The organism is Nostoc sp. EspVER01, assembly GCF_034530635.1.
Classification (GTDB): domain Bacteria; phylum Cyanobacteriota; class Cyanobacteriia; order Cyanobacteriales; family Nostocaceae; genus Nostoc.
Window position 1 is genome coordinate 1 of sequence record NZ_JAVRCS010000038.1, and the last position, 56,228, is coordinate 56,228.

46 protein-coding genes are annotated in these 56,228 nt (G+C 42.1%); 29 read left to right on the forward strand and 17 right to left on the reverse strand.

What is annotated here, in order from left to right:
• Positions 1–973 precede the first annotated feature (973 nt).
• The 4 genes from RMX69_RS24170 (at position 974) to RMX69_RS24185 (ending at position 5,242) form a co-directional block, all read left to right on the forward strand.
• Entirely contained in the window at positions 974–1,543 is a 570-nt protein-coding gene (locus RMX69_RS24170; RefSeq protein ID WP_289797952.1) for a photosystem I assembly protein Ycf4, read from the forward strand.
• Between the two features lie 128 nt (positions 1,544–1,671).
• Positions 1,672–2,472, forward strand: a complete 801-nt coding sequence (locus RMX69_RS24175; RefSeq protein WP_289797951.1) for a peptidylprolyl isomerase — start codon at positions 1,672–1,674, stop codon at positions 2,470–2,472.
• Positions 2,473–2,577: 105 nt separating this feature from the next.
• Positions 2,578–3,723: a beta-ketoacyl-ACP synthase gene (locus RMX69_RS24180; RefSeq protein WP_322638948.1), complete on the forward strand. Its 1,146-nt coding sequence runs from the start codon at positions 2,578–2,580 to the stop codon at positions 3,721–3,723.
• Positions 3,724–3,952: 229 nt separating this feature from the next.
• Positions 3,953–5,242, forward strand: a complete 1,290-nt coding sequence (locus RMX69_RS24185) for a Glu/Leu/Phe/Val dehydrogenase (protein WP_322638949.1) — start codon at positions 3,953–3,955, stop codon at positions 5,240–5,242.
• Positions 5,243–5,315: 73 nt separating this feature from the next.
• Here RMX69_RS24185 and RMX69_RS24190 read toward each other — a convergent pair whose 3' ends face one another.
• Positions 5,316–6,215, reverse strand: coding sequence for a hypothetical protein (locus tag RMX69_RS24190; RefSeq protein ID WP_322638950.1), 900 nt, complete (start codon positions 6,213–6,215; stop codon positions 5,316–5,318).
• Positions 6,216–6,571: 356 nt separating this feature from the next.
• Between RMX69_RS24190 and RMX69_RS24195 the strand changes: the two genes are divergently transcribed.
• From RMX69_RS24195 to minE, 7 genes are all read left to right on the forward strand, one after another.
• Positions 6,572–6,784: a hypothetical protein gene (locus RMX69_RS24195; RefSeq protein WP_322638951.1), complete on the forward strand. Its 213-nt coding sequence runs from the start codon at positions 6,572–6,574 to the stop codon at positions 6,782–6,784.
• A gap of 45 nt (positions 6,785–6,829) precedes the next feature.
• On the forward strand, positions 6,830–7,327 hold the full coding sequence (locus tag RMX69_RS24200) for a DUF29 domain-containing protein (protein WP_322638952.1): 498 nt from the start codon (positions 6,830–6,832) through the stop codon (positions 7,325–7,327).
• 40 nt (positions 7,328–7,367) lie between these two features.
• Positions 7,368–8,030 (forward strand): hypothetical protein, encoded by a 663-nt coding sequence (locus RMX69_RS24205; protein ID WP_289797945.1) that lies wholly within the window; start codon positions 7,368–7,370, stop codon positions 8,028–8,030.
• A gap of 158 nt (positions 8,031–8,188) precedes the next feature.
• Positions 8,189–9,511 (forward strand): four-carbon acid sugar kinase family protein, encoded by a 1,323-nt coding sequence (locus RMX69_RS24210; protein WP_322638953.1) that lies wholly within the window; start codon positions 8,189–8,191, stop codon positions 9,509–9,511.
• 212 nt (positions 9,512–9,723) lie between these two features.
• Positions 9,724–10,764 (forward strand): septum site-determining protein MinC, encoded by a 1,041-nt coding sequence (gene minC / locus RMX69_RS24215; protein WP_322638954.1) that lies wholly within the window; start codon positions 9,724–9,726, stop codon positions 10,762–10,764.
• A 172-nt stretch (positions 10,765–10,936) separates the two neighbouring features.
• Positions 10,937–11,743 (forward strand): septum site-determining protein MinD, encoded by an 807-nt coding sequence (gene minD, locus RMX69_RS24220; protein ID WP_292737509.1) that lies wholly within the window; start codon positions 10,937–10,939, stop codon positions 11,741–11,743.
• A 36-nt stretch (positions 11,744–11,779) separates the two neighbouring features.
• Entirely contained in the window at positions 11,780–12,076 is a 297-nt protein-coding gene (gene minE / locus RMX69_RS24225) for a cell division topological specificity factor MinE (RefSeq protein ID WP_094350996.1), read from the forward strand.
• A 271-nt stretch (positions 12,077–12,347) separates the two neighbouring features.
• On the opposite strand, the gene RMX69_RS24230 is transcribed toward minE, so the two are convergent.
• Positions 12,348–13,682, reverse strand: a complete 1,335-nt coding sequence (locus tag RMX69_RS24230) for a hypothetical protein (RefSeq protein ID WP_322638955.1) — start codon at positions 13,680–13,682, stop codon at positions 12,348–12,350.
• A 1,125-nt stretch (positions 13,683–14,807) separates the two neighbouring features.
• On the opposite strand from RMX69_RS24230, the gene fmt reads away from it, so the two are divergent.
• On the forward strand, positions 14,808–15,839 hold the full coding sequence (gene fmt / locus RMX69_RS24235) for a methionyl-tRNA formyltransferase (RefSeq protein WP_289797940.1): 1,032 nt from the start codon (positions 14,808–14,810) through the stop codon (positions 15,837–15,839).
• 52 nt (positions 15,840–15,891) lie between these two features.
• On the opposite strand, the gene RMX69_RS24240 is transcribed toward fmt, so the two are convergent.
• Together RMX69_RS24240 and RMX69_RS24245 are read right to left on the reverse strand one after the other, a co-directional pair.
• Positions 15,892–16,245: a DUF6464 family protein gene (locus tag RMX69_RS24240; protein WP_289797939.1), complete on the reverse strand. Its 354-nt coding sequence runs from the start codon at positions 16,243–16,245 to the stop codon at positions 15,892–15,894.
• A 107-nt stretch (positions 16,246–16,352) separates the two neighbouring features.
• Positions 16,353–17,861 carry a hydroxysqualene dehydroxylase gene (locus tag RMX69_RS24245; protein ID WP_322638974.1) on the reverse strand — a complete coding sequence of 503 codons (1,509 nt, stop codon included), beginning with the start codon at positions 17,859–17,861 and terminating at the stop codon, positions 16,353–16,355.
• Positions 17,862–18,112: 251 nt separating this feature from the next.
• On the opposite strand from RMX69_RS24245, the gene RMX69_RS24250 reads away from it, so the two are divergent.
• Positions 18,113–19,015: a class I SAM-dependent methyltransferase gene (locus RMX69_RS24250; RefSeq protein WP_322638956.1), complete on the forward strand. Its 903-nt coding sequence runs from the start codon at positions 18,113–18,115 to the stop codon at positions 19,013–19,015.
• A 588-nt stretch (positions 19,016–19,603) separates the two neighbouring features.
• On the opposite strand, the gene RMX69_RS24255 is transcribed toward RMX69_RS24250, so the two are convergent.
• The gene (locus RMX69_RS24255; RefSeq protein ID WP_322638957.1) at positions 19,604–21,652 is read right to left on the reverse strand and encodes a potassium channel family protein; all 2,049 of its coding nucleotides are present in this window, start codon (positions 21,650–21,652) and stop codon (positions 19,604–19,606) included.
• 419 nt (positions 21,653–22,071) lie between these two features.
• Between RMX69_RS24255 and modB the strand changes: the two genes are divergently transcribed.
• Positions 22,072–23,898 carry a molybdate ABC transporter permease subunit gene (gene modB, locus RMX69_RS24260; protein ID WP_322638958.1) on the forward strand — a complete coding sequence of 609 codons (1,827 nt, stop codon included), beginning with the start codon at positions 22,072–22,074 and terminating at the stop codon, positions 23,896–23,898.
• Positions 23,899–24,183: 285 nt separating this feature from the next.
• Here modB and RMX69_RS24265 read toward each other — a convergent pair whose 3' ends face one another.
• From RMX69_RS24265 to RMX69_RS24275, 3 genes are all read right to left on the reverse strand, one after another.
• Positions 24,184–25,329 (reverse strand): patatin-like phospholipase family protein, encoded by a 1,146-nt coding sequence (locus RMX69_RS24265; protein ID WP_322638959.1) that lies wholly within the window; start codon positions 25,327–25,329, stop codon positions 24,184–24,186.
• A 743-nt stretch (positions 25,330–26,072) separates the two neighbouring features.
• Positions 26,073–26,444: a four-helix bundle copper-binding protein gene (locus RMX69_RS24270; RefSeq protein ID WP_322638975.1), complete on the reverse strand. Its 372-nt coding sequence runs from the start codon at positions 26,442–26,444 to the stop codon at positions 26,073–26,075.
• 492 nt (positions 26,445–26,936) lie between these two features.
• Positions 26,937–28,121, reverse strand: coding sequence for a pyridoxal phosphate-dependent aminotransferase (locus RMX69_RS24275; protein ID WP_322638960.1), 1,185 nt, complete (start codon positions 28,119–28,121; stop codon positions 26,937–26,939).
• Positions 28,122–28,295: 174 nt separating this feature from the next.
• Between RMX69_RS24275 and RMX69_RS24280 the strand changes: the two genes are divergently transcribed.
• Positions 28,296–28,895, forward strand: coding sequence for an MBL fold metallo-hydrolase (locus RMX69_RS24280; protein WP_289797933.1), 600 nt, complete (start codon positions 28,296–28,298; stop codon positions 28,893–28,895).
• A gap of 505 nt (positions 28,896–29,400) precedes the next feature.
• Here the strand turns inward: RMX69_RS24280 and msrB are convergent.
• Positions 29,401–29,895, reverse strand: a complete 495-nt coding sequence (msrB, locus tag RMX69_RS24285) for a peptide-methionine (R)-S-oxide reductase MsrB (protein ID WP_322638961.1) — start codon at positions 29,893–29,895, stop codon at positions 29,401–29,403.
• Between the two features lie 232 nt (positions 29,896–30,127).
• The gene (locus RMX69_RS24290) at positions 30,128–30,658 is read right to left on the reverse strand and encodes an MgtC/SapB family protein (protein ID WP_289797931.1); all 531 of its coding nucleotides are present in this window, start codon (positions 30,656–30,658) and stop codon (positions 30,128–30,130) included.
• A gap of 447 nt (positions 30,659–31,105) precedes the next feature.
• On the opposite strand from RMX69_RS24290, the gene ssuD reads away from it, so the two are divergent.
• The 7 genes from ssuD (at position 31,106) to RMX69_RS24325 (ending at position 41,482) form a co-directional block, all read left to right on the forward strand.
• Positions 31,106–32,266: an FMNH2-dependent alkanesulfonate monooxygenase gene (ssuD, locus tag RMX69_RS24295; RefSeq protein WP_289797930.1), complete on the forward strand. Its 1,161-nt coding sequence runs from the start codon at positions 31,106–31,108 to the stop codon at positions 32,264–32,266.
• 27 nt (positions 32,267–32,293) lie between these two features.
• Positions 32,294–32,650, forward strand: a complete 357-nt coding sequence (locus tag RMX69_RS24300) for a beta-class carbonic anhydrase (RefSeq protein ID WP_289797929.1) — start codon at positions 32,294–32,296, stop codon at positions 32,648–32,650.
• Positions 32,647–33,213 carry an NADPH-dependent FMN reductase gene (ssuE, locus tag RMX69_RS24305; protein WP_289797928.1) on the forward strand — a complete coding sequence of 189 codons (567 nt, stop codon included), beginning with the start codon at positions 32,647–32,649 and terminating at the stop codon, positions 33,211–33,213. Before RMX69_RS24300 ends, ssuE begins: the two co-directional genes overlap by 4 nt.
• A gap of 663 nt (positions 33,214–33,876) precedes the next feature.
• Positions 33,877–35,190 (forward strand): FAD-binding oxidoreductase, encoded by a 1,314-nt coding sequence (locus RMX69_RS24310; RefSeq protein ID WP_322638962.1) that lies wholly within the window; start codon positions 33,877–33,879, stop codon positions 35,188–35,190.
• 63 nt (positions 35,191–35,253) lie between these two features.
• The gene (locus RMX69_RS24315) at positions 35,254–36,609 is read left to right on the forward strand and encodes a (Fe-S)-binding protein (RefSeq protein ID WP_322638963.1); all 1,356 of its coding nucleotides are present in this window, start codon (positions 35,254–35,256) and stop codon (positions 36,607–36,609) included.
• Positions 36,610–37,216: 607 nt separating this feature from the next.
• A complete protein-coding gene (locus tag RMX69_RS24320) occupies positions 37,217–38,551 on the forward strand; it encodes a calcium-binding protein (RefSeq protein ID WP_322638964.1) in 1,335 nt (444 codons plus the stop codon).
• 297 nt (positions 38,552–38,848) lie between these two features.
• Positions 38,849–41,482 carry an S-layer family protein gene (locus RMX69_RS24325; protein ID WP_322638965.1) on the forward strand — a complete coding sequence of 878 codons (2,634 nt, stop codon included), beginning with the start codon at positions 38,849–38,851 and terminating at the stop codon, positions 41,480–41,482.
• A gap of 200 nt (positions 41,483–41,682) precedes the next feature.
• Here the strand turns inward: RMX69_RS24325 and RMX69_RS24330 are convergent, their stop codons facing one another.
• Positions 41,683–43,800, reverse strand: a complete 2,118-nt coding sequence (locus tag RMX69_RS24330; protein WP_322638966.1) for a hypothetical protein — start codon at positions 43,798–43,800, stop codon at positions 41,683–41,685.
• 291 nt (positions 43,801–44,091) lie between these two features.
• Here RMX69_RS24330 and RMX69_RS24335 point away from each other — a divergent pair, with 291 nt between their 5' ends.
• The gene (locus tag RMX69_RS24335) at positions 44,092–44,697 is read left to right on the forward strand and encodes a YdcF family protein (protein ID WP_322638967.1); all 606 of its coding nucleotides are present in this window, start codon (positions 44,092–44,094) and stop codon (positions 44,695–44,697) included.
• Positions 44,698–44,791: 94 nt separating this feature from the next.
• Here the strand turns inward: RMX69_RS24335 and RMX69_RS24340 are convergent, their stop codons facing one another.
• Both RMX69_RS24340 and bchM read right to left on the reverse strand, forming a co-directional pair.
• Complete coding sequence (locus tag RMX69_RS24340) at positions 44,792–45,172, reverse strand: hypothetical protein (protein ID WP_322638968.1); 381 nt, start codon at positions 45,170–45,172, stop codon at positions 44,792–44,794.
• Between the two features lie 114 nt (positions 45,173–45,286).
• Positions 45,287–45,973 (reverse strand): magnesium protoporphyrin IX methyltransferase, encoded by a 687-nt coding sequence (bchM, locus tag RMX69_RS24345; RefSeq protein ID WP_289797917.1) that lies wholly within the window; start codon positions 45,971–45,973, stop codon positions 45,287–45,289.
• A 672-nt stretch (positions 45,974–46,645) separates the two neighbouring features.
• Between bchM and RMX69_RS24350 the strand changes: the two genes are divergently transcribed.
• Complete coding sequence (locus tag RMX69_RS24350; protein WP_322638969.1) at positions 46,646–48,727, forward strand: cation:proton antiporter; 2,082 nt, start codon at positions 46,646–46,648, stop codon at positions 48,725–48,727.
• Between the two features lie 8 nt (positions 48,728–48,735).
• Here RMX69_RS24350 and RMX69_RS24355 read toward each other — a convergent pair whose 3' ends face one another.
• From RMX69_RS24355 to nfi, 4 genes are all read right to left on the reverse strand, one after another.
• On the reverse strand, positions 48,736–48,864 hold the full coding sequence (locus RMX69_RS24355; RefSeq protein WP_289797915.1) for a hypothetical protein: 129 nt from the start codon (positions 48,862–48,864) through the stop codon (positions 48,736–48,738).
• An 84-nt stretch (positions 48,865–48,948) separates the two neighbouring features.
• Entirely contained in the window at positions 48,949–50,907 is a 1,959-nt protein-coding gene (locus tag RMX69_RS24360; protein ID WP_289797914.1) for an FHA domain-containing protein, read from the reverse strand.
• An 80-nt stretch (positions 50,908–50,987) separates the two neighbouring features.
• Positions 50,988–51,536 (reverse strand): FHA domain-containing protein, encoded by a 549-nt coding sequence (locus RMX69_RS24365; protein ID WP_322638970.1) that lies wholly within the window; start codon positions 51,534–51,536, stop codon positions 50,988–50,990.
• A 107-nt stretch (positions 51,537–51,643) separates the two neighbouring features.
• The gene (gene nfi / locus RMX69_RS24370; RefSeq protein WP_322638971.1) at positions 51,644–52,309 is read right to left on the reverse strand and encodes a deoxyribonuclease V; all 666 of its coding nucleotides are present in this window, start codon (positions 52,307–52,309) and stop codon (positions 51,644–51,646) included.
• 241 nt (positions 52,310–52,550) lie between these two features.
• Here nfi and RMX69_RS24375 point away from each other — a divergent pair, with 241 nt between their 5' ends.
• From RMX69_RS24375 to RMX69_RS29505, 5 genes are all read left to right on the forward strand, one after another.
• Positions 52,551–53,072 carry a hypothetical protein gene (locus RMX69_RS24375; RefSeq protein WP_289797911.1) on the forward strand — a complete coding sequence of 174 codons (522 nt, stop codon included), beginning with the start codon at positions 52,551–52,553 and terminating at the stop codon, positions 53,070–53,072.
• Positions 53,073–53,256: 184 nt separating this feature from the next.
• Positions 53,257–54,420 (forward strand): hypothetical protein, encoded by a 1,164-nt coding sequence (locus RMX69_RS24380; RefSeq protein ID WP_322638972.1) that lies wholly within the window; start codon positions 53,257–53,259, stop codon positions 54,418–54,420.
• Positions 54,421–54,592: 172 nt separating this feature from the next.
• On the forward strand, positions 54,593–55,558 hold the full coding sequence (locus RMX69_RS24385) for an aldo/keto reductase (protein ID WP_289797909.1): 966 nt from the start codon (positions 54,593–54,595) through the stop codon (positions 55,556–55,558).
• Positions 55,559–55,664: 106 nt separating this feature from the next.
• Positions 55,665–55,814: a DUF6887 family protein gene (locus RMX69_RS24390; protein ID WP_322638973.1), complete on the forward strand. Its 150-nt coding sequence runs from the start codon at positions 55,665–55,667 to the stop codon at positions 55,812–55,814.
• Between the two features lie 122 nt (positions 55,815–55,936).
• Positions 55,937–56,194 carry a transposase family protein gene (locus RMX69_RS29505; RefSeq protein WP_416211626.1) on the forward strand — a complete coding sequence of 86 codons (258 nt, stop codon included), beginning with the start codon at positions 55,937–55,939 and terminating at the stop codon, positions 56,192–56,194.
• Positions 56,195–56,228 lie beyond the last annotated feature (34 nt).

A 56,228-nucleotide genomic window follows, 5' to 3' on the forward strand; every position in this document is an offset into this window, starting at 1 on the left:
CGTCGAGAACGTCAAACCACCCTCTACTAGGGGCGCGTCCAACTGCGATGGTCATCGGACTAAAATCCTCTGTTTTTACTAAAATTGCAACGTTTCGAGGGCATTACGGAAAGCCAATGTAACCGACTGCCATGAGGAATTAACGTTTTTTTTGACAATCTCAACTGCTTTTAAGTAACTGAGATTCTGAGAGCTTACTGACTAGTTAAGTCATTATTTCTCAGGGTTATGACATTACACGTACCATCGGCTAGTAATCTAGCTTGTGGTAACTTAATGATTCTTAACTTATCACACTACTCAGGGTTTTTGCCTGATACACAGAAGCAAATTAGGCATGAAACACGAACCTTATAAATAATATGAATATCAGAAATTTTACAATTTGACACAACTTTTCTCAGAAATCTGAAAAAATTTAATGTAGATAGACGTAGGTAGGTAACTCATTTCAAGAGGTCAAAAAGAGGCAGAGAGAGGGTAGCAGGGAATAAGGGGGGCAGAATGGCAGGGAGAAAGAATTTTTATCAGCCATTGAGTAAAAAAATAGTACAACATTCCCTAAAAAATTATATCGGTAGCAGGAACATGGAAGGGCGCAGTTGAGTTTTTGTCAACGATGTTTGGTAAAATGCGGATAGTCACTTCGCCGCCACGGTCGTTGATACACCTCTGGAAAACCTATGTGAAACGTTAGACAAGGAGAAAGGAAGTTGGCATATCTTGACTAATACAAATAGCCTCAGTGGTTTGTCCCGTAGTACAAGTAAGCCAGCATTATCCGGGACAGTAAAATTTGTAAGGTACAAAGTGAAAAATTTATAGTCTGCGGCAGGGTTCCCGTGGACTTCAAACATAGCTCTGGGTGCCTCCTAAGCAATAGCCGGATTGGCACAGGAACCCACCACTCTATGCAAAAGCATTCAGTGTGCGAGTATATGACAGCGAGTATCTCACGGGCAATGGTAGTTCAATGACGACATCAACAACGATTAACAAAGGCGATCGCCTCCTGCACCAAAATGTTCTCGGTTCTCGTCGGTTCAGTAACTACTGGTGGGCAACTATCGTTACCTTGGGAGCAAGCGGCTTTTTATTGTCTGGAATATCCAGTTATTTAAAAGTTAATTTACTCATAGTTTCCGATCCCACTCAACTGGTATTCGTCCCCCAAGGATTAGTGATGGGGTTATATGGTGCTGCTGGCTTGCTATTAGCCACATACCTGTGGCTAGTGATTTTATTGGATGTTGGAGGCGGTTACAACGAATTTAATCAGGAAACTGGCGCAATCAAAATCTTCCGCTGGGGGTTTCCTGGTAAAAACCGCCGAATTCAGATTGATAGCCGCATAGAAGATGTCCAATCTGTACTAATAGACGTAAAAGAAGGTCTTAACCCCCGTCGCGCCCTCTATCTACGCATTAAGGGACGGCGAGATATACCCTTAACACGGGTTGGACAACCCTTATCTTTAACAGAGTTGGAAACAGAAGGCGCAAAGTTAGCCCGCTTTTTGGGAGTGTCGTTAGAAGGACTTTAAGAAATTAGGGTATAGGGTAGAGGTTACAGGGTACAGATTATTCCCTATCACCTGTTAGCTGTCACCTCTCCCCTAATCCCAATGCCCCTGAAAACGATAAGATACTCTGGTTAAATCGGTAACAGGCAATGCGGTTAAAAATTTCACAATTTTTGCTTTCTCTTGTGGTTATTAGTGCCTTGATGTTGGGAGGATGTTCAACACAGCAAGTCGCTTCTAATAGCTCTTCTCCAAACTCGACTGCTACCTCGGCAACAAGCGAGGCAAGCACCAAGGCAACTACTGAAGCAACTTCTGTATCTCAAACTATTAGTGAGAGTATTCCTGGAATAACAGATTTACCAAGACTAGAAGGCAAGGCTACTGTGGTAATTACGGTTAAAGGTTCGCCGATTACTATCGAAGTAGACGGCACTAATGCCCCAATCACAGCTGGCAACTTCGTAGATTTAGTGCAAAAGGGTGTGTACGATGGTTTAGCTTTCCATCGAGTTGTGCGCGAACCCCAACCGTTTGTAGTTCAAGGGGGTGATCCGCAAAGCAAAGACCCAAAAGTTCCAGCAGATAGACTGGGAACAGGTAGCTATATTGACCCAAAAACGGGAAATGCTCGTTATATACCTTTAGAAGTTAAGCCCAAAGGTTCAGATACTCCGATTTACAATAAACCATTTGATGCTACTGCTCAAGCTGTCGTATTGCCCCATAAACAGGGTGCAGTAGCGATGGCGCGATCGCAATCACCAGATTCCGCTTCTGCCCAGTTTTACTTTACTTTAGCGGATCTAGCATTTTTGGATGGTAACTACGCCGTATTTGGCAATGTCACTCAAGGCTTCGATGTAGTAAACAAAATTCAGCAAGGCGATCGCATTGACTCCGCTAAAGTTACTCAAGGTGCTGAAAATCTGAAAACACCAGGACAGTAGGAGGAAGAGGCAGAGGAGCAGGGGAGCAGGGGAGCAGGGGGGCGAGGAAGGTAGTAAAAAAACTCTTAACTCTTAACTCCTCACTTTTAACTCCTAACTCATAAATTGGTCAAAATTGTTGTTACTGGTATTGGTCTAGTTTCTGCCTTGGGTGGAAGCTTAGAGGATAGCTGGCAAAATTTAATCGCAGGTAAATCTGGAATTCGGTTACATCAACCATTTCCAGCATTTACACCATTTCCTCTAGGTTTGATTGCTCAACAACCATCTGAGTTGACAATGTTAACTCGGATGGTTGTTGCTTCTGCTTTACAAGATTCTGGGTTAGTTGCACCTTTAGCTGATTGTGCTGTAGTTATTGGATCGAGTCGCTCTTATCAAGCGTCTTGGGAAATGCTAGCGCGGCAAATGTATAGTGACGCGAAAAATTTTCCTGTATCCTCTTTGGGAAATTGGCTAAATACATTACCTCATATCAATGCGATCGCAGCTGCAAGACAAATCGGTGCATCAGGTATAGTTTTAGCACCGATGGCAGCTTGTGCGACTGGAATTTGGTCTATTGCCCAAGCTGCTATGCTTATCCAAACTGGGCAATGTCAACAAGCGATCGCAGGTGCAGTGGAAGCACCAATTACACCCTTAACTTTAGCTGGGTTTCAGCAGATGGGTGCTTTGGCGAAAACTGGGGCTTATCCCTTTGATTTTCATCGGGAAGGCTTAGTGTTGGGTGAAGGCGCAGCTGTGTTTGTCTTAGAATCAGCAGAGTTTGCAAAGCAGCGTCAAGCAAAAGTGTATGGTGAAATTCTCGGTTTTGGCTTAACTAACGATGCATATCATAGTAATTCACCAGAACCAGAAGGGAAAAGTGCGATCGCTGCCATCAAACAATGTCTAGAACGTAGTTGTCTATTACCAGGCGATATCGATTACATTCATGCTCATGGCACAGCTACCCAGTTAAATGACCAAATGGAGAGTATCGTAATCCAGCGTATGTTTTCCCAAGGTGTGGCAGTTAGTTCCACCAAGGGAAGCACAGGTCATGCACTAGGGGCATCTGGAGCAATAGGAGTAGCTTTTTCTCTCATGGCATTAAGGCATCAAATATTACCGCCTTGTGTGGGATTGCGGCAGCCAGGGTTTAATTTGGATTTAGTTACAGCAGCACGTCTCAGTAGAATTCGTCAGGTATTATGTTTGAGTTTTGGCTTTGGGGGACAGAATGCCGCGATCGCCTTAGCAAGGTAAAAACTTGTGGGTTTAACTATCTGACCAACATAATATATTAATTTTTATTAAGGTACACACAGCTGCGCGTCTTTAGGAAAGGTGATTTTTGAAGAATTTTTACATATCAGAATATAAAATATAAAACTGTAACAAAAACTACAGAAAACTTGTTTTTCCAAAAAAAAAGGATAAGCTTAGGTACAGATGATATCCGGTTCGCAAAGATACCGTGATTAGGAGAAAATTTATGATTTCAAAATCCTCGTTGCTGTCAGAACCTGCTTCTCCAGCACATATATGCCCCTTTGACCAAGCCTGTAGTTACTTAGAAGCGGCAGCTAAAGAATTAAATTTAAATCAGGGTTTGGTGGAAATTCTCAGCCACCCGCGTAAGGTTGTCACGGTTTCCATTCCCGTGAAACTAGATGATGGGGAAATACAAGTTCTCGCTGGACATCGGGTACAGCACTGTGATGTCTTAGGCCCATACAAGGGGGGAATCCGTTACCATCCGGCTGTGACATTGCGGGAAGTATCCGCTCTAGCAATGCTGATGACCTGGAAATGTGCCTTGTTAGGTATTCCTTACGGTGGTGGGAAGGGTGGCATTGCTATAGATCCCAAACGCTATAGTGTTGGCGAATTAGAGCGAATCAGTCGCCGTTATATCAGCGAGTTGATTAAAGATATTGGGCCTTCCGTAGATATTCCTGCGCCAGATATGGGTACTTCTGCCCGTGAAATGGCTTGGATGATGGACACTTACTCTGTGAATGTCGGCAATGCTGTACCAGGAGTTGTAACTGGGAAACCCCTTTCGATTGGTGGTTCTCTGGGACGGGAAATGGCAACCGGACGTGGCACGATGATTATTGTCCGTGAGGCGCTAGCAGATAAAGGTAAATCCTTAGCAGGAGTGCGAGTAGCTATTCAAGGTTTCGGTAACGTCGGCTGTGCCGCAGCAGAATTACTATATGAAGCAGGTGCGAAAATCATCGCTGTTTCAACTGGTGCTGGGGGCATATTCTCTGAAGTTGGTCTTGATATTCCCAAGTTAAAGGTCTACGCGGCTGAAAATCGTAAGAGTATTGTGGGTTTCCCGCAATCTGTACCAATTAGCAATGCAGATTTATTAACTTTACCCTGCGATGTCTTAATACCAGCGGCTTTGGAGAACCAAATCACTGAAGAAAATGTGAACCAAGTGCAGGCGCAGATTGTGGCAGAAGCGGCTAACGGCCCGGTTACTCTTGAGGCTAATTTGGCGTTAGAGGCACGGGGTGTGACAGTGCTACCGGACATCTTGGCGAATGCTGGCGGTGTAGTAGTCAGTTATTTAGAGTGGGTGCAGGGTCTTTCTTACGTATTTTGGGATGAAGAGCGCGTCAACCGCGAAATGGAACATTTGATGGTGCAAGCATACCGTAAGGTAATTCATCAGTCGGAGGTGCGCCAAATTTCTTTAAGGTTAGCGGCTTATACACTGGGGGTAGGTAGAGTGGCTCAGGCACTGACTGACAGAGGTCTTTACCCTTAAGATTGACGAAAGTTTTTGATTGAAGAATAATGCAGAATTCAGAATTGAATTCTAAATTCTGAATTCTGTTTTGTTAAATCCCAGCCTCAGTCAATGCCCGACTCAACGTATCAACCAAATTTAAACTTTCCGCCCACTCTATAAGGTAGGTATAGTCTAAACTTTGTGCTTGCAATTTGAGTATCCCCAATACATCACGCCACTGTTTTTCAGATTGACTACTTTGCCTCCACCATAACTTCTGTAAAATCGTATCCTCTGGCGAAGCCAACCAAAATTGAGGTATCCCATCTAAATCGGGTAATATCCGACGTGCCATCTGCGATAGTGCAAATGGTGAACTATCAGTAATGTAAAGGTCAGCGTTAGCTATGGTTTCGGTATGTGTGATGTTAAGCATTCGCTCGTATCCTCGCTTCAAATCTTCAACCGCTCCTGCTGGACAATAGTATCCAGCTGTTTCAAGTGTCGTTACCAACAAATCGATTTGGTCAGGTTGAACTGAAATCACTAAATCTAAATCGCGAGTCGAGCGAGGTTCCCCGTGAATTGAACTAGCAACACCTCCACTAACGTAATAAGGTATATTTATTGACTCAAAAATTCGGTGTAGTTCACCTGCTAGTGAGATGGAATCTTGAATCCACATACTTTCATCAATACCAATTGATTGGAAGTTTGGAGAAAATTTTTCTGCCAACACAGCACGGGCAAATATACAACGAATTTCTTCCTGAGAAACACCGCGATGTCGTGATTTAATCCCTGCAAGACAAAGTTTTTTTATCCCACGTTCATGAGCCGCGAACATTTTTATCCGTTGTGCAAGTGAGAGTTTTTGCAACTGGATAAACAGATAAGTATCGGCTTCGATGCTGGTATCGGCGGCTTGCGGTCGATAATTCAGTTTTGTACTTATCTGTGAGGATGCAGTTGCAGTATCAAAAATTATTAATCCTTGTTCTGCGGTCATACTACGCTGTCATACATAAGGCGATGCGGGAATTGATATCTTTTTGCTCAACTTCATCGATACCTAATTTTACTTTGAGGTGTTGGATATGATTTTGAACAGCCCTGAGCGATATGTGAAGACGATGAGCGATCGCTTGATCTGTTAAGGATTCTTAACATAAGAGTTTGAGAATTTCCAACTCTTTCTTGTTCAAATTTAATTCTTGACGTAACTCTCTAGGCAGTTTCAATTCTCCATTCAGCGCACTTTCAACCCCCTCTAAAAAAGCTTTGCGCCGTTCCACCCCAAGATCCCCGACTTCTTAGAGAAGTCGGGGATCTGAATATACTAGGAAGTGCGATCGCTCTTAGTTTTTGGTTCATTCAAAAAGAGCGATCGCCAACAATGCCTCAACCCTCAACCATACCGCTTGTGAACGTCCCAAAGGTGGCTATGGCAGTAAGATGATGAATGCGATGCCTGCGGCGGGCTACGCCTACGCTTCTGAACTTCCAGATGGTGCATGGGAAATGTCAACTGTGCCTGATGGACAAGTGCAAGTGACACTGAGTTGGCGTTTACCCTAAGTCGATCTGGCTAAATTAAAAAAATACTACGAATGCGGCTAGTGTATGGTTAAACCAATAATCCAACCAGTAACTCAAACCTTATACGACGAAGATTATTACCTGTGGCTGAGGACAACCATAAACCAACTTCGCACTGGACAGTTTTCTGCTGTTGATTTGGAGAATTTGTTAGAAGAGTTAGAAACTATGGGTAGAAGGGAGAAGCGAACAATTGAAAGTTTATTAATTAAGCTTCTTCAACATCTACTAAAACTCAAGTGTTGGGATGAAGAACGAGAACGTAATCAAGGACATTGGAAAGGGGAAATTAGGACTTTTCGTAGAGAGATTAAAAAATCTCTTAAAGATAGTCCTAGCTTAAAACCTTACATTTTAGAAATATTTGATGAATGTTATCAAGATGCAAGGACAGAAGCAAGCGATCGCTCTCAACTTGCCATTGACATATTCCCCTCTATACCAATTGGCTCTTTAGAACAAATCTTAGATGAAAATTGGTTTCCTGAATATAACCACAATCATCACGGTAAACCCGATTAAAATGAATACGCAACTTGGGTTTCCATAGGAGTATGCAGACGTGCAGCCGGACTTAATAGGCTTGGAAATTAGTAAGGGTGAACTAAGACGTTTGACTGGGTTCGATCCAGAAGACGTTTTTCGACCCTCGGTTTTGCGAGATGGCAAAAAGCGATTAGGGTTTTTTATCAGTGAAATGCTGGTGACGCTGGCACTAACGCCAATCATTGTGGGCTTTGTTTACGCGTTTATTATTCTGCCAACTATTGGTTCTTCAATTCGACTAGGAATTCTTTTACTAATTTTAGTGCCAATGCCGATATTAGTGGGGCGATGGCTATGGCGACAATTAACCTGTCCTGAAGGACTGACAATACTTTTAGACGAAGTTGATAAATATCATGACCTGGTTGCTGCCATCGATATCAATGACCAATTGGCAGCATCAGGAAACATAGAAAGCAGTATCCACGATCGAGATAAAGTAACCTCCGCCCTACAACTAATTAGAGAAGATTTAGTCCGCGCTCTGAAAACGGAACGAATTTTGCGGGATAATAAAAAATTGCTTGCTAATAACCAAGAGTTATTTGTGAATAATTTAGCCAGTCTGCGAGCTTTAGAAGTTAGTAGTCAAGCAGGCGAATATGCTCAACTGCTAAATCAATCATTGCAAATTGCGATCGATGTGCAAGCAGAAATCAGAAAATTGCAGAAAGGCTAAGAGAATGTTTGTAAAAGTGGCTACACGAGACTTTACCTGCCTCCACAGGTTAGAAAACCCTTGATTTTGATAGTCCACCTCCGTGAATTAAGCTTTGTGTAATAGTGATTTCTACTCGCCCAACACTTTCCCAGAAAACAATCGCCCCGTTGACTTAAATGAGCAACAAACCCAAAATAATTGTCCTGGATGATGACCCTACAGGTTCTCAAACAGTCCACAGCTGCTTGCTGCTAATGCACTGGGATGTGGAGACTTTACGCCGTGGGTTGCAGGATGATTCGCCGATTTTCTTTGTGTTGACTAATACTAGAGCGCTAACGCCAGAGTCAGCGGCATCTGTCATCAAAGAAGTTTGCCAGAACCTGAAAATCGCTTTGAAGGCTGAAGAAATTGACGATTTTCTAATTGTCAGCCGTTCTGATTCTACTTTGCGGGGACATTATCCGATTGAAACAGATGCGATCGCCCAAGAACTTGGCCCCTTTGATGCTCATTTTCTCGTACCAGCATTTTTTGAGGGGGGACGCATCACCCGCGATAGCGTGCATTACTTGATTATTGGCGGTGTACCCACCCCAGTCCATGAAACTGAATTTGCCCGTGATTCAGTCTTCAGCTACCATCACAGTTACTTACCCAAGTATGTTGAAGAAAAGACTCAAGGACGAATTAGTGCCGAAGTTGTAGAAAGGTTTCTCCTGGCCGATATTCGCGCTGGTAGTTTGGAACGATTGTTACAATTTAAAGGTAATCAGTGCGCTGTTGTAGATGGTGAAACTCAAGCCGATCTCAACCGCTTTGCAGTCGATATATTAGCAGCTGCAAGTCAAGGCAAACGCTTTCTATTTCGCAGTGCAGCAAGCATTTTAACGGCTTTAGCTGCTTTACCACCCCAACCCATTGCCGCCGAAAACATGGCGCAGTATGTGCGCCAAGGCAAACCAGGTGCGGTGATTGTTGGTTCCCATGTGAAAAAGACTACCCAGCAATTAGAGGCGCTGTTGCAAGTAGAAGGAACTGTAGGAATCGAAGTGAATGTGGCGCGATTACTTGATGAGACAAATCAATCTGCGGCATTATTAAGTGAAATCCAAGAAAGCACACGGGCGGCACACGAAGCTGGCAAAACACCAGTGGTTTATACTAGCCGTCAGGAACTAAATTTTAAAGATGTCAAGACACGATTGGAGTTTGGGGAAAAAGTTTCAAGTTTATTAATGGATATTGTGCGCGGTTTACCATCTGATATAGGATTCTTAATCAGCAAGGGTGGCATTACCTCAAACGATGTCTTGAGTACTGGACTAGCTTTAACTTCAGCCCGTTTACTCGGTCAAATTTTAGCTGGTTGTTCAATGGTGTTAACGTCATCCGATCATCCCCAGTTTCCTGATTTGCCTGTGGTGCTGTTTCCAGGTAATGTCGGCGATGCTGATGCCTTGGGGACAGTTTATCAGAGGTTGACGATGCCAATTTGAGATTTTAGACTTCGGCTACGCTCAGTCGAACGATTTTAGATTAAAGAGTTTTTTGGTTAATGTCGGACTAATATTCCGCTACGCCAACACCCCTTGTGGTCACTGAGTCGGTCGTTGTGTGAGTGACACAAATCCAAAATCCCAGTTGCGCTGTCAGCGCACCAAAGGTGCGACCCAAAATTGAAAATCTGTTGTCTTTTGGCTAGTACTGCATGACTTCTGATTCTGCGATTCCCAATCTAAAGTCAAATTCTGCACTTCCTAATGCAGAATCAAACTCTATCCTTTCAGAGGTAGAGGTAAATCCTACTATTTCTGATGTAGAGTCAGATTCTATCCTCCCGGATGCGGAGTTAAAATCTGTCCTTCTTTATTTAAAATCAAATACTGTTCTTGGAAATGTAGAGTCAAATCCTGCTAACCCAGATGTAGAGTCAAGTCCTGATGCCGGATCGGATTTTATCCTGACTGACTTAAATCCTGATGAGTTAGCATTACCAGGGCATCGTGTAAATGACAATAGTCAAGTCCAGTTAAAAAGTAAGGAGGGACGACTTTTATTAATTTTGCCTTCAGAATCTCAAGTATCTGCCTCAGAACTTACTTGGTCTGATATTTGGCAGCAAATCAGGCAACGTCTGAGTGCAGGCGATCGCTTCCGGGTATCTAATACACCTGTGCATTTAATGGCACAAGACCGTTTGGTAGATACCAGACAACTCCAAGAACTCGCCGAAGCTTTGAGTGAAGTCCAACTCCGACTGATATCTGTCTCGACGAGTCGGCGGCAAACTGCGATCGCTGCTGTCACATCTGGGTATTCAGTAGAACAATTACAGCCCGTAACTTCCCTGAGTACAGAGCCAACAGCTACAGCGATCCCCCAAGAAGATGCCCTGTATTTAGAAATGACAGTCCGCTCTGGAGTAGAAATTCGTCATCCTGGGACAGTAATTCTCTTGGGAGATTTAAACCCAGGTGGTATTGTAATTGCAGATGGAGATATTATTATCTGGGGTCGTCTGCGTGGAATCGCTCATGCTGGGGCTGGAGGCAATAGTGAGTGTCTGATTATGGCCTTGCAAATGGAACCAACCCAACTGCGGATTGCAGATGCTGTCGCTAGAGCACCAGAAAAACCGCCAATGCAGTTTTCTCCAGAGGTGGCACATATTACGCCCCAAGGAATTCGGATCGCTAGGGCAACTGATTTTTCTAGAAACCAATTTACCAAAAGCAATCAAGAGCCATAAATATTTACTTAAAGAATGAAGTATATAGGTAAGGATGAAATAAGACAAATATTCATGCCTCGCCCTCATCAGGGAGAACAGATATTTCTTCATACTTGATACGATACTTCATACTTTATACTGCAATTTACTGTTTTATATTTCCTGAACCCTCATTGACCGCATTTCTATCATGACTCGCATTATTGTGATTACCTCCGGTAAAGGAGGAGTGGGTAAAACCACAGTTTCAGCAAATTTGGGTATGGCTTTAGCCAAAATGGGGCGTCAAGTTGCTTTGGTTGATGCGGATTTTGGTCTGAGAAATTTGGATTTGCTCTTAGGGCTGGAAAACCGCATCGTTTATACTGCGGTAGAAGTTTTAGCCAGAGAGTGTCGATTAGAACAAGCCTTGGTGAAAGATAAACGCCAACCCAATCTCGTACTCCTGCCGGCAGCCCAAAATCGCTCTAAAGATGCAGTCACACCCGAACAGATGAAGTTATTGGTGAATGCACTAGCACAAAAATATCAGTATGTGATTATTGATAGCCCTGCCGGGATTGAAAATGGGTTTAAAAATGCGATCGGCCCGGCCAAAGAAGCGCTAGTTGTCAGCACACCCGAAATTTCCTCAGTTCGTGACGCTGACCGAGTAGTGGGGTTACTAGAAGCACAAGGTATCAAGCGTGTTCATTTAATAATTAACCGCATCAGACCCTCAATGGTGCAAGCAAATGATATGATGTCAGTGCAAGATGTTCAAGAACTTCTCGCCATTCCCTTGATCGGGGTAATCCCTGACGACGAGCGTGTTATTGTATCTACCAATCGCGGCGAACCCTTAGTGTTAGCGGAAAATCCATCTTTAGCTGCCACAGCCTTTGAGAACATTGCTCGTAGATTAGAAGGGGAAAGTGTCGAATTTCTGGAGATCGACTCGTCCCAAGACAGCATCTTCGCCCGCCTACGAAGGTTGTTCAGGACAAAGATTGTCTAACTTACTTTTCCAGTCTCCGCGCCAGACCTATTCGTAATGATTGAACTTCTAGAAAAACTTTTTTTTCGCGGCCCTGATAGCAGTCGAACTCAAGTTAAACGTCGCCTGCAATTGGTGATTGCTCACGATCGCGCTGACTTAGATCCTCAAACGTTGGAAAAAATGCGGAAGGAAATCCTAGATGTAGTCTGTCGCTATGTAGAAATTGAGACAGAGGGCTTGGAGTTCTCCTTAGAAAGCAACCAACGAACCACAGCTTTAATCGCCAACTTGCCCATCCGCCGGGTGAAGGGTGCTATACCTGAATGGGAAAGAGGTGATAAGCCTCTCTAGCTTTAATTTTAAGTATTTCTATTTATGATGTAGTCAAATTATTCGTTCGTAGTCAGGACTAAAGTCCTGGCTTGAGGACTTTAGTCCCCACTACAAACTACTTTTTATAGACGGTTTGGCAAATATTATATTGCAGATTGAAAATATGAATTTGTCTCACCAAAACAGTAAAAATTGAAGATATCCAATCTCTGTCACTCTCCGAAAACACAGATAAAAAATCCCGTTGTCAGCAGTGACGACAACGGGAGTATGTAGGGTTTTTTATAATCTATCGGTAGGCAACTTGTGGCCCTGCCCAAATTTCTGTGACCTTTTTACCAAAAGTAATCGGGCGGTCGTTGTCTGTTGTAGTGATAGTCTTACCATCATTAGCAACTTGCATTAATGGCCAGTTTTCCTCGCCCAATTCCCCCGCACGGAATAACACACGATCTGGTTGGCTTTTACTCCAGCCTAACAATACGGCAATTTTTTCATGTTCTTCCTCACTAACAGGAGCGACTGTGTTAGCGTGATTTTTTTGCCGATCCCAAATCACTGCACTATCTGTAGAATCACCTGTGTTAAATATACCATCAAACTTGCGTGCTAAGAAGCGATCGCCTTTTTCTGACCAGCTAACTGGAACTAATACCCCAATTTTACCGCTCGGATCATTTTCTTCTGACGATTCCCCCTTTACAGCCTTTACCTTTAATAAAGGATCACTAACTGGAGTCGTTGAAGCCATCACCCACAATTTCTTAGTGTGCATATCTTGGACAAACATCATGCTGGTGACACGGCTGTTGTACATTTGGGGTTTTACTTCCAGTTGCACTCGACTATAAACAGCATATTTACCATCTGGAGAAATCACGGGTACGCTGCGATAGTGACGTACTCCAGAACCACCATTAGAAGCAATAGCTTCTTGAGTTGCTGTAATCCATTTCCAAGGAATCGGATGAGGACTGTTGATGGGATCTATTTGTTCTGCTTGGGACTCATTAGCTGTTTCCACAACAGGTATTTCCATCGTTGTGGTTGATTGAGATTCTCTAATAGCTGGTGCTACTTGAGTTGCTGTCAATGATTCTGTAAAAGACTTTTCTCTAGAGAGATAATTTTCTTGTCCCCTCAAAGACTTGACATTAGCAGCTTTAAGTTTGCGTACTAAATTAAGTTGACTAACAGGAACATCTGTTGATGGTGCGAGTTCAACTGCTGCCAAAGAATCGGGAACAGTTACATCACTTAAATCTAAATCGCTGCTTGAGAGATAATTATCTACTTCAGTTGAAGACTCAATTTTATTTTCTGGTAATACTTGCGGTTCCTGAACAGCAGTACTTTGTGTTGGCACAGAGTCAAATTCTTCTGTTATCGATTTGATTTGATCTGTTTTTAATGTTTCAGCTATCTCAGGTTCCCCAACTAAAGCTATTTCCTTTGATACAGAGTCAGATTCTCCAGGCATCGAAGTTAGTTTATGTACTTCGGATCTTACTGGGATCGAGTGAGCCGATGCTCCTAATAAAGGTGCAATTAGGATCGCAACGACAACATAATTGAGAAATGGTTGGGTGCGGAACCATCCTGACAGCAAAAGGGGTTTAAGCATTTGTAGACTCTCTAGAGGGGGCAATTGCTATGTAAGAAGCAATACATCAACAGCAATGGGGCAGGTGGTAGTTATATGTATAACAAGAAACTAAAACTAATGACGAAATAATATCTTCAAAGTTTGCAGAGGTTTACAAAAATTAAGTATCATTGTCTACACCTTTTCTTAATTAGGTACGGAATATTTTTTTGCAAAAATATGCGAGTATAGTAAATATGCTGAGAACTCAGTAATTACTACACGATATATAATGTTCCTATACCCAAACACACCAAAAATAAGTCTTGGTTAAGGAATATTTAGGATATAGTTTGGGGAATGACGCTGGCGAACAAGAGTTAGATAACTCAGCTATCGGGGAGCGTACTAACGATCGCTAGTACACAGCAAATAAGCTACGTTACACACTAAATATAACAGCGCAAACCCTCATGATGGTAAACGTGAGGCGTTAATTAAAAACCTGGGAAAGCAGACGCATAATACATCATACTCAGAAGATATTGCTATCAGCAACCCAAAGTTATAAATTGCTATCTAAACTACAGAAGTAGTTAGAAGACTCAATAGTTTTTCGGAAATTCAACTACATTTAAAGTTAATTTCGGGAAGACGATTGGGAACACAACAAAATTCACTCGGTAGATGCTCTAGCGACTCGCAAAGAAAAACCACTAAGTGATTAGTTTCACTAGAGGCAAATGCGGCTAATACTAGCTTTTACCCTTGTCAACTTAACTATTAAGTTAATCAAGCAGCCTTTGGTTTCATGAATACGAAAATATTGTACCACCAAACAGCCAATATTATTTACAGCTAACAACTGTATTTTGCAACTGCGTCCTGAATACAGAAACCTGCTAGATGCTGGCTTAATGAATTCTGTTTCAACATGCAACTTAAATGTTGTCAGTTATGAGGGGCGCACTTACGATTAACTAATAGACCTCTTGCACAAATGCAAAATTCGCCCTCATCCCCCAACCCCTTCTCCCAATTTTGGGAGAAGGGGAGCCAAATTCAAAGTCCCTCTCCCAAGCTTGGGAGAGGGATTTAGGGTGAAAGCTCATTGATTGATGCAAGAAGTCTAATGACTAACGACTAACAACTACTAAATTATTAATGAAAATTGTATTTTTTGGTACACCTCAATTTGCTGTACCCACCTTGGAAAAATTATTGAATCATTCAGAATTTGAGGTGCTAGCGGTTGTCACCCAACCAGATAAACGCCGGGAACGCGGAAATAAACTTACGCCAACACCAGTAAAAGCGATCGCAACTGCTCACAACTTACCAGTATGGCAACCCGAACGGGTGAAAAAAGACACTGAAACTTTAACCAAACTTAAACAATTAGATGCAGATGTGTTTGTTGTTGTCGCTTATGGACAGATTTTATCGGCAAAAATCTTGAAGATGCCAAAATTAGCTTGCATTAATGTGCATGGCTCGATTTTACCCAAATATCGCGGTGCAGCCCCGATTCAGTGGTGTTTGTATAACGGTGAAAAGGAAACGGGGATCACCACCATGTTGATGGATGTGGGGATGGATACCGGCGCAATGCTCCAAATAGCCACTACACCGATTGGATTACTGGATAATGCCCAAGATTTAGCCGACAAACTAGCAGAAATCGGTGGGGATTTGTTGGTGGAAACTCTGTTGAAGTTAGAACGTAAAGAAATTCAACCAATTCCCCAAGATAATTTAGCAGCTACTTACGCCTCTCTGATTCAAAAACAAGATTATGCTTTGGATTGGTCGAAAAGCGCGCTCCAATTACACAATCAAATCAGAGGCTTTTACCCTAACTGCACGGCTACCTTTCGTAACAACCTGTTGAAAATCACCGCTTCGGTTCCTCTTGGTTCTGTAAGCGATGTCTGGCGACAAGCCGCTCCGCGTCTACGCGATCTCCCACCAGAATTGCAAGAATTGGTTAATAGATTGCCTGATTTGTCAAACGTATCAGATAAACCGGGAGTTGTAGTGAGCATTGTCAAAGGAATTGGTGCGATCGTCCAGACTGGGGAAGGTTTATTGCTGTTGCGAGAAGTTCAGCTAGCCGGTAAACGTCCCCAGTCGGGATGGGATTTTGTTAATGGTACCCGCTTAACTGTAGGAGAAGTTTTTGGTGCCGGAAGCTGATGGGGATGGAGGAAATGAGGGAGAATAACTTTTAACTCCTCACTCCTAACTCCTAAGACTTTTCATAAAAACGGCAAGATTCGCAAGGGCCATCTGGGTTGACTGCACAGCGAATGAGTTCTGAATGAGCATTGTAGCAGCAGGTGGCATCACCGATTACCCAACGTCCCGCTACCAAACTTTTCTCAGATGGTCGTTTAGCAGACTGTACATAAATGACAATATTATGCAAACGGTAGCGCCCAGCTTGAAGTTTATATCTATGACGGCGCTCTAAAACCGCGTAGGTTTTACCTTCAAAATCGAGATAGTTTCCGGGTTGGGGTGTCCAATCAAGTTGCACCCTACCGAGGGACTCACGTGGGTGAGTCAGAATCACCTCGGTTGGTAAAGAGTCTGGCTCCATAAGCTGATGTTATTTGATTTACATTATAAGGATAGTATCGCGATCGCTTTCTTTAGCTTACCGAATTTAAATTACAATTATTGATTCACTCTTCGCGTCCCTAAAGATTATGGCAACCAAAAGTTAGGTAGGATAGATTTGCCCAAGTCACGCAAAGTTTGATTGAGCGATCGCGCCACTTGGATATGCGCTTCATCCTCTTCTACAGCTAAAATCTCAGATGGCTGACCTTCTCCCAAATAAGACACTACCAAATTCGCTGCCTCCAAACCAGTAACATAAGCTTTTTCCTGCGACCAGGAACCATGACGGTTCACAATCCAATCCCCACTCATAAATACATTCTCAAAGCTTGTCTTCGCGGGCAACATATAACGATAGCTGCCAGGTGCAAAGTGAGTCACCGCTTGAGGTAGCCGAATTACACTACTATCAATAATCTTTGCTTCCCGAAAGGCTGGTACACAAGTTGCTAAATAACCCTGAACGATTGCTAAAATCTCCTCATCACTCAAATTGAGGAACTGATTCGCATGATAAAAATCAGCTTCAATCACTGTTCCCAGCTCATCCCGATATTCATCATGTAGAGCATTCAAATCAAAAAACGTCCAACCTATACTTGCGTCGAATCCAAAACAAGCATTAGAAGGACGAGGAATATCAATTTTACGGTCAAACCATATTCGCGTGGCTAAAACATCAATTGCTCCTAAATTGCTCAAATTACGGAATTCTTCACGACTTTGTAAGCTAGGGCTAGTTGAGACAATTTTCTTCATCCCGGTGATTCCAACGGCAAAAATTACGGCATCTGCTTCAATTACTTCATCACCACAAACCACACCCTTGACTTGATTACTATCAACAATTAAGTCTGTAACCCGACGCTTCGGCAACACTCGCGCCCCAGCTTTTTCAATACGTTCCACCCAAGGACGAAATATCTTTTCTCCCACAGTTCCCCGACACCAAACCACATCAAAATCGGGTTGATGAGCAAGAATAAAAAAGTAAAGCATCCCTAAAGTTGCGGCGGCTGAACACTGTTCGCCAGGGGCAAATAAGCCCACTAATAACATCGGTTCAAAAGCCTCGCGGTAAAGTCGTGCAGAAACGTTAAAGTCTTTGAACAATTCACGGGCAGTTACAAAATCATAGCGCCGCCAAGCTGCATCGGAATTATCAAAATCAACAACCGCATAAAGTAAAGGCAAGGCACTGAGACGGTCAATTAGTGGCAGCCGCTTAAACTGAGTGTAGAGAAAAGTTCCTAGTGGGGAGGGTAGTCGCGGTAAATCTTGAAAAATCGGTGATTCAACTTCCAAACCTGCTGGCGAATATTGCGAAGAACGAGTCCAAGTAGTAAAAGGATTAATTTCTAATTCATTAATTAAGGAAAAAATATTTTTGTAAGGATACCAGAACCCATGAATGCCAGCTTCAACAGATTTTCCGGCTGCCGTTTGCCAACCTGCCACCAATCCACCGGGATAGGGGCCTGCTTCGAGAAGTGTCACATCATAACCTTGTTTTGCCAAATGATAGGTTGCTCCTAAACCAGCCCAACCAGCACCTACAACTACCACACGTTTTTGTTGTAACCCTCCTACCATCGCCGCCTCCAATTGTTGCAGTCCATCAACTAATGTATACGAAGTTGTGTTTTGATCGAGCAAGGGTTGTCATTATAGCGGTTTTCACTTGGATGCAATAGGCGCTTTGCTCGCACATTCCATCGAATTTAAAATAGTTATAGACTTTAAAAAAGGCTTAGGGAAAGCGGTTCAGTAAAAATCACTTGCGGTTAATGCTGAGTTAAGAGTATAACAGAAAACAGACTTCACTATTGATGAGGATAATCATAATGTCTCAATTAGCAAATGTAAAATCCAGTCTAAATGACTTTGAATTACGAGATGGAATTTATTTCCCTAGCGACTATGAACAATTAACTAATACTCAACATAAAAAAACATGGGATGCAATTGGTAAAACATACTATGGTTCCCAAAAAATTGAAAAAATTGCCGCGACATCACCCATTAAACAAGATTACACTCTGCTAACTGGTACGCCTGGAGGTACTTGGAACAAATTTCCGTTGAATAAATCTGTCGGTTCTATTCTAGAAATTGGTTCTGGTTATGGTCGCGCACCTTTACATCTCTCGAAAGCGAAAAATCTGAAATGTGAGAAATATTACGGTATTGATATTTCTGAACCTTTATTGCGGCGGCTAATCAAAGTTAAACAAGAATACAATTTTTTCCCAGAAGCGGAATTTAACTTGATTTGCACTTCTGCTGAAACATTGCCTTTAGAAGATAATTCTATAGATTTGGTAATTTCTAATTGCGTCTTTATGCATATCCCAGATGCCCAATTAAGAAATTTATTGGCTGATATTTCTCGTGTGTTAAAACCTGGTGGAATTTTTGTGTTTAATCATTCTTTTCACAATAAGTCTTGTCCTTCTCATATCATCCATAATTTTATCAGAAGGCTGAACCCATTTGTGAGAAATCCAGTTTATCTCAAGCAATACTCAGCTGTTGAAATAGAAGAAATGTTAGCTACTGCTGGGATGAAAACGAAGTGTCCAGAATACATTGTCGAACCAACAGCAGAGTATGCAATTTTGCCGGAAACCATCAAAGGGATTCCCGTGCCGTTTGCTAATGCTATCAACAGAAGTCTCAAGCCATCAGATAATTTAAAAGAAACTTTGGCTTACGGTTTTAGTGCCTACAGTACTCAACTGGACTAATTAATCAATTCTCTGGTTGTCACAATGAACTGAATACTAATAATCTACAAAAGCACAACATTGTTGTGCTTTTACTTTTACAATAAATGCCTATGAACTCCAATCATATTAGGGACTTCCAGAAAATAAATTATCCAATTTACTCAGATAATATTTTTCTTTCTCCCCCTGCCCCCTGCCCCCCGGTTACTGAGCGTAGTCGTTGGCGCAGCCTCTCGTAGAGAAGTATGCTCCCCTGCCTAGACAGCGATGGGATATTTTTTTAGTTGGAAGTCCCTTATGTCCGCTTGATTGCTTATTAAATCCGAAGAACCTCACCCCCCCTCCCCGCAAGCGAGGAGGGCTTTCTGGGGCAGGTTTTTTTGATTAGACAAATTTTTGGGATTTTAAAACCAAAACCATTGTCTGAGAACTTAAAACTACGTTCAATAATTGAGAACATTCTCAACTATTTATCGAAAGCCTAAAAGCCTGCCCTTGAAAGAGCGAGGAGGGGGGGGTGGGGTATAATGACTGTGGTTAGCATAACTAATTATGCGGACATGATATCATTATCAGTAAATGGTATGACTTATAGTTACGGAAGATTCAAGGTTGCCCAATGTAGATAACATTCGCCAAAACTTGTACTTTTGTTAACTCGCGCACAAGACGTTGAGCTTGATATTTATAAAGTGGTATTGGCAATACTCTAGGCAAATTATTCATCCATTGCCTTGCATCAGAAGAACTACATCCTGTAATTAAAACTATCTCTTCAGCGCCATACATAATGGCATTTGTAGTTAGAGCTTTTTCAATCTGCACGCTCCATTGGCGAGGCAGCATTTCACCCCATTCAATTCGCTGCAAACTACTACTTGTGGCTAAAACAATCAAGCGATCGCCAGCATCAAGCTTAACATCATACCAGGGCATTAAAGAGTAATTGTCTTGCTGATATTTTTGGTAGAGAATCGGTACAACACTGTAGCCAGATGCTATTTCAGATAAAAGCAACCCATTCAGGGTATCGCCATCTTCAATTTTGTATTCCGTCACCATGACTATTTGCTCATTCAAGTGAAACAAGCTCAGAACATTTTCTCCAAAAGCAGCACAAGCAAAGACTTCTGCCGACAAAGCCGCACCACATATAACTTGAGCATAAGGAAACAGAGGGGCGACATTATCACTAAATTGGCGGTCTTGAGAGCGGATAATCAAGGTAGTGGTGGGGTTCATTGCATGAGCCATCAAACCAATTTCCAGATTTTCCATGTTATCGTCCCCAACTAAGATGATGCTTTTGGCATGGGAGAGATTCACCTTAGTGAGTGCTTCGCTAGTATTACCAACGATAAGGGGCATATCGGGTAAAGTTTCTTGGTCGAGAGTGGTAGGATGAATTCCTACTAAGGGTTGGTTGAGTTCTTGCAATAGAGCAGCCACTTTCTGCCCCAAGCGATTTAAGCCAATAATTATCAGATGGTTGCGTTGTGGTACAGGAGGGCGGGAATTGAAAAAATGAAATCTTGAAGTGACCAGAGCATCAGTCAGCAGCGCATATAATACTCCCACGAAAGCTTGACCTGTCAACGTCATTCCCAGGCTAAAAAACCGCAACCACCAAGGGATAGCGTCTGAAGGCTTTGATTGCGCTGCAAACTCAACACCACCAAATAAATCTCCGTATCCTCCCAAAAGCAAAACTGCTGTTGCATAGAAAGCTTCTTGGATGGTGATGTCAGGATAATATAAGCGGTAAAGAATTATTCCAACAAGCCATAGGATAAGTACAGTAATCGCATAGATTGTTGCAATTCGCCGGATTTGATTTTGGCTTTGGTAGTAAGATTGCCAAAATTGCACCATTTTATCCTTGAGATTTTTCGCTGTGATGCCTTGAATAAACTTTTGCCACTGCCACTTTTGGGTATGAGATTGTCGATGTTGCTCAGAGAAAGCTAAATCGTATGCCACATCAATGTAAACTAGAGTGTCTCCTACCTGCACTTCTGCCTCTGGGTTCCAGCCAAACAATTCTTTGAGTGGTTTAGATGAAACAGGTTTGTGGCTCAAGATGCGGCGAGTTGTCAGATTGAGTCTATGTACTGGCTTGCCATTACACCAGCTATCCTTCGCTTGTACCTGGTGCTTTATCACTTGCAATAGTTGCCCTTCTAAGGTGAAATATCCAATAGCTTCAGAACCAAGGGCTGTCAGAGCAAAGGCGTGAGCTGAAAGATGAGTAGGTTCAAAGGCAACAAAATTGCCGAGATTTTCCCACAAGAGTTTGTTGAAATTTTGTTTGTCAGAACGTACAATCAAGCGGACATGCGGATTAAGACGGCGTGCTGCAAAGGCAGCTTCTATATTTATCCGCTCATTTCTGGTTACTAAAAGTATTGAACGACACTGGCATATACCTGCCCGCTCTAAAACACTTGACTGGCGACAGTCTCCTACAATCAACTTTTCTAGTAAGTTAGGTACTTCCGGGACTTCCCAATGTTCGGGCTGTACATCCTCTATAGCGCTGACTTTAACATCGTATTCCTTGAGGATTGCAACGCAATGTTGTCCTAAACTTTTAAGTCCGCATACTAAGAAAAGGTCTTGGGGTTTTTTTTGATTGCTGGTAGGAGGGGGATGCACTTTCTGTTGACGGTAGCATTAGATACTGCTAACAGTATGTGTTTGCAAGGATTTTTACACTTCGGTAAGAAAACTCCAAGAAATAAATTATCCAATCTTGTGGGGTGGGCAACATGAGCGCAATATAAACTGGGCTCTCGTGTCGCCCACCCCACAAGAGTTAATTAGAGATTTTTTATTTGGAAGTGCCTAATTCCCAATAATTTTAACAGTTGGTTTCAAGATAAGGATCAAATGATCACAAACCGTATCGAATTCTGATATTTGATACCCAACTGAACGCGAGTTTTGTTGAAAGCTTGGCTAGTTTTTGGGATTTTCCTGATTGATTGTGATGTAATTTACCAACTTTTCCCGACATATTCAAGCTAAAGTTGGTAAATTAGGGATTAGTTGAGCTAATTCTTCCCTACGCAACTATGCCATTGGATTTATCGCCTCTTTGGATATCACTTAAAACTTCATTACTTGCCACATTTATCACCTTCTTCTTAGGTATCGCTGCTGCCTACTGGATGCTGGGATATTGTGGTAAAGGTAAATCGTTGATTGAGGGTATCTTTATTGCGCCTCTGATTTTACCGCCCACAGTTGTCGGGTTCTTGTTGCTGCTATTTTTTGGCAAAAATGGCCCTGTAGGGAAATTTATGGGGGCTTTTGACTTCAGCATCGTCTTTACTTGGTATGGTGCGGCGATCGCAGCTACAGTAGTTTCTTTCCCTTTAATGTATAAAACTGCACTGGGAGCCTTTGAACAAATAGATGGTAATCTGCTGCGAGTTGCTAGAACTCTTGGTGCAACTGAAACTACAATCTTTTGGCGCATCAGTTTACCCTTAGCACTACCCGGCATTGTCGCCGCCACAATGTTAGCTTTTGCCCGTGCTTTAGGAGAATTCGGCGCAACGTTGATGTTGGCTGGTAACATTCCAGGACAAACGCAGACAATCCCAATGGCGATTTATTTTGCAGTGGAAGCGGGAGCAATAAACGAGGCTTGGTTTTGGGCGATCGCAATTATGGTGATTTCTCTCTCTGGAATTATTGCAGTCAACTTCTGGCAAGAATTGAGGGAAAAGGGGAGGGGGGCGGGGAGCGGGCTTGCCGTGAGCGTAGTCGAACGGGAGTGGGGAGCAGGGGGAGAAATTCTTTATACTCCGCAATCTAGCTTTGAATCTGGGGGATTGTTTGTCAACATTGAAAAAATACTTCCTAGCTTTGATTTAAAAGTTGCTTTTACTACTGATGAGCAACCCTTGGGATTATTGGGGGGTTCTGGTGCAGGTAAGAGTATGATTTTGCGCTGCCTTGCGGGGATAGAAACGCCCACAAATGGCCGCATAGTTTTAAATGACAGAGTTCTGTTTGACTCAGAACAAGGAATTAATGTACCCAGCCGCGATCGCCGCATCGGTTTTTTAGTGCAGAATTATGCGCTGTTTCCGCACATGAATGTGGCGCAAAATATCGCTTTCGGCTTGGCCAAAAAATTATCTGCTGGGAGTATTCGGGTACAGGTAGAGGAGCAACTAATCGCGATGCAATTGCAGGGATTAGGCGATCGCTATCCGCACCAACTCTCTGGGGGACAACAACAACGAGTAGCCTTAGCAAGAGCATTGGCAAGTCAACCGGAAGCATTACTTTTAGATGAGCCGTTCTCGGCACTTGATACACATCTGCGTAGTCAATTAGAACAGCAAATGACAGAAACTCTTGCTGACTACCAAGGTGTGACTTTATTTGTCACCCATAATATGGAAGAAGCTTATCGGATTTGTCCGAATCTATTGGTATTGGAGCATGGCAGAGCCGTTCATTATGGTAGCAAACATGAGATTTTCCAGCATCCTGCTACTGTGAGTGTTGCTCAACTCACTGGATGCAAAAACTTCTCCCATGCTGTTCTCCAGTCATCACAACAGTTGGAAGCGATTGATTGGGGTTGTACTTTGCAAGTAATTGAACCAGTCAAGAGCGAATTATCTCACGTCGGCATTCGTGCCCATCAGTTTATTTTTACCAACGACTCATCACAGGAAAATACCTTTCCTTGCTGGGTAGTACGAACTAGTGAAACACCCCATAGAATGACATTATTTCTCAAATTACATTCGGCTGGCAAGAATTCTCAAGATTACCATCTGCAAGCTGAAGTCTTTAAAGAAAAATGGGCGACGATGAAAGACCAGCCTTTTCCTTGGTATGTGCGTTTAGATCCTCTGCGGTTAATTTTGATGGAGTGAACGCAGAGATAGAGGTAATATGATATCCTGATGGAATCGTTAGCTTATCGGATAGCAAAGCCTATTCTCTCTATTTTATTTTATCGATTCTATCCGTTTGCAGCAAGATTTAGACTCGGAGGTGGGATTGGGTTCTCCTTTATTTGGCTCCACCAGGATTGATTGTCATACCAGAGTAAAGCACAAGTGCAATGGAAAATGCGATCGCTCTCTCCACAACTTCTACATTGTCTTAATTCAAATAAAAATAGAGGGGCGATCGCTTTTTTGCTGACATCTTAATGCTTAATGAGACTCGATAAACTGTTCAATTGCAGACCGAACTTCAATGTTTTGCTTTTTAAAGGCAACTTCTCCGTACTCAAGATAGCATTCAGCTGCCTCTATCAGGTCTTGACATTTTTCGGGATTGTCCATCTCTTCGGTGATGCATTTATAATTCTTGTCGTCCTTTTTTAAAACGTACTTGTTATAGGGCTTCTTTAACTTTTTCTTCGGTCTACCTGATTGTCTTGGTTCAAACTGTTCGTTTAGATCGAAATCCAAACGCAGATAATTTTCACTACCTATGCTATTAAATATGCGCCGAGAAATATAGTTGGAATTTTCCGCAGAAGGGTCTAGGAAAATATTTGGTATATTCTTTGCCCAATCCAGGAGTCCCCATTTTTTGATCTCGGAATATTCATATGGACGAGTTGTTCGACCAGTTCCAATGGAGAGAACAGCAATTTCCTCTATCTTGGGTCTGGTTTTACCTTGGTCATTTATTTGCATAGATAAAGCATGGGCGATCGCAGCCAACTCTGGGTTATTAGCCGCTACTCCACCATCAATGTGCGGAAGAAACTCCTCGGAGTTGCGGCGGAGTTCGTAAGGAGGGAAAAATGTTGGTGCTGAAGCTGAAGCTGTGCATATTTTCCATAGTTCAGTCTTGTTCTTATAGTACCATTCTTTATCGTCGTCATTCGCAAACCACGTTGTGTTTCGGGATAAAACGTCATACGCAAGGATCAAGAGATTTGGCTGCTTGATATCTGCAATTGTCGGGCATTTTCCCTGATGAATTAAGTTTCTTTTTAAGACCTGAGCCAACCCCTGTTCTCCCCGCTCGTGGGGATATAACACATAACCTCCGAGAATTTGACTCAACCACCGCCATTTTCGCTGCTGACGTACCGACTCTAGGAAGATATCTTTTCCTTGTTCTTTGTAGACGTTAATCAGTTGTTGAGCTTCCATCTGACAGGCAATTCCCGCAGCCAGAATTGAACCAGTGGATGTCCCAGCAATCAAGTCGAAATATTCATGTAATTTCTGCCCATTTTTCTTTTCTTTCAGTGTTGTCTCTATCTTCTTTAAAATTGTTGCGGATATAACTCCACGGATGCCACCCCCATCTAAGCTGAGAATTTTAAACGTCTTTGACATATCCAATTCCTTGTTAATTTAGTTTGTTCTGTATCTCTGACGATATCCAAAATCAATTTCTGAACTTTTTGAGTTCGAGACATTTTTTCCCAACCCAATCCACCCCACCAGCATCAAACACAAGAAGCATTTCGTACACTCTGATGCAACCACTGATTGACAATTTGACATAACTTTTGACCTGGTAGTGTATCCAATTGGTGCAAAATTAATGCCTTTAATTCCTTATATCGCTAGGCGTTTAAGCATAAAATGTGGTCTGAAAGTCAAATTATGAGGTACTGGTGGATGCCGCAAATATAACATCTACATCTAGGCACATCCCCAGTAAAATCACTTGCCTTAATTCCAGAATATTAAATTAATGTGAGTTCGATAGTTACAAAAAGGCAAAGAGTTTGCTAGATATGAAGCGCGAGAAACTAGGCAGGTAATAACGTATTCACAGTTAGTCCGGCGACTGACAGATTCCTTGACAACATCAGTGCTGCTTTTAATCGCTCTGCTATTGGTCTAAATACTATTACTGACTTTAACAAATCCTAAGGTACTGGATAAAACTACCTTTAGGTGATCGCTTCTAATTCCGAAACTATTTTAAGTAATATTAATTATTTCTCAAGTATTGGTTTAGACTTGCATCAACTGGTAATTTTAGAAGTCCTTACTTCAAGCGCCCAGACCCCAAGGAGTCTGAGCGCTTGAATATTAGGTTGCAGAGAAACTTCTGCTAGTTAGGGAAATTATGCGGGCATCATGTGCATACTTCTGCAAGACTCTGCACACTTGCGGCAAGCGGCAGCACATTCCATCATCTTCGCGTCATCGCTCATCATCTCACACGCCATTGCAGTGCGATCGCACATTTCCGCGCAAAGCATACAAGTGCGTTCCATGAACTCAGAACCGCTCATCATCATATTCATGCACATCATGCACATTTCAGAGCAATCGCGCATCATACTCATCATGCTCATCATATTCTTGTCCATGTGCTGACCACCTTTACTCATGCAATGAGTCATGGTTTCCATGCACATTTTATGACAATCCATACAAACATCCATGCAAGTCTGCATTTTTGGAGTCATGGTTTCATTCATCATCATCATCATCATCGGAAATACCTCCTGATTTTTTGATGCATAAATAGTGTCCTTTTAAGGACTACTCATCACATTAGTCCTATCCTTTTAAAGAGTCAATGGGGTTTTTAATCCAGAATTTTTAAGCCTACTATCCCGATATAATTACCGGAAAATTGAAGGAATTCTACAGTCGTTTAGTGTTGTTTTTCTGGGGAATACTATACATTAAGCCTTAGAAACCCTCGCTTTAGAGTGGGGTTTAATTTGACAATTCAAATTTACGTCGGGGATCAAAAGTTAGAGTTAAATTTAACTCGAAAATAATGTTATTTTTTTTAACAAATGAATGCCTAGACTAAGCATTTGTAAATTTATATTAACCTGTATTTTATTAACTTATATTAATTTGAAGAGATATGTCCTGGAAAATTCGTAATTCATAATGGAATTTCAACTGCACTTCAAATAAACTTTCCTCAAAAAAGTAATTTTCACAACTTACATAAGATATGATGTCGGTTATAGATTTGATTCTAATTTGAGTAAGCGATCGCTAGCTGCTTTTAATGTCTCAGGTCTTTTGCTAAAGCAAAATCTGATCAATGAATGTCCTTTTTCTGGTTGGCTAAAAAAGCTGGAACCGGGAACTACAGCGACACCAATATTTTTAATCAGATGGTAAGTGAATTCAACATCTGTTTTATAGCCAAATTTGGAAATATCTGCAAGAACGTAATAGGCTCCTTTGGGAACGAAATAGGGAATCCCAACTTGGTCTAGAATTTGTAAAATGCTGTCTCGCTTCTGGTGATAAAGTTTGGCTAGTTCTTCATAATAGGATGGTGGCAGTTGCATGGCGGCAACTCCGGCTCGTTGCAATGGTGCAGGTGCGCCAACGGTGAGAAAATCATGAACTTTGCGAATTGCTCCTGTCAATTCAGGGTTTGCTAGAATGTAGCCGACTCGCCATCCAGTGACGCTGTAAGTTTTGGATAAACCATTAATAGTAACGGTACGTTCTTCCATTCCAGGAAGAGTCGCTAGGGCAATATGTTGAGTGCCATCATAGAGAATATGTTCATAAATTTCATCAGTGAACGCTAACACATCCCATTTTTGACAAAGTTCAGCAATTAGGGTGAGTTCTTCACGGGTAAAGACTTTACCTGTGGGGTTATGGGGTGTGTTGATAATAATCGCTTTGGTATTGGCATTGAAAGCTTGACGCAACTGTGATTCATCAAATGTCCAATGAGGAGGATGCAGTGTCACGTAGCGGGGTATAGCACCAGCTAAAATCGCATCGGGGCCGTAGTTTTCATAATATGGCTCAAATACAATTACTTCGTCACCCGGATTGACTGTCGCTAGCATCACAGATGCCATTGCTTCTGTAGAACCACAGGTAACGGTGATTTGGGTTTCGGGATTGATATCTAAGCCGAGATACCAACGGACTTTATTAGCGATCGCATGACGAAATGGGCGATCGCCCCAAGTAATGGCATACTGATTAACATCTGCCTCTATCGCCTGATATGCTGCCTGTTTCAATTCTAGTGGACAGGGAAAATCAGGGAAACCCTGCGCTAGATTCACTGCATCATGTTGCAGTGCTACCCGCGTCATTTCTCGAATCACCGACTCTGTAAACTGTTCTGCCTTCGCTGATATCTTTTGCCGCCCAATCTTACTCACCACCATACCTCCGTATTGCCGTTAACCGAGAATTTCTACAAACCCGATAAAAACCATAATGCTGATAGATTTATCGTAGTATACTCAAATTTCCGATCTAGAGGGAATACAACCTCATAATCTATATACTTAATTATTGAGATTAATAGTCAATTATTGAAGTAACGATCCAGAATCATCATGAAATCTTTGCACCGTCCCGATCTGTATAGCTGGTCTAATTTCAATCCGGCAAGAAATATTGATTTCAATGGGATTGCCTGGATTCGCCCAGATGGCAACATCTTGATTGACCCAGTAGCCCTATCAAACCATGATTGGAATCATCTAAAATCCCTCGGCGGTGTGGTTTGGATTGTGCTGACGAATTCTGAGCATGTCAGAGCAAGTAAAGAAATTGCCGATCAAACTTATGCCAAGATTGCTGGCCCCATTGCAGAAAAAGACACTTTTCCTATACCTTGCGATCGCTGGCTATCTGATGGTGAAGAATTTGTGCCAGGACTGGAGGTGATTGAACTCAATGGTTCTAAAACTCCCGGTGAGTTGGCTTTGTTACTGGAAGAGACAACTTTAATTACAGGGGATTTAGTCCGGGCACGTAAAGCAGGTAGCTTAACGATTTTACCAGATGACAAACTGCTGAATCGAGAAGAGGCTGTAGCTTCTGTTCGCAGGTTGGCTCAACTAAGTCGGGTAGAAGCAGTGTTGGTGGGGGATGGTTGGCCAGTCTTTCGGGATGGACGCGATCGCTTAAAGGATCTTGTAGCAACGCTTTAAATAATTAGGGTAGCACAGCTAGCTATGCTACCCTACAGGCGATTATGGTTCAAATAGATAAAAAGGCTCTCAGACGAAAATCAAACAACACCGTATCATGGTAGTTAGTAGCATTTATGTCTGATAGTTTCTTTTTTGCCATAAAAGAATATCAGGTAAGTAATATCCTGATTTCCTGACGGCAGAATGCGAAGGCTTTTAACGATCAATCTAGTTGGAGAACGCTGATGTCTAAGGAAAGAAAAAGTAATAAAGAAGCTAAAAAACCTAAAAAAGATCCTAAAGACAAAAAGGAGAAAAAAGAGCCAAACAAATAGGCTAATTTAGGTAAATATCTTTAGCGAAGACCAAGAGTTGCACTTTCCTAAATTGACAATATTTCGTCCAGTAGCACTGAGTAGGAGAAGTTATTGTCAAAAGTTTGTTCACCCTTGGTCAAGCTCCAAAATCTGATGATTTAGGTTGTGTATGCGATGTCACGAGGGTCTACGCCTACGCAACTTAATCAAGCAGGAGTAAACTTTAGCGAAACACCGTTCATACAATAGCGCTTGCCAGTGGGTGCAGGACCATCATCAAAAACATGACCCAGATGACCACCACAGCGACTACAATGCACTTCAGTTCTGGTCATAAACAATGACTTGTCTACAGTAGTAGCGATCGCACCTTCAATTGGATTAAAGAAGCTAGGCCAGCCAGTACCACTGTTAAATTTGGTGTCAGATGTAAACAGTGGTAGTTCACACGCAGCACAATAATAAGTACCCTTGTCGTATTCCTTATCCAATGGACTGGTGTAAGGGCGTTCAGTCCCATGTTTACGCAATACATTAAACTGTTCTGGCGTTAAAATTGTGCGCCATTCTGACTCTGGTTTGGTAACTTCAAATCCACTCTGAGAAGTTGTCATTGCTTGTGACCCCCAATTGATATACCTTGATAAAAATGCTGTGCCGACTATGACTGCACCAGCCTGTAAAAAATAGCGTTTGTCCATATATCTATTATTTTCTATTTTCCGGTTCACTGGCCAATCAATTCCAGTACGGGATTCCCTACATGAATGACTATAATCAGCGATCGCTCTGAATTAGCCCTGATAAACTGATTAAAATTAGCTAAGAAACAACAAATTATTTTTTAGCCAAATACTAGGTGGAAATCCGATCTATTTGACCTGATTTTTGGACAATAGCAAGTATAGTTTTCAATTGGAGCATAAACTACGGTCAATCATCATCTTCATCAGAGGTGGTGAAATGCTGAGTAGTCCCGTGTTTACCATGACTCGTCATAAATACAAATGCGCGATTGAGCCGCTTTACCCCACTGAGGGTAATCAGAGTCAGTAAACCTCCCAATAATCCCATTTGCCATAGACCACAACCAATTGCAGCCCCCAAGCCGGCAGCAGTCCAGACACAGGCGGCTGTAGTTAAACCCTTTACTTTTGGCGTTGCAGATTTTCTCGGAGACTCTTGTAAAATCAATCCGGCTCCAAGAAATCCAACCCCGGTAGCTACACCTTGAATTGTGCGACTCAGTGCATTGGTAGCAGCATAAGGACTCTCGCCCTCAGCCTGCAAAGGAATCATCACAAATAATGCTGCTCCCATACTCACGAGCATGAACGTTCTCATCCCTGCTGGTCTACCTCCTTGCTGACGGTTAAATCCAATCAAGCAACCAACCAGGAGTGCCAAAGACAATCTAAACGCTATATGTGGCCAATCGTTGGCACTAATAAACATCGGCCCCATTGCCTTATTTCTCCTAGAGATAGAACACAATTTTGCACCTATTGGCAGTGGGCTGGATGGCTACCCACTTTTGTAGCTGAAAAGTTAAGCACAGCAAATCAATAGGTTTTTAGTACGTTAAAGTTAATTTAACAAAAGGTTATGAATAAGTAAATAAGTATACACAAACCCACCATTCCTGGATTCTTCCTAGAGACAGAAAGAGGGTAAGGGAGCAGAGGAGCAGGGGAGAAGTTGCAGTAAGTTTTTCCCCTCTGCACCTCTGCCTCTTGTGCCTAATGCCAATACCCAACGCTAGTTTTTTGACTAATATACATTGGTCTGATAGGAATACCGGAGTTTTCTGAAAACTTCTTGCTTACTTAAATAGAATATGTGATACTCTAAAAACTACAAATAAAGTACGGTATTTCTATCAAATTACCGGAGTTTAAAAGGACAGGATTCATGCAGCTACTATGGTTCATCCCAACTCATGGCGACGGACGTTACCTTGCAACTGCTACAGGCGGACGGGCAGTAGGCTTTCCTTATCTGCGGCAGATTGCCCAAGCGGTGGATGACCTTGGTTATACAGGGGCATTGCTGCCTACAGGTCGCTCTTGCGAAGATGCTTGGATTGTCGCGTCAACCTTGGTATCACTAACCCGACAGATGCGTTTTTTGGTGGCAATTCGTCCCGGCTTGGTATCACCTGGAGTAGCAGCACGGATGGCGGCAACTTTTGATCGCCTCTCTGGAGGACGCTTGCTGATTAATGTCGTGACCGGTGGCGATCCCGTGGAGTTAGCGGGAGATGGCTTGCATTTGGATCACGATCGCCGCTATGAATTAACAGATGAATTTTTGACAGTATGGCGAGCGATCGCTAGTGGAGAACAAGCCAATCTTCAGGGTGATTATCTCAATATTCAAGATGGTAAACTGCTTTTTCCACCTGTTCAAAAGCCATATCCGCCCTTGTGGTTTGGCGGTTCCTCTCCTGTTGCTCAAAAAATTGCTGCCAAGCATGTAGATGTTTATCTAACTTGGGGCGAACCACCGGCACAAGTAGCCGAGAAGATTGCAGCAGTTCGCAGACTTGCAGAAGCAGAAGGCCGGACTTTGCGGTTTGGAATTCGCCTACATGTGATTGTGCGCGAAACCGAGAGTGAAGCTTGGGATGCGGCGAATCAATTGATTAAGTATGTGGATGATGAGGCGATCGCTAAAGCCCAAAAAGCTTACGCCCGGATGGATTCAGTTGGGCAACAGCGAATGACTCAATTACACCACGGTAATCGTGAGGCATTAGAGATTAGCCCGAACCTGTGGGCGGGAGTCGGTTTAGTGCGGGGTGGTGCAGGAACAGCCTTAGTCGGCGATCCCCAAACCGTAGCTGCCAGGATATTAGAATATGGAGATTTAGGTATTGAGTCCTTTATCCTCTCTGGCTATCCCCACCTAGAGGAAGCTTATCGAGTTGCAGAACTTCTATTTCCCCATTTGCCATTAGAAAATTTACCCACAATGGAGAAGCAACACGTCTTAAGTCCATTCGGCGAGATTGTGGCAAATGAAGATTTCCCTAAGCAAAAGCTTCAAGAAAGAGCAACGTCCATATCCTAGTAGTTATGAACTAGGAGATTAATAGCTATGCTGCACCAACAAATCGACCAAAAAATCTCAGAAAAAGAAGCGTGTGTATTGCGTCGTCAGTTGGGAATACCTAACAATAAACGCTTGTGGGTGCTAGCTTGCATGGATGAACGTTTACCAGTGGAGAAAGCATTAGGAATTGGTGAAGGAGATGCTCATATTTTCCGTAATGCTGGGGGGTTAGTGACGGATGATGCAATTCGATCAGCGATGTTAACTACACAGTTTTTTGGCACAAAAGAAATCATCGTTATTAATCATACCGAATGTGGCATGATGACAGCATCAGTTATGAATACCAAAACCACAAAACATACTGAACCCGTTTTAGAAATTGGGAGTTTAATTGAATGACAAATATTCTAGCGATCGCAGGTAGTCCAACCCATCCATCTAGAACCTATGGTTTGGTCGAGTACACTGCCAAGCTTTTACAACAAGAAGGCTTGCATGTAGATATTATTTCAGTTCGGGATTTGCCTGCTGAAGATTTAGTTTTTGGACGATACGACAGCCCTGCATTAGAACAGCCGAAAGCTTTATTAGCAAAGGCAGATGGTGTGATTATTGCCACCCCAATTTACAAAGCAGCTTATACAGGAGTGCTAAAAACATTTCTAGATTTGCTACCACAAAAATCATTAACAGGTAAACCCGTGTTACCAATTGCTTTGGGTGGAACAATCGCTCATTTATTGGCAATTGAATATGCCCTAAAACCTGTGTTATCTGAATTAGGAGCGCGGCATATCCTAGCTACTATTTATGCGGTAGACAAACAAATTCAACGCCAAGCTGATAATAGTGTCTTGTTAGATGAGGAAATTGAGCAAAGACTCAAAGACGTTCTCAAGGAATTTGTGAAAGCTGTAGAATATGATGCCGCAGCGCCTCAAGAATTGGTTCATGCCAATTAAATAATCAAGTTTATACCTCCGTTTGCTTGTAGCAGAGGGGTAATTTTTACCCATCTGTTACTTTTTTTTAAAGTTAATCAAAGCTACATAACTTTACTTTCATAAATTGCACTTTTATTGCAATATTACAATTATTTATAGACTATGCTCATACTTATCTCACAACTTCTATAGTCTATTCAACTAACACCGCTATAATTTATTATTTTTTCTATAAAATATCTTGTATATATGCAAAATGTCTCCTAACTCTACTTGTAGTAGATGAGTTAAATTTACTCATCTACTACTTTCTCCACTTAAATTTAAAAGTTTATCACCAAATTCACAAAATTATAGATTGAATAAGGCTAATACCTTAACTAACCAAAGCGCGATCGCTCTTAAGACAAGAGATCACAACTTTATTCAGCTTTAACAAAGCTCAACTTTTTACCCAATAGATTATTAGTCATAAACGTTAAAGTTGCAGACTGCGGTAAAAAGTTTATTGTAAATGAGTAGCGATCGCCTGAAAAACAAACTTTCTTTTATTTGGCACTAATTACAAGCTGTCGTTGGTGCAACCAGCCGTAGGAATCTAAAGCCACCGATTAATGGCAATGCGCTTTTTTGGTCAGGTTAGCCAGTAAATTAGAAGTAGGGCGTAAAAAAATAAACTCAATGAAAGCGATGTCTAACGACAAGCCGCAAGGCGTCTGCGCTTCTGAACTTGCATCTATCGTCGGTGAAGAAAATGCTATTTGCCTTTGGGAAAATATCGAACTCAGTCAGCAAAAACGTATCCAACAGGCTATAGCTTCTGGAAATTCACCCAGTTGTATTGTCTATCCCAGCAGCCAAGAACAGCTAGCCGCAGTCATTACCACGGCTCACGCAAATAACTGGCGTGTCCTTCCCTGTGGTAGTGGCAGTAAACTTAGCTGGGGTGGTTTAGCGAAAAGCATTGATGTTGTAGTTAGTACAGAACGCATCAACCAATTGATTGAACACGCTGTTGGCGATTTGACTGTCACCGTAGAAGCTGGGATGAAGTTCTCCGATTTGCAAGCACTTTTGGCAAAATCGCGGCAATTTCTCGCCCTTGACCCCACAGCACCAGAGTCGGCAACCATTGGCGGTATTGTTGCCACAGGTGATACAGGTTCTCTGCGGCAACGCTATGGTAGTGTGCGCGACCAGTTATTAGGTATTACCTTTGTCCGTGCTGATGGAGAAATCGCCAAAGCTGGCGGAAGAGTAGTTAAAAACGTCGCCGGATATGACTTGATGAAGTTGCTTACTGGGTCTTATGGCACATTAGGCTTTATTAGTCAACTAACTTTTCGCCTGTATCCGTTAGCCGAGGCATCAGGGACGGTGCTACTAACTGGTAAAGCTGAGGCTGTATCTCAAGCGGCTGATATCCTTCGAGGTTCGGCATTAACACCAGTTCAGGCTGATTTGCTATCAGCTAAATTGGTGTCTAGTTTAGGATTGGGTGAAGGGCTGGGATTAATTGCTCGGTTTCAAAGTATTAGTGAGAGTGTTAAAGAACAATCAAACCGAGTTTTGGAAGTTGGGCAAAAGTTGGGTTTAAATGGAGCAATTTTTGCCGATGGTGACGAAGCTAATCTATGGCAGAGATTGCAAGAACGAATCCATACTACTGCTACAGAATCGGTAATTAGCTGCAAAATAGGAGTGTTACCTACTGCTGCTGTGGAGATTTTAACTCAAGTGGAGTTGGGTTTAATTCATATTAGTAGTGGTTTAGGTTTGTTACAATTAGAGAGTAAAAATCAAGTTTTGAAGGTGCGCGATTCCACTCAAGCGAATAAAGGTTTTTTAACAATTCTGTCAGCACCAGTTGGGGTTAAAGAACAAATAGATGTTTGGGGTTATACGGGGAATGCTTTGCCGTTGATGCGCCGTATTAAGGAACAGTTTGATAGTAAGAATATTTTAAGTCCTGGTCGCTTTGTGGGTGGGATTTAGTTTTAAGAAAACGAACCGCAGAGACACAGCTGACGCTGAGATAGAGAGGGGAAAAAGAGAAATATGCAAGTTTCAAAAAATTCTGTTAATAATACGGCTAGTTTAAAGAATTTGAAGGGATTTGATGAGAGTCATCCGCCTGATCCGAAGTTAATTGATAGTTGTGTACATTGTGGATTTTGTCTTTCGACTTGTCCCAGTTATCGGGTGCTGGGTAAGGAGATGGATTCTCCTAGAGGACGCATCTATTTAATGGATGCAATTAATGAGGGTGAAATTGCCCTCAATACGGCAACAGTAGAACATTTTGATTCTTGTTTGGGCTGTCTTGCTTGTGTGAGTACTTGTCCTTCGGGGGTGCAATATGACAAGTTAATTTCTGCAACTCGTCATCAAGTTGAACGAAATTATCCCCGCAGTTTACCAGATCAGTTTTTTCGTAAACTGATATTTTCTCTGTTTCCTTATCCCCATCTTTTACGGGTTTTATTAGTTCCATTATTGGTTTATCAAAAGTTAGGATTTGCTAAGTTATTTCGGGCTACGGGTTTACTGAATAAAATATCGCCCCGTTTGGCAGCAATGGAATCAATTCTGCCAGAAATTACTCTCAAATCTTTTCAAGATAATTTGCCTAGTGTGATTCCTGCTAAAGGTGAAAAGCGGTATCGAGTTGGGGTAATTTTGGGTTGCGTTCAACGGCTGTTTTTCTCACCTGTAAATGAAGCCACAGTGCGCGTTTTAACAGCGAATGGTTGTGAAGTTGTGATTCCCAAATCTCAAGGTTGTTGTGCGGCGCTTCCCGAACACCAAGGACAAACAGAACAGGCAAAAGCTTTAGCAAGGCAGATGATTGATAGTTTTGCCAAGACGGATGTCGATTTTGTAATTATCAATGCTGCTGGTTGCGGTCATACTTTGAAAGAGTACGGTCACATTTTAGAAGACGACCTCGAATATCGGGAAAAGGCAAAGGATTTTGCAGCTAAAGTTAAAGATGCTCAAGAATTTTTGGCAACTGTTGGATTAACAGCGAAACTTTCACCACTGACTGATAAACCATTGAATTTAGTTTATCAAGATGCTTGCCATTTATTACATGGGCAAAAGATTAGCGTCCAACCACGTCAGGTGTTGCGACAAATTCCAGGGGTGAAGTTAAGAGAACCAATAGATGCAGCTTTATGTTGTGGCAGTGCTGGGGTTTATAATATGTTGCAACCAGAAGTGTCTGAAGAATTGGGTCGGCAAAAAGTAGAGAATTTGTTGAATACTGGTGCTGAGTTAATTGCTTCTGCTAATCCTGGATGTACTTTGCAAATTACTAAACATTTGCAGTTGCAAGGTAAGAAGATTTCAGTTATTCACCCGATGGAGTTGTTAGATTATTCGATTCGCGGTGAGAAGTTGAAATTGTAGACGTTTGCTAGCTGCGTTGTGCATTTACTTTTGTCCTCTCCTGTTAAAGGCAGAAAATCACAGGTAGGGGCGCACAGCTCTCATTGATGTCAACTTAGTTTAACAGAACGTTCTCATTTCTACTTACAGCCTGAGCAGTCATGGTTGCTAAGACAGACCAATTGCAAAAATACATCTTGAGGTAAATTACTAGAAGGAGTCCTTTTAAGGTGAGTAAAAATCTTGGTCAACAAATCCTTTTGGATTTTTATTCTGTGTGTTCTTTGGCAAAATTGGTAAAAAAATATGGCGTTGATAGATGCGGTATGAAACCATTGATAATTCGTTCAAAATAGGGCGAAATCATCCCATTATTCAGCAAACCAAAAAAAATTATTTCAAACCGGAGCTGTGCAGAGAACACAAAGAGAAAAAAGATTTTTGAAGTTACCTTGAAAGGGGTAGTTCTAGTAATTACAGTCTCAGCTTTTTTGTACCTTTTTAACCCGTCGAACTACTAGGAAACTAGATTGTTGATCTTAAGGCATAACGAATGCCGTTGGTTGTCAGATCACGTGAAATTAATTGAATTCTGCACTGAACCATAGTTTGACAAGGAGTGATGGACATGGCATCTATTAACGGTACCCTTGGTAACGACAATCTGATTGGGACTCTAGAAAATGATTCCATTTTCGGCGATCTAGGTGATGACATTCTTGATGGTGGTGGTGGTGGTGGTGATGAGTTTGTTTTCAACAATGTAATTGATGTCCTCGTTTTTGATCGTGGACTGTACGTCTATAGTACTGATGGTTTTGACATCATTAAAAACTTCTCTCAAACTGGTAATAGTGTTGATGATAGTGTTATTAGTATTGACCCTGTGAATCACAACCAGAACCATGTAAATATAACTACATTTACAGTTGCCCCAGCACCCGATGTATTTCGTTCAGGAGAAACCGAATCCATCTACGGCACGACAGGTTCTGACACAATCCAAGGGACCTCGGCAGACGAGATTATTTATGGTTTGGAAGGCAACGATGTACTGTATGGCAACGATGGTTACGATATGCTGTATGGTGATTTTGGCAATGACAGCCTTGATGGTGGTGCAAATGCTGACGAACTGTACGGTGGTTTGGGCAACGATTATTTGAATGGCGGAGAAGACAAAGGTGGCAATGTACTGTATGGCGAGGAAGGCAATGACATTCTTGATGGCGGTGAGGGGCTTGATACCCTAATTGGTGGAACTGGCAACGACACTTATATTACTTTTGCATTCGGGAATCAGGTGCATTCTGAGGACAATGTATCTCTTGCTCCGTTGACGTTGATCGATAAGATTAAAGAATACTTGAATGAAGGAACCGATACGGTTGAGTCTTCGTTTAGCTACAAATTGGGTGACAACCTAGAGAATTTGGTTCTCACAGGTAGCAAGAATATTAATGGCATAGGCAACGCCCTAGACAATCGAATTGAGGGGAATGTCGGTCACAACTTTTTGGTTGGCGACGATGGCAATGACTACTTGCTTGGCTATGGGGACTACGACATTTTGGTTGGTGGGGCTGGTAACGACACACTCGAAGGCGGTGCTGGTAACGACTTTTTAAATGGGGGTTCTGGTAGCGATACACTCGTTGGTGCTGCTGGTAACAACACACTCACAGGCGATACTGGTGCTGATACATTTGTCTTCAACTTCCGGTTCCAAGGCATTGACATCATCAAGGACTTCAGCTACACGCAGAGCGACAAAATTCAGATTTCCACAATTGGGTTTAGCGCTACTTCGACTAACGAGTTTACTTACAACAGCAACACTGGTGCTTTGTCATTCCAGGGAACCGAATTCGCCACTCTTGAGAACAAGCCTTATTTCATACCTAGTCTCGAAATTGAGCTTGTCTCCGACGGTCTAACCTCTTCAATTAGCTTGGTCTTGTAGTGCCTAACCAAACCCAAATTTAGACACTACATTCCCAATACTGTTCGGTTAAGCATTTTTAACTTGGAGTTGGGTTTTGGGAAAAGGTTAAAGATGTTTCTTTCTTCTTTTCTCCTTAACCGAAAAGTATTGACTACACTCTAAAAACAATGATCCCACTTAGAGAATTTCTAGGCTGGATATTAATTGAGCATGGCTATTAAGTTACTACGCTGTCGAAAATTTCCTCAGTTTCATCAATAATTATCTAGTCACTTGATAAAACCTTTACAAATCTCCTTTAAGGCGACTTTTACCGTGTTCTCTCAAAGCTTATTTCATCAGTGGTGGCAGTTGAGGTTGGCAAGTTTATTAACTTTAGTTACAGCGATCGCAGCAGCCAACGAGTGTGCTTTAGCCCAGATAGTACCCGATAACACATTAGGTCAGGAAAGTTCTGTTGTTACACCTTCTCCTAACTTTGACCGGATAAATGGTGGAGCAATTCGGGGGGTCAATCTATTCCACAGTTTTGAGCAGTTCAACGTTAAAGAAGGAGGACGAGCTATTTTCATTAATCCGAATGGGATTGAGAATATTATTAGTCGAGTGACAGGGGGTAAACGCTCCGAGATTTTCGGCAGGCTCGGTGTCTTAGGTAGTGCTAACTTATTTCTGATTAATCCATCGGGGATTATCTTTGGGCCGAATGCCCAACTTAATATAGGAGGTTCGTTTGTAGCAACAACAGCAAATGCCATCGGGTTTGGTGAGCAAGGCTTGTTCAGTGCCTCAGTTCCTAATTCTCCTCCACTCCTAACGGTCAATCCTTCAGCTTTGCTATTCAATCAAATTACCAAATCGATTACCAATCAATCTACAGCAGGTCTGCAACTTTCTGCCAATCAAAGTTTGTTGTTGATAGGTGGTGATGTGAACTTAGAAGGGGGGAAATTGTCCGTTCTCAATGGTCGAGTCGAATTGGGAGGATTAGCAGGAGAAGGAACGGTAGGGCTGAATATAGATGACAAAAATCTGCGTTTGAGTTTTCCTGATAATGTAGCGTTAGCAGACATATCCCTCACCAAAGGAGCTACAGTCCAAACCAGTTTTGAACGAGGTGTCGGTTCTCAACTAGGCACTGGCGATATCCAGATACAAGGTAGACGTGTCACAATCGCTGATGGTTCACAGATTGTAGCTAATAACACAGGAGCCGAACCCGGAGGGACACTTATCGTCCGCGCCTCCGAGTTGGTAGAAGTCCTTGGAGCAAGCCGTCTGTTAGCTGAAACTTATGGTGCCGAAACTGGTGGAAGTTTGACGATTGACACTGGGAAGTTGATTATCCGGGATGGGTCAGAGATAGCAGCTGGTACTTTTAACTCCGGACAGGGGGGGACTGTGACTGTAAGAGCCTTTGATTCTGTGGAACTGAGTGGAACATCGGCTGATGGTGCTAATTTTAGCAGAATCATAACTCAGACTGATGGTGTCGGAAATGCCGGTTCGGTAAACATTGAAACTGGGCAATTGATTGTTCAGGGTGGGGCACAAATCTCAACTGCTAGTGCTAAGACTAGTTCCGGACAAGGAGGACTGTTGTTTGTAAAAGCCTCTGATTCGGTGCAACTAATTGGAACATCAACATCAGCTGATAACCCGACACCTAGTGGTCTGTTTGCTTTGGGGGAAGGTTCCGGCAAACCTGGAGACTTGACGATTGAAACTGGCTTATTTATTGTCCGGGATGGGGCGAGAGCCTCAGCTTCCAATTTAGGCTCGGCTCAGTCGGGAGGGAGGTTGAGTGTGACCGCTTCTGAATTAGTGCAACTGATTGGAACATCGGCAAATAGTCAGGACAGAAGCGGCTTGCTTGTTGGAAGCGCAGGTACCGGATCTGCCGGAGAATTGACAATTAAAACTGCGAAATTGCAAATCCTGGATGGAGCATTTGTGTCTGCCCGTACTGTCGGCGAGGGGCGAGGAGGAAGCGTAATAGTGAATGCTTCTGACTCTATAGAGCTAAATGGCACCTCAGCCGACGGTCAGATGCCCAGCCTCTTGACAACTGAAACCGCAGGCGTGGGAGATGCCGGAAATTTAACGATTGAAACTGGGCAGTTAACTATCAAAGATAGCGCACAGATAACCAGTAGCAGCACAGGACTTGGAAAAGCAGGTGATTCTAAAATACAAGCAAGCTCTTTGAGTCTTAACCAGGGAAGTATTACCTCGCAAACGACATCGGGTAATGGAGGAAACATCACTCTATCAGTAAAAGACTTCTTACTGCTGCGGCGTGGTAGTGAAATATCCACTACCGCAGGCACAGACCAGAAGGGTGGCGATGGTGGCAACATCAATATTAACTCCCCCTTTATTGTCGCCGTACCAAAGGAAGATAGTAACATCAGCGCCAACGCCTTTACTGGTAGGGGCGGTAGAGTTGACATCAAAGCTAGAAGTCTCTTTGGCATTGAATCCTGGCCCCATCCAACTTTACTCTCAGACATTACCGCCAGTTCTGAACGTGGCATAGCTGGTGTCGTAGAAATCAACACACCCGATCTAGACCCTTCTCGTGGCTTGATTGAACTACCCACAAATTTTGTTGATTCGTCCACGAAAATTGCTCAAGGTTGTTCTAATAGAGGGCGACAAACAGCTAGTCGCTTTATTGCCACCGGACGCGGAGGATTGCCCGAAAGCCCCAATGAACTATTACTGGGGCGGGCAGTGCTCGTGCCGTGGGTAACGCTTGACTCGACTTTGGGAAATCACTCTCAAGAGGTTTCTGCATCTACTGTGTCTTCTGTGACTATTGAGCAACCGATAATCGAAGCTCAAAAATGGGTTGCAGATGGCAAAGGTAATATTCACTTGATTGCCGAGGTTTGGGCAAACATCCCTGTTGCTTTTTCTTCGCCATTCACTGCCTGTGCCCAGTAGTAAACCAATTTGAAACTTATCAAAGCAACTACCAAGGCATCCACAGCAAAGTGTGACCTTAAAACTTACACTCTGTTTTTATTGGTAGCAATCTTTGTATCCAGGTTGCACACGTTTAGCAGAGATTATTAAAGATTTGTCACATGATAGTGTCAACAGATTTTTTCTGTCAATACGTAGGGGTTCTATTTTGGTCGAACTTATTGAGCATCAATGCCGCAGCCGTAAGCCATTTTGACATAACGAGGTTTTGTAGAGCGACACCAAGTCCTATCGTTACCAGCAACGGGATTAGTTGCCAGAGATTGAGTATTGAGGGCTGTTTCTGGCAATAGCAGGTAATTATCTTTCCCGCCTCCATCAACAAATAAGCCTAATGTCAGCATCAACTCTCGCAAACCACTAACACCCTCTAACCGGGATTGTCCGTAAGCTGGTTCTAATAAAGATAGATAAGTGTCATCGCCGTGCTTATCCCAGAAAACTCCGATACCGTTAATATCTCCCGTACCGAAGGTCATTAAGCTGCCGTTATACCAATCGTTTCCGGCACTATCTTCAAACCAGCCAATGCTCCAGTCGCGACCATTGCCTAAACTTTGCATAATGATACCTGTATAGCGATCGCTTCCTCCATCATCTTGATAAACTCCCACACCAAAATGCGGCGAACTTCCCAAGCTGTACCAGCCGGCATCGTGGTAGTCATCACCAGCCTTGTCTACCAAAAAGCCCAAGCTATACCAGTAAGCTGTACCTTGACCGTAAACCTCACATTCGTAGCGATCGCTTCCTGCGCCATCGACTAACATCCCTACACCTCCAGCCCAACTGTGACCTTCTGTATAGTCTGCACGTCTTCCCAACCCTGCACCTTGGATAAAATGGACGTGCCTTTTAGCTCCAAATGGGCCGCCGTTGGGATATTTGTCTTCTAGTCCAATGTATTTATCGTCACCTACACTATCTAATAGCAGCCCCACTCCTTTAGTAAAGCCATAGCCTTGACCGTACCTGTAGAGAGAATAGCGATCGCTGCCTTGATTATCGATTAGCAGTCCTGAACCAAAAGTACCACTACCTTGTAAATTACTAATGCCTTGATAAGTGTCTTGACCTTGGGCATCGTAGAGAATGCCAGTACCAAAAATACCTACGCCTTGACTGGCGTATTCGGCCTCATAACTGTCATCACCTTGTAAATCTACCAGCAATGCGTAGCCGAAGATACCAGCCCCAAAGCTGGGAATTTTCCCCGGTGGGCTAGAGTAGCGGTCTTTGCCAGCTAAATCTAAGGTGACGCTGACACCATGAGCAATATTTTTAGTAGCAGCACCGCCAGAGTAAGTATCATTACCTTCAACATCTACAATCAACAGGTAATCGTCAGGGGAATAGACTCGATCGCCTTTACCACTGAGAATAATTCGACCTTGGGGTGTATTTATGCTGTAGTTGTAATTTCCTTGCAACAAATTAACTGGGATTTGGCTTAATTGACTTTGCATTTCACCAACAGCGGCCGCTGTTAAAATTGCTCCTGTGTTGAGTATTTTAAAATCAACGTTGTCTAAAAGAGATTCAATTAACAGTACCTTTTCTGGGCTAGCATCTACTTCTTCTGCGGCTTCTTCTTGCACAGTTTTAATTGCGTAGTTAAATACTTCGGTGTAGGTACGATCGGCATCTAGTTGTAATTTAGCTAGCGATCGCAACAATCCCACTTGTCTGTAATGCAGTGCATCTGGTACTGTGAATAAAAACTGTGCTACCGCAGAACGTAGCTGTGGTGGCAAAGCTTTGTATTCAGTAGTTTTAAAATTATCAGCAGGTTGAGTGCTTAGTTTGCTAAGAGCAACAGCTAAGGCATCATCACCCAGCTTTTGTACTTGCTGTTTGTATTTTGTCAGCAAATCTCTGTTTAATTGGAGACTCACACCCCCTTCGATTCTTTTGTAGGCACTGGCAGCGAGTTGTGCTAAATCAGATTTAGCTGCAAGTAAATCTTGAGTAATGGTGCGGGTGTAAGGACTGATTTTCCAAGGGTTATCGAAAAACACATCTAGCAACTTGACTCGATATTTATCACTGCCCCAGAGATTCATGTCTTTCATCTCCAAACGGACATCCTCTGGAGTTAACTTAGCAGCAGCTAGGGCTTGGCGAAATAGTCCTCCTTGTTCGCTTAAGTATCCTATAGTTGTAGCGTTAACAGGGGATAGGTAAAATACAAGCAAACAAGTCAAGGTAAATTGAGCAATTGCAAAAAAAGACTTTGGTAGCGATCGCCCAAATTGTTGCACAATTTTTAGTATCATGAAAATCTTTCTATATGGCGTAAATACCAAATTTTATACTCAAAAACTCCGCAATTTACCAGATAACAAAACCTCCATAGTCCGATTGCTACCATCTACTGTTAATAGCTCGATCTAGTTGCTTTTGCTTGACAAGCGTCACTCCCAGGTTAAACCGTAAAGACTGCGATCGCTCTTGAGCAAAACTTTGCGATTTACTAACTCTCTGGAATCACGGTTGCCATAGATATTTAGGACTTATGCACTTAGCTGAGATATTGAAACTAAGAATGAAAAATAGGACAACGCCTCATGCTCAATGACAAAATTCCCAAAAAATGGTTAATTTTGCTGACAGTGGCTTTGATATCTGCCTTGTTGGTAGCGATCGCTTCTTCTGCCTCAAGTATTTATTTATATGGTAGCAGTAATAATAATATCAAGGCAGATGCAGCAATTGTTTTAGGAGCGGCAGTTTGGAAAGAAGAACCATCTCCTGTTTTCAGAGAGCGAATTAACCACGCCATTAACTTATATAAAAATGGATTTGTTAAGACAATCATTTTTACTGGCGGAGTTGGCGAGATTAATGAACCAGCTGAAGCTATAGTTGGGAAAAATTATGCGATCGCACAACAGGTTAAAGCTACTGATATCCTAATTGAAACTCAATCTCGCACAACTCACCAGAACCTCAAAAATGCTTTGGAAGTAGCGAATGCTCACCAATTAACCAAGTTTCTTATTGTCAGCGATCCATTGCATATGAAACGAGCCGTATTGATGGCACGAGGCTTAGGCATGGATGCACATTCGTCTCCTACACCTACTACCCGCTATCGCAGTTTTCGCAGTCAGATGGAATTTTTGAGCCGAGAAACCTATTTTTACTTGGTCTACTTAGTGTTTAAAATATAGCCTTAGCGGACTGCAAATAAAAATGCCCAAAATTAGAAAATAAAGCTGTAACCTTTTACCTGTATAAATTAACTAACATTACCAACCCTTGTAATTAGATAGTTTCGAGGCGAAAACGCTTAAATGCTCTAGCTGCTTCAGGAATTAGCTCAATGTACCAATACCCATTCGTTTCATCTGCAAACCAATTAACTATTGCAAGTGCTGGTTGACCAAATTCCTCATCTTTTACTCCAAAAAATTTGCAAAAACTTGCACCTAAATGACCAATTTGTCCAGGAGAATCACCATCATATCCAGCAGCTTCAGATAACTCCCAAGTACGTAATCTGCGATTATCTTTCATAAAGTAACAATGCTGATACAACTTATCCAAGATAGCTTTATGTCCTAGAGTTAATCCCTGATAAATTGAGTAGAATGCCTCTAAATATTCTTCTTCTGAAAAAATACAACGTTCAGCATATTTAACCACTTTATTATTCCCCTTTTAATTTGCCAGAATACCAACATTAACTTTGACAATCTCAGGTTTGAAATTGTCAAATCGCAGCAAGAGGTTTATAGTCCCTTTGCTGCGATCTGAACCTTAATTGCGTGTGGCTTCCAGTAGGCGAGAAAAATAGAAGCGAGTCTTCGTCATTGCCCGTCTTTGCAATGAAAAGCCATTACTTTCCAAGATTTTCACCACATCAGCCTCACGATGCAGATATGCACGAGTGGCTTTACTTGGACCAGGAAAGAAACTGCCAATTTTCTTGAGTATACTCAGGGCGCAGGTCTTCGGCGCAAAACTGAGAATTATCCGCGACTGTGCCAAAGAGCAGAGGTGAGATATCATCTCATCGGCTTTTTCTTGAGGGTAATGGATGAGAACATCTAGGCAAATAACGGTATGGTAGCTACCACTCAATGATTCCAAATCCTGCACGGCAAAAGTAGGATTTTCGGTATTTCCCAAAGTTTGCTTTGCTCTATCTCTGCCTTCTTCTACCATTTTTTCCGAAATATCGGTGGCATAGACTTTGGCACCATCTACTGCCAGGGGAATGCTGAGACTACCGACACCACAGCCAGCATCACAGATTGATAGCTCTGGTAAATTGTTATCAGCCTTCAGCCAACCGAGAACTGTATCCACAGTTTGCTGGTGTCCATTGCGGATGTCTAATTGGACTTTGTTGACTTCGCCATCGCCGTAGATTCGCTTCCAACGGTCAAACCCTGTGGAATTGAAATACTCGCGAACAATTGTTTTGTCGTCGGCTGCGTTCATAAACTTCGATTTTTAGGGGTTCCCAATGCTTAAAATTATCATTGATAGGAACCCATAAGAGCGGTCTTCCAGATTTTTCCAGATGATAGTTGGCCGATAAGCAAGGATACTTACGTACATAAAGTAACTCAGGCTATCGAATTCCAGTCCAGAGGCGCAAAATTGAAGCTGTACTAGCTTAACAAGCAAAAGACTGAATTTAAGGGTTTTATGGCTTTTAGATATACCTTTTGCCCATAACAGCGATTTACTTTTAAATAAATCAGCAAATCGCGATATTTATATAATTACTTTGGATTAGTCTATATTACCAAATTGGATGTTGTAATAGCACAAGCTGTTAGCATTATTTTTCCGTTTAAATAATTGTTTAGGTTATATTTGTTTATTTAAATTAAAACTTCTATTTTTCTATGGTTTCACAATTCATAATCGCTAAATACTATTTATAGCTATTTAAATACTCATAATTTTTGCAACCTCAAATCTCATCGAGATTTATATCTATGGATATAAAAAATACCTCCTTAAGATAGAATTGAACTGCGATCGCAACAATTATACTATTAAAGATTTAATTATATGTAACCAATAAAACGGAACTATACAAGAAAATTAAGTAAAATTTCGTATGCCTCTTGTACATCTACTATCTAGGCTGATTTATTACACATGACACTGAACTCGCTCACAGACAGTCCTATTGTTGCATTTACAATTCTTCTAACAGTAATCTTTACTGTCCCTCCGATATTTGAGCGACTGCGACTACCTGGATTAGTGGGTTTGTTAGTAGCAGGCGTAGTCTTGGGGCAAAATGGATTAAAGTTGTTGAATTCTGAGTCTGAAACAATCAATCTACTCTCGGATATTGGCAAGATTTATTTGATGTTCGTGGCGGGTTTAGAAATTGACTTAGAGCAGTTCCGTAAAACTAAAAATCGCTCAATTGGGTTTGGCATCCTAACATTCTTAGTACCATTAATTGCTGGCATTGCTGTTGGACGTTTATTCAATTTTGGCTGGAATACCTCCTTCTTAATTGGTTCTCTACTAGCATCTCATACACTCTTAGCATATCCAATTGTGAGTCGTTTGGGAGTAGTAACAAATGAAGCTGTAACCGTCACCATTGGGGCAACAATTTTTACTGACACAGGTGCTTTGTTAGTGTTGGCAATTTGTGTGGGAATTCATGGAGGGCAATTCTCCGCCTTGAGTTTAGCAACTTTGTTAGGAGGATTAGCAATTTACTCTGTTGTTGTTCTGTTTGGCTTTGACTGGGCAGGAAAAGAGTTTTTTCGCCGATCTGGAGATGAACAAAGTAACCAGTTTTTGTTTATATTACTAGCATTATTTTTGGCATCTGTCGGAGCGCAGGTAATTGGAATTGAAAAAATTGTTGGTGCTTTTTTAGCAGGTTTAGCAGTCAATGACGTTCTAGGACGTAGCCCAGTCAAAGAAAAGGTTGAGTTTATTGGCAGTGTTTTATTTATTCCTTGTTTCTTTGTGGATATGGGATTATTGATTGATATTCCTGCATTTATAAGAACTCTCAGTTCAGTTTGGCTGACTGTGGTAATTGTAGTAGCTTTGATTGGCAGCAAATTTATCGCGGCATTCTTAGCCAAACTGTTATACCGCTATAATACGGCGGAGTTGCTAACAATGTGGTCGTTGTCACTACCACAGGTAGCAGCCACACTAGCAGCAGCCTTAGTTGCATATCAAACTAAAAACCCTGCCGGTGAGCGATTAATCAATGAAGGTGTTTTAAACAGTGTGATTGTTCTCATGCTGGTGACTGCAATTTTGGGGCCCATAATAACAGCACGCTTTGCTTCTTCGTTACAGCTTTCTCAGACAGATTTTGAAACAGATAGTTTGACAACTTGGTGGGAAGGTAATGAAACTCAACTAGTAGAGCAAAAACCGTATCCATTTACTGTAGTAGTACCAATATACAATCCTCAAACGCAACGCTATCTAATAGAAATGGCAGCACTGCTGGCTAGTCATGAATCTGGAAAAATTGTGCCATTAGCTATTACTAGGGCACATATTCACATGGACGACCCACAATTAGTAACAGCACTCGACCAGAGTCAGCAAAGATTAAGTTTAGCTAGAGAAATCAGTCAAGAATTTGATGTAGAAGTTTCACCTGCAAATCGGATTGACGATGATATAGCTTTGGCAATTAGCCGCACAAGTCGAGAACAAAACGCTAGTTTAGTAGTGATGGGTTGGTCGCGGACAACAGGTTTACGTGCCCGTTTATTTGGTAATGTCATTGATAGCGTGTTTTGGTCTTCTCACTGTCCAGTTGCAGTTACACGCCTCTTGAGCAGTCCCAAGAAAATCCAAAGAATTCTTGTACCAGTTGGAGACTTAACGCGCCAAACTATTGGTGCTTTAAGGTTTGCCCAGATTTTGGCTGATGTCAATCAGGCGGAAGTTGTGCTGTTACACGTATGCGATCGCAAATCACCCCCAAACCGAGTAGAAAGATTTGTATCTCAATTGTCTGATATCGCTTCTAAAAGCCAGTTACAGGTGAATACGAATATCCAAACAATCAGGGGTGATGATGTCGCTAGAGTCGTAATTCGGGAAGCTCAGGCGTTTGATTTAGCAGTATTACGTTCCGTTCGTTATCGCACAGCCGGAGGATTAGCAGTCAGCGAAGTGACAACGCAGATGATTCAAGAATTGAAATGCTCAATTGTGTTATTGGGAGAGCCGAATTCGTAATGTGCGAGTCAACGCCAGTAAAAAGGGAAAAGTAAAAATACTTGCGATCGCTTTTGTCTGTGTGATGGGAATCGACAAGAGCGATCGCACAACCCAGGAATTATTCTGGCGGCGGCATTTTTAACTTTATTGTCCATTGGGGGAATTGCCACTGTGATTGTGGCGATTACAGGTTTAGTTAAAATAAATACTCTATTCCTCCTGCCCCCTGCCTCATAATACTAAGGTGATTGATTTAACACCCACTTCAACCATTGTCTAAAAGAACTTACAACATTCAACCTTTGGACTCCAGGCGCACGAACTGCGGCCAGTCCATCAACAGCGACTAATGCGGCGTACTGCAAACCCAAAAAACTATCAACTGCGGCATAAGGGCCACCTAAAGTGATAGCTCCCGCAGCATACATTTGACCTCGATCGCTACGCATTTCTACCAATTCAAAATTGTTCGCTACAGTCAATCGCCCCAGGTGATTGACTGGGAGATTGTAATGTTTCACCAAATCCGCTAAGAGGGGATTGGTATCTACTTTGGCATCTAGTCCAGTAGCATCAACAATAAAGTCGGCTAGCAATTTCATTTCCCCAAAGCTTTGTTCTCGGATACGGGTAATAGTCCGGTTTTGGGCATCTCGTTCTACATCCAGAACCTCTCCGAAGGTAATTTGATACCAGCCTTCGCTTAACCCTTGGGCAGTAATTTGCTGCCAGTCTTGGCGGTCGGCGGTGGTAGTTCCACCCCAGTCTGCTAGTAAACGCTTGCGTTCATCGGGACTGGCCTTTTCTAACATTGCCCGGAGTTCGCCGCCCCAACAGGCTTTCGGCCAGTTAAAGGGTTGAAATTCGTAATGATTTTTGACTAGGCGCTGAGTATTTTGAAATTTGTTACCTTGAGGTTTAGGCGATCGCATTAAGTGCAAAACTGCAATATTCCGATTTCGTTTTCTGGCTTCATAAATCCGCTGCACAATCCGCGAAGCCACAATTCCCCGCCCCCGAATCAATACCGTACCACCATGTTGCTCTAGTTGCTCATAAACATGATCGTGAGCTTCGTAAGCATTAACTACAGATTTAAAATCTTGATATTTTTCTCTATAAGCTTGCAAATCTGGCAAAAACTGAATTGCTGGATATCCAGTAGCTAAATGTAAATAACGACTAACTAAAAAAGCATAATTTCCTGGACCGCGAGAATAGGCTACGCAATATCTGCCATCATCGGTTTTGCGAATTACCCTAACTCGCCCATAACGATAAATTTGATTCCAGTCAATGCGCTTCGTCTCCCTGTCTATGGAATCAAAGACATTACCCGCACGGGGAGTATAAGTTTCTGCAAATGTTGGTTCAGCAAACACTTGCCATAAATACTTGAATGCTGACTTTATCTCTCCCTTGCTTAAGTCTCCCCAAGCTTCCCGCAAGGCATAACTAGGCCAACCCCAAATATTATCGGGACAAGAATCAGAATTAGAACGCAGTCTTTCATATAAGGGAATTTGCGAATTCAGACAGAGGCGCTTGTAACGGGCATAAGGTTCCGCCTCTAATCCCAAAGCCACAATTTTGTCAGCACGCACACCACTAATTCGCAGCAAATCAGCCCAAACAAAGCTACCCAATCCCGCCCCGATCGCTAGATAATCAGATTCATCTACCGGTAATCCCGTAGCATGAAGTGCTTGCACAGAGACTTTTTGCGCCTGAAACGCCAATGGCGGGAAATTACTTGCCACGGGCGCTAGCGGCTGAACTACAGGCAAACTGGGGTCTGGGCGATTGGTATTTGCGTTGAAGTGAATCGTTGAAGGGGCGCTAGTATCTGGTTCAGCGGCGTTAGCACCAAATGTCACTGCAATCAAATACGGGCCAATTTGCAACGTATCGCCATTAACTAGAACACTGCGCGTTTGTGGTTGACCATTGACATAGACACCGTTAACGCTACCTTGATCAATCACTACTAAATGATCTTGTTCCCAGTCAATTAGGGCATGGTAGCGAGAAACTTCATTACTGTTAAGTAGCATCCGAGAAACCCGCACTCCCCTGAGTTCAGCAGGTAAGCGAGCAAATTCTCGACCAAAAGCGATTGGCATATTCAACAGTGGTTCTCGCCGTTCACCCGTCGCCGGTTCGTCCCAACTCAATTGGATTTGTAAGTCATTTGTCATTTGTCATTTGTCATTTGTCATTGGCTTTAATAGTCACCGTTCGTTCTCCTCTGCTCCCCTGCTCCCCTGCTCCCCATTCCCTAACTCCTAACTACCAACACACTCACAGCCGCAGCTAAAGATGTCCCACACCAATGACAGCCAATTTGTAGATTCTCTCCTGGGGAAACTTTATGACATTTGGGGCATTCTAAGCCATAAATTCCTAGCGGTGGTGCGGGGGGTGTTTGTGGGTGATGGTGATGTCCGAGATTTACTGCTGGATTGGGTGGTAGCAAAATCGTTGCTGGAATGCTACCTGTGGAAATGCTTGTAACATTGAGTTTTATTTGTCCCAAATTGATACTAGTGCCCTCAGTTAACGGCATTTCACCTTGGACTAATTGCCGTCCATCGATAACGGGGGGATTTTGCGATCGCAAATTCCTGATATAAAAGCGTTGTTGCTGGTGATGAAAAAAGATTTCAACGTGGAGTCCAGACACAGTAGGATGACTCAGAACAATATCGCACCGGTGGGGATCGCGACCGATGCGGACAGTGCCATGATTTTGACTTGGCTGTTGTTCGTAAATATTCTGAGTTTTATCTTGACCCGCATCGTGCCACTGTAAAGTTAGTGCGTTCATGGTTCTAACTTCGTAAATCGTATTTAGCTACTTCAACATCTTCCTGTGCGATTCCTAACATGATTGAGTAGGTGCAAGCAAGCATTTAGAAAAAACTTCAACAAGCTTTATCTATCCGACGCTAATTTATCAGCAATGCGTGTAGTTTCTGGTAGCCGATATTTGGGCGTACAGCGCAATACATAGTCAATCGCTGTCGGTAAACTAATTCGATGACCACTGGAGATGTAAAGAGGTTTTACTCCTGTGCGCGATCGCAAAACTGCCCCAATGGTTTCACCGTTATAGATCAGTGGTTGCGTACTACCTTTGGTTTCTGCCAATTCCTCATGCTTACCTACCAATCTGGACTTAGCTACACCAATTGTCGGCATATCTATAAGTAACCCTAAATGGCTAGCTATACCTAATCTGCGGGGATGAGCAATTCCTTGACCATCACACAGAATGATATCTGGTGTTGTTTTAATCTTTTCCAAGGCATCGAGGACGGCTGGAATTTCCCGAAATGAGAGAAACCCAGGAACATAAGGAAAGGTTGTAGGACGATGTGCTAGGCTTGTCTCGATTACTTGCAAATCAGGAAAACTCAGCACTGCAACAGCAGCACGGCTAATTGTTCCATCAGCTTCAAAACCCATATCCACTCCAGCAACGTACTGGATGGGTTCTTGCAGTTGATCCTCAGTAATTACTTGATTTTGCAGCGTTTCTTGGATAACTATGGCTTCTTCTAGCGTTGAAGGCCAAGCATGATCTCGGTAAAATTTCATATTGAAAATTGGAATTAACTGATTAATATTAATCCTGTTAATTTGGCAAGCACAAAAACAAGAGTTTTTGATGTTGATACAGGGAAAATATATTTTTGTAAAAGTCTGTAAATGACTATCTTTATACTAAATATTTTAGCCCAGGTTAGCTGATATCTTGCATCACAATGTTACTTAAGGCTGTCAAGAGGGAATCCTGAGAATATAAGTGTATTTTTCTAGATTTTCTCTTTTACTGGTTATGACACAGCCAAATATTCTAAAACTTGCAAAACAGGGAGATGCAGAAGCGATCGCATCTCTGATGAACCGTCACCTACACCCCAAAAGGATCAACGCAAAAGTTGCCTTACAAGATGCTTGCTTAGAGGTAACGCTAGAATCTGCCCAAGTACCAAATCAGCAAATTTTAGTTGCATTTATCCGCAAAGGGTTAACAGCTTTAGGGGCTGCATCTATTGAAAGAGTCAAAGTTTATGGACAACAAACATATAAGGAGTTTCCAGCTTGGAGTAAAGAGTTTGATTTGGGCATGGTAGAAGATGATTTAGAACCAGTAGATAATGAACATTCTTCTAACAATCCTCAAATTCTAACTATTTGTATTAACTTCAGTGGCGATACGGCACAGGGATTAACAAACCAAGATTTTGAATTTATTGCTAATCAAATCAGTACTGATATTTTATCCTCTTGTACTGACGTTTTTATTCAAAAAGTAAGTATTAGTAATGGTAGTTCTGTGATTACAAAGGAACGTTAGTATTTAATTCACTTTACATAATCATGTAGGAAACAGTCTCCAATGTGGTTTTTTACAAGAGATATGACAAATCCAGCTCAACTAACTTTAAATATAGGAAGATAAAAGTTCCGATAATGTTGCTTATAAGTGTAAATAGGGAATCATAAGATAGACAATAATTTATTTTTTACATTTATAGGTTATGACGCAGCCGAATAATCAGGAAGTTATTAAGCAAAAATTACGAAAATTTTACTGGCCTTTATGGTTTCCTTATCCTAGCTCTTGGTTAAAAGCATTGATTTTAAACTTATTGTTGAGCACTATTATATTTGTACTCAAGAACCCTGGAAAGTTAGGCTACCATATCACATATATTGTAAAAAGCTCGGAATTATTTGCTATATTTACAATACTGTTAATGCTATCTCCAATTCCTATTATTTCTTTTACTCACCACTTATTACACTTGCTCATAAGTCGGTTTATATCAGTAATTCAGGCACCCGAAATAGGTAGAACAAAAGGGTTATTACCAGGAATAATGAGTTGGTGGGAAGGATTGTACGCTTGGCTTGTAATTACAATTTCTACACTGGTAGCAGCTTTTTTTTGTACAATGCTTCTACCATTATTTTATCAGAGCTACGACAGACAAATTGAATACTATACACAAATACAAAATATCAATAATAGTATAGTATTAATGTTTGGGCTATTCTACATTTCTACTGGCGCACTGATTTATCAAATTGAATATTTGGTAAGACATCGAATAATATCTGCTTATTCTGGCAATAAAGAAAAAGATACAAGTAAATCAAATATTAATTTAAATTCAGAGGAAGAAGTTGATAGATTGCACCAAGAAATGGGTTTGCACAAAATAAAATCGAATATTTTATCGAATAATGAACAAAATATAATTATCGAGACTCGACGGAAGGATCGTAGTTTAAATAAAAAGTTGTTGTTCGTTTTTATAATATTTTCAATTTCTCTAGGAATCTACTTTTATTCAAGATTTTCAGAAAGACTCCCCCTAACTTCTAAAAGTTCAACACAAATACCATCAAAGCCTGTATTAGTTACACCCTCACCAGTAGCTTCAGAATCGCCGACTGTGTTACTCCAAACTAATACATTCCGAGAGGCAGTAAGTAAAGCAATTAATGCAGCTAACCTGACTCAATCAGCAAAATCTCCAGATGAGTGGAAGACAGTTGTGAGTCAGTGGGAAGCTGCGATCGCACTTCTGAAAACTGTGCCATCTTCTAGCCCAAATTATGTAGTAGCCCAACAAAAAATTAAAGAATATCAAATAAATCTCAACTACGCTGAAAAAAATTCCCTTGGTAACAAGTAATGCGATCGCACCTCAAAGCTAAACTAGAAAAAGGAGTCTTAAAGAAGCTACAAGGCTATATCTAGAAGAATGTCCTTTGCTCGACACTGAATCTATGCTTTAGAAGGATATCCGATTAATTCTCCCTAGCTAAAATTTTATAATAAAAGTTATTTCGCCCCCGAAGCCAATCATGACAGAAGGAAAAACGCGGCGTAATTTCCTAATTACTAGCATTGCTGTAACTGGAGGTATTGTGGCAACTAATGCTTTTGAGCAAAACACTACCAACACTGCCACACCGCCATCAACTATGCCAGAACGGGTACTGGGACGCACGAAAGTAAATCTGCCTATCTTCGGGTTTGGAGCAGGACAAATGCCACTATCCGGCGGCGAAGGAAAAGAGAGTGATGCGACAGCAATTATTCAAAGAGCGCTGGAACTTGGCATTCGCTACTTTGATACAGCAGCTACTTATGGGCCGAGTGAAGATTATTTAGGCAAAGTGCTACCACCCCATCGCTCAAAGCTGTTTCTAGCAAGCAAGACCGATCAAAGAGATCGGGATGGTGCATGGCGAGAATTGGAGCGATCGCTTAAACGTCTCAATACAGATTATCTCGATTTGTGGCAGTTGCATCGTGTCTCTTTTTCGGAAGAACTCGACACCATTTTTAGTCCATCTGGTGCAATTAAAGCTTTAGAAGAAGCTATAGAACAAAAATTGGTGCGTTTTGCTGGGATCACCGGACATCACGACCCTCAAGTAATTGCTGAAGGGTTACGTCGCTACCCTTTCCACACTACACTGATTCCTGTGAATGCCGCCGACAAACACCACCCACGTCCATTTATCCCAGTGGTTCTACCAGTTGCTCAAGAAAAAAATGTTGGTGTGATTGCGATGAAAGTCCCGGCTTATGGTCGGCTGTTTAAATCAGGTGCGTTGACAGGTATGGAGGAAGCTTTAGGTTACACACTGTCTCAGCCTGGGGTTCATTGTTGCGTGGTTGCGGCACAGACAGTTCCACAATTAGAAAATAATGTCAAGATAGCGCGGGCTTTTGTACCTCTCAAAAAGGAAGAATTGACAGCGATCGCAGGGCGGGCTGCTAATGTCTGGGAAGATAGTACATTCTTCCGTGCTTGGACTTAGCCCGACTAAAAAATGTCCAAATCAAGCCGCAAACTATCAAATAAAGCCAAATTTTATAGTGTACAATGCCCAAATTCATTTTCCGATGGTCAATGAGGGTTTAACGATGACGAAGCCCAACTTTAGCAAAATGTCCCGACAAGAACTTAGAGCGTATATTTTAGCTCATCGTGAAGATGATGAAGCGATTGAAGCATTGATCGGGCGGAGAAATCCTAATAATATCATGTCCGCCAAATTACCCATAATAAAATAACCCCACCCCCAACCCCCTCCCGAAGAGCGGGGAGCAGGGTGGATTAATTGTCGAGAGAGAAAATATAACATAGAAGGATGATTCCTTAAGAAAAACACGGTTCTCCCAGAGGAAAGTTAGGAATGAATTTAATCGAAGCAATCCAAGGGGTTCCCGATTATCGACATGCTAGAGGTATTAGACATAGACTTTGGATAATACTAACTATAGTTTTGTTAGGTAGTTGTACAGGATATTGGGGGTATAAACCTTTAGCTGAGTTCACAAAAAATCATCGATTATCTCTAATCAAATTATTAGATTTATCTCCAGATATTCAATTTCCGTCAGCATCAACATTCAGAAATATTATGATGTCAATCAGAAATGTTGAATCCTAATACAAAACTTTACATATCTAGTTACACTAACTCT

What these genes read in the sequence shown, in the direction of transcription:
- RMX69_RS24170 (WP_289797952.1), top strand. Translation starts at nt 974, where the DNA reads ATGACGACATCAACAACGATTAACAAAGGCGATCGCCTCCTGCACCAA.
- RMX69_RS24175 (WP_289797951.1), top strand. Translation starts at nt 1,672, where the DNA reads ATGCGGTTAAAAATTTCACAATTTTTGCTTTCTCTTGTGGTTATTAGT.
- RMX69_RS24185 (WP_322638949.1), top strand. Translation starts at nt 3,953, where the DNA reads ATGATTTCAAAATCCTCGTTGCTGTCAGAACCTGCTTCTCCAGCACAT.
- RMX69_RS24190 (WP_322638950.1), bottom strand. Translation starts at nt 6,215, where the DNA reads ATGACCGCAGAACAAGGATTAATAATTTTTGATACTGCAACTGCATCC.
- RMX69_RS24200 (WP_322638952.1), top strand. Translation starts at nt 6,830, where the DNA reads ATGGTTAAACCAATAATCCAACCAGTAACTCAAACCTTATACGACGAA.
- RMX69_RS24210 (WP_322638953.1), top strand. Translation starts at nt 8,189, where the DNA reads ATGAGCAACAAACCCAAAATAATTGTCCTGGATGATGACCCTACAGGT.
- minC (WP_322638954.1), top strand. Translation starts at nt 9,724, where the DNA reads ATGACTTCTGATTCTGCGATTCCCAATCTAAAGTCAAATTCTGCACTT.
- minD (WP_292737509.1), top strand. Translation starts at nt 10,937, where the DNA reads ATGACTCGCATTATTGTGATTACCTCCGGTAAAGGAGGAGTGGGTAAA.
- minE (WP_094350996.1), top strand. Translation starts at nt 11,780, where the DNA reads ATGATTGAACTTCTAGAAAAACTTTTTTTTCGCGGCCCTGATAGCAGT.
- RMX69_RS24230 (WP_322638955.1), bottom strand. Translation starts at nt 13,682, where the DNA reads ATGCTTAAACCCCTTTTGCTGTCAGGATGGTTCCGCACCCAACCATTT.
- fmt (WP_289797940.1), top strand. Translation starts at nt 14,808, where the DNA reads ATGAAAATTGTATTTTTTGGTACACCTCAATTTGCTGTACCCACCTTG.
- RMX69_RS24240 (WP_289797939.1), bottom strand. Translation starts at nt 16,245, where the DNA reads ATGGAGCCAGACTCTTTACCAACCGAGGTGATTCTGACTCACCCACGT.
- RMX69_RS24245 (WP_322638974.1), bottom strand. Translation starts at nt 17,861, where the DNA reads ATGGTAGGAGGGTTACAACAAAAACGTGTGGTAGTTGTAGGTGCTGGT.
- RMX69_RS24250 (WP_322638956.1), top strand. Translation starts at nt 18,113, where the DNA reads ATGTCTCAATTAGCAAATGTAAAATCCAGTCTAAATGACTTTGAATTA.
- modB (WP_322638958.1), top strand. Translation starts at nt 22,072, where the DNA reads ATGCCATTGGATTTATCGCCTCTTTGGATATCACTTAAAACTTCATTA.
- RMX69_RS24265 (WP_322638959.1), bottom strand. Translation starts at nt 25,329, where the DNA reads ATGTCAAAGACGTTTAAAATTCTCAGCTTAGATGGGGGTGGCATCCGT.
- RMX69_RS24270 (WP_322638975.1), bottom strand. Translation starts at nt 26,444, where the DNA reads ATGATGATGATGATGAATGAAACCATGACTCCAAAAATGCAGACTTGC.
- RMX69_RS24275 (WP_322638960.1), bottom strand. Translation starts at nt 28,121, where the DNA reads ATGGTGGTGAGTAAGATTGGGCGGCAAAAGATATCAGCGAAGGCAGAA.
- RMX69_RS24280 (WP_289797933.1), top strand. Translation starts at nt 28,296, where the DNA reads ATGAAATCTTTGCACCGTCCCGATCTGTATAGCTGGTCTAATTTCAAT.
- msrB (WP_322638961.1), bottom strand. Translation starts at nt 29,895, where the DNA reads ATGGACAAACGCTATTTTTTACAGGCTGGTGCAGTCATAGTCGGCACA.
- RMX69_RS24290 (WP_289797931.1), bottom strand. Translation starts at nt 30,658, where the DNA reads ATGGGGCCGATGTTTATTAGTGCCAACGATTGGCCACATATAGCGTTT.
- ssuD (WP_289797930.1), top strand. Translation starts at nt 31,106, where the DNA reads ATGCAGCTACTATGGTTCATCCCAACTCATGGCGACGGACGTTACCTT.
- RMX69_RS24300 (WP_289797929.1), top strand. Translation starts at nt 32,294, where the DNA reads ATGCTGCACCAACAAATCGACCAAAAAATCTCAGAAAAAGAAGCGTGT.
- ssuE (WP_289797928.1), top strand. Translation starts at nt 32,647, where the DNA reads ATGACAAATATTCTAGCGATCGCAGGTAGTCCAACCCATCCATCTAGA.
- RMX69_RS24310 (WP_322638962.1), top strand. Translation starts at nt 33,877, where the DNA reads ATGAAAGCGATGTCTAACGACAAGCCGCAAGGCGTCTGCGCTTCTGAA.
- RMX69_RS24315 (WP_322638963.1), top strand. Translation starts at nt 35,254, where the DNA reads ATGCAAGTTTCAAAAAATTCTGTTAATAATACGGCTAGTTTAAAGAAT.
- RMX69_RS24320 (WP_322638964.1), top strand. Translation starts at nt 37,217, where the DNA reads ATGGCATCTATTAACGGTACCCTTGGTAACGACAATCTGATTGGGACT.
- RMX69_RS24330 (WP_322638966.1), bottom strand. Translation starts at nt 43,800, where the DNA reads ATGATACTAAAAATTGTGCAACAATTTGGGCGATCGCTACCAAAGTCT.
- RMX69_RS24335 (WP_322638967.1), top strand. Translation starts at nt 44,092, where the DNA reads ATGCTCAATGACAAAATTCCCAAAAAATGGTTAATTTTGCTGACAGTG.
- bchM (WP_289797917.1), bottom strand. Translation starts at nt 45,973, where the DNA reads ATGAACGCAGCCGACGACAAAACAATTGTTCGCGAGTATTTCAATTCC.
- RMX69_RS24350 (WP_322638969.1), top strand. Translation starts at nt 46,646, where the DNA reads ATGACACTGAACTCGCTCACAGACAGTCCTATTGTTGCATTTACAATT.
- RMX69_RS24355 (WP_289797915.1), bottom strand. Translation starts at nt 48,864, where the DNA reads ATGGACAATAAAGTTAAAAATGCCGCCGCCAGAATAATTCCTGGGTTG.
- RMX69_RS24360 (WP_289797914.1), bottom strand. Translation starts at nt 50,907, where the DNA reads ATGACAAATGACTTACAAATCCAATTGAGTTGGGACGAACCGGCGACG.
- RMX69_RS24365 (WP_322638970.1), bottom strand. Translation starts at nt 51,536, where the DNA reads ATGAACGCACTAACTTTACAGTGGCACGATGCGGGTCAAGATAAAACT.
- nfi (WP_322638971.1), bottom strand. Translation starts at nt 52,309, where the DNA reads ATGAAATTTTACCGAGATCATGCTTGGCCTTCAACGCTAGAAGAAGCC.
- RMX69_RS24375 (WP_289797911.1), top strand. Translation starts at nt 52,551, where the DNA reads ATGACACAGCCAAATATTCTAAAACTTGCAAAACAGGGAGATGCAGAA.
- RMX69_RS24380 (WP_322638972.1), top strand. Translation starts at nt 53,257, where the DNA reads ATGACGCAGCCGAATAATCAGGAAGTTATTAAGCAAAAATTACGAAAA.
- RMX69_RS24385 (WP_289797909.1), top strand. Translation starts at nt 54,593, where the DNA reads ATGACAGAAGGAAAAACGCGGCGTAATTTCCTAATTACTAGCATTGCT.
- RMX69_RS24390 (WP_322638973.1), top strand. Translation starts at nt 55,665, where the DNA reads ATGACGAAGCCCAACTTTAGCAAAATGTCCCGACAAGAACTTAGAGCG.
- RMX69_RS29505 (WP_416211626.1), top strand. Translation starts at nt 55,937, where the DNA reads ATGAATTTAATCGAAGCAATCCAAGGGGTTCCCGATTATCGACATGCT.